Below are 57,671 nucleotides of genomic sequence, written 5' to 3'. Positions count from 1 at the left end.
GGTCCTGCGGCTGCAGCACAGCGGCGCCCGGTGGAGCGCGGCGGTGGTGGCGCTCGTGCTGTTCTGCGTGCTGCTGCTCGCCCAGCAGGCGGTGATCCTGTTGCTGGAGCCGCTGCGGATGCACGCGGCCCGCCTCATCGACGGCCGGTTCCGGCGCGACATCGGCGCGTTGGCGCTGAGCCCGAGCGGCACCGCCCACCTGGACGACGCCGGGACGGCCGGTCGGCTGACCATGGCCAGTACCGAGCTGCAGATCTTCACCGCCGGCTGGGCGGCCGTCGGTCACGTCGCACAGTTCTGCCAGACCCTGGGCGGGGCCGTCTGCCTGGCGCTGGTCGCGCTCTCGGCGCCCTGGTTCGCGCTGGGTTGCCTGGTGGCGCTGATCCTCTGCCGGTGGGCCACCACCCGGATCTACGTGGGCATCAACTGGATGTGGGTGCGCACGGCCGGCCTGACCAAACGCACCCAGTACTGGGCGCAGTTCGGCCGCAGCGTGCAGAACGCGAAGGAGATCCGCGTCTACGGGCTGACCCCCTGGGTGGTGGCGCGGTTCCACACGGCGGCCATGGCGCAGGAGGGGCCGATCCTGGACGCGCGGTGGCGGGCGCTGGGGAGCACCTGGCAGCCGCTGCTGGCCGCGGCCGTCGCGATGTTCCTCGGGCTTGCGGGCATCGTCTCCGGCAGCGGCCGGGAGGCCGGGGTCATCGCGCAGAACGTCACCGCGCTGATCGCGGCACTGGCACTGGGCCGGATCGGCACCGGCGGCTTCGCCGTCGAGCACGGCCGGCCGATCGTGCAGACCGCCGCCGAACTCCGCCGCGAGCTGGGCTCCGTGCCCCAGGTGCCTGCGGCACGCCCCGCCCCCGAGACCCGGCAGCGGGCCGGACAGGCCCTGGCGCCCTCCCCGCTGCTCCGCTTCGAGCACCTGGGCTTCGGCTACCCGAACGCGGCCCGACCGGTCCTCAAGGAGCTCAGCCTGGAGGTACGTTCCGGCGAGGTGCTGGCGATCGTCGGTCTGAACGGCGCCGGCAAGACCACGCTGACCAAGCTGCTGGCCCGCTCGCTGGAACCGGACGCCGGGCGGATCACGGCCGACGGAACGGACATCACCCACTGGCCGGTCGACCGGTGGCGCCGCTCGCTCGCCCTGGTCAGCCAGGCGTTCCTGCGCCTGGACCTGTCGATCCGGGAGAACGTCGAGATCGGCGCGCCGGAGCGGCTCGGCGATGACGCGTTCTTCGCCGCCGTGGCGGGCGAACTCGACCTGGACGACATCGTGGCCGCGCTGCCGGACGGCTGGCGCACCCCGCTGTCCAGGTCCCGCACCGGGGGCACCGACCTGTCCGGCGGCCAGTGGCAGCGGATCGCGCTCGCCCGCGCGGTCTTCGCGCTGCGCGCGGGCCGCGGCGTCCTGATGCTGGACGAACCGACCGCGCACCTGGACGCACAGGCCGAGTTCGAGGTCTTCGAGCGCCTGATCAGCGCGGCCCGCGGCGCGACGGTGATCCTCATCTCGCACCGCCTGTCCACGGTGCGGCTGGCCGACCGGATAGCCGTGCTGAGCGATGGCCGGATCACCGAACTGGGCTCGCACGACGAGCTGTTGGCCGAGGGCGGCGACTACGCCGAGCTGTTCGCCCTGCAGGCCCAGCAGTTCTCCGGCGCACCCCCGCCCGGGGCCGACGCGCCGCTGCCGGGAGCGGCCCGGTGAGCGCGCGCCCGAACGTCCTCGTCCACCTCGCCCGGCTCTGCTGGCAGGTCAGCCGCGCCCGCTGCTGCCTGATCCTGCTCACGGTCCTGATCGGCGCGGCCGCCCAGCCGGTGGTGGGCCTGCTGCTGCGCGAGGTCACCAACGCCGTGCTCGCCGGGGACCGCCGGTCCGCGCTGATGGCGGCGGCCCTGACCGCGCTCGCCTGGGCCCTGGCCAACCAGGTCCAGGACGTGCGCAATCTGCTGCTCAACGACGTACGCGCCTTGGCGGGGCTGCGGATCGACAAGGAGGTGCTGCGCCTCACCTCGGACATCCCCGGCATCGGGCACCTGGAGGACGCGCGCAGCCTGGACCGGATCGGCGTCATCAAGGGCGTCGTGGTGGTGGATGCGCTGGCCGCGGCGGTGGAGACGGCCGGTTCGGTGCTCGGCATCGGCGCCACCCTGGCCGCGCTCGCCACCGTGTCGCCGCTGCTGCTCGCCACCCTGCCGCTGGCGCTGCCCACCCTGTGGTTCAACCGCCTCGGCCAGGCCAGGCTGCGCCGAGCCGCCGACCAGGCCGCCGAACCCCAGCGCATCGCCGACCAGTTGCTCGCCACGTTGCTCGATCCCGCCACGGCGACCGAGGTGCGGGTCACCGGTGCCGGGGAGCTGCTGCTCGACGTCTACCAGGAGCGCTGGGAGCAGTCCAGCCGGATCCGGGTGCGGGCCCGGACCCGGGTCGCCGTGCTGCTGCTGGTCGGGCACCTGATCTTCGTCCTCGGCACGGCGGCCGCGCTCGGCTACCTGGCCTGGCGGATGAGCCGCGGTCAGGCCGGCGTCGGCGACCTGGTGCTGCTGCTCGCGGTGACCAACCAGCAGCAGGGCCTGGTGCAGGCGGCCGTGGCCGGCTTCACCCGGACGGCGGACGGCCTGCACGCCGCCCACGCCGAGCGGTGGCTGCGCGAGCAGGCCGCGACCACCCAGCCCCCGGACGTACGGTCCGCTGACGTACGGTCCCCGGCCACCGAACACCCCGTCGCCCACCCCGTCGCCCACCCCGTCGCCCACCCCGTCCCCGTCCCCGTCCCCGTCCCCGCGCGGCTGGCGAGCGGCATCGCCCTCGATGCGGTGACCTTCCGCTACCCGGGCACCGAGCGCACCGTGCTGCGCGAGGTCAGCGTCGCCTTCCCGCCCGGGTCGGTGGTCGCCCTGGTCGGGGCGCACGGTTCGGGGAAGACCTCCATCGTTAAGCTGCTCACCGCGATGTACCAGCCGCAGTCCGGTGTCATCCGGCTCGACGGGCAGCCGCTGGAGCGGCACGACCACCAGGCCTGGCGGTCCCGGATCGCCTGCGGGTTCCAGGACTTCGTCCGGTTCCAGACCCTGGCCCGCGAGGCCGTGGGCACCGGCGACCTGCCGCGGATCGAGGACCTCGGCCAGGTGCGCCGGGCCGTCGGGCAGGGCGGCGCGCAGGCCGTGGTCGAGCGGCTGGAGCAGGGGCTGGACACCCAGCTCGGCACGCTCTTCGACGGTGTCGAACTCTCCGGCGGCCAGTGGCAGAAGCTCGCCCTCGCCCGCACCTGCATGCGGCAGGACCCGCTGCTGGTGGTGCTGGACGAGCCGACCGCCGCGCTGGACCCGCGCAGCGAGTACGAGGTGTTCCGGCAGCAGATCCGGCTGGCGCGTGAACTCGCCGAGCGCAGCGGCACGGTGACGCTGATCATCTCGCACCGGTTCTCCACGGTACGGGCCGCCGACACCATCCTCGTGCTGGCCGAGGGCGCCGTGGTGGAGCAGGGCAGCCATGACCAACTGATCGCCTCGGGCGGCGAGTACGCCCGGATGTACGGCCTCCAGCAGGCGGCCTACCGCGCGCGACCCGAAGGAGGTCCCGACGATGCCGAACCGGGTACCGGCTGACCGGACCGAGCAGCAGCCCGTGGCCAGGTGGCTGCCCGTCGCCAACGACCGCGGCCAGCGCTCGGTCTGGCGCACCGGCCGGGCGCTGCCGCCGGGCTGGCACCCGTGCGGCCCACCGGGCGACCGCACGGCGGCGCTCGACCTCGCGGCCGCCGGGAGCGGACCGCCCGGGTCCGTGCCACCGGCCGCGCCCGCCGGGATCACCGGACCCACCGAGCCCACAGGGCCCACCGGGCCCACCGGGCCCACCGAGCCCACAGGGCCCACCGAGCCGGCTGCCGCGCCCGCCGGGCCCTGGTCCACGATGGACCGCCGGTTCGCCGCCACCGCCCGGCGCCACCCGGAGCGGACCGCCGTCACCCACGGCGCCGCGCGGCTGAGCTACCAGGGGCTGGCGGCACGAGCGGCCGGGATCAGTGCGGGCCTGGCCCGGCTGGGCATCGGCCGCGGCACCGCCGTCGGGGTCTGCCTGGACCGCAGCGTCGACCTGATCGCCGTCGTCCTCGGCGTGCTGGGCGCCGGCGCCGCCTACGTGCCGCTCGACGGGCGCTACCCCGCGGCCCGGCTGGCGTTCATGGCCGAGGACGCCCGGGTGGCCTGCGTGGTGGCCGACCCGGCGTACAACGAGGCGCTGTCCGAACTCGCGGTGCCGGTCATCAGCGCGGCCGGCCTGACCGGCCCGACCGGCACGGATGCGGCGGCCGGCCCCGTGACCGCGGGCGAGCCGGACGACATCGCCTACGTGCTCTACACCTCCGGATCGACCGGCCGCCCCAAGGCCGTCGAGGTCACGCACCGCAACTTCCTCCACTTCCTGGACGGCATCGCCGGCGTGCTGCCCTCGGGCGCCGCCGAGCGGGTGCTGTTCAGCAGCCGGCTCTCCTTCGACGTCGCGGGCCTGGAGCTCTTCCTGCCGCTGACCGGCGGCGGCCGCTGCGTGATCGCGCCCGACCTGTGGCTGCCCCGGCCGCGCGCGCTCGCCGCCCTGGTCAACGAGGTGCGGCCGTCGCTGGTCCAGGCGACGCCGGTCGGCTGGCGGCTGCTGCTGGACGCGGGCGCCCGGTTCGGCCCGGAGCAGACCCTGCTGTGCGGGGGCGATGTGCTGCCGCCCGCCCTGGCGGCGCGGCTGGCGGCACTGCCCGCGACCGCGTTGAACGTCTACGGGCCCACCGAGTCGACGGTCTGGGCGACCGCCGGGCCGATCGACGCCGCCGGGACCACCATCGGCCGGGCGCTGCCGCACGCCCGGGTGTACCTCCTGGACGGCGAGCTCGAACCGGTCGCGCCCGGTGTCCTCGGCGAGGCCTTCGTCGCCGGCCCCTGCGTCAGCGCGGGCTACCGGGGTGAGCCGCGGCTCACCAGCGAGCGCTTCCTGCCCGATCCGTGGAGCCCCGAGCCCGGCGCCCGGATGTACGCCACCGGGGACATCGTGCGGCTGGTCGCCGGCTCACTGGAGTTCTCGCACCGGAAGGACAGCCAGGTGAAGATCAACGGCATCCGGGTCGAACTGGGCGAGGTGGAGTCGGTGGCGGCCGGGATCCCCGGCGTCGCGGCGGCGGTCGCCCTGGTGATCGACACGGCGTCAGGCAACGCCCTGCACCTGTTCGTCGAGGGCCCGGCGGCGACGACCGGGCTGGCGGAGGCGCTGCGCGCCGAGCTGGAGCTGCGGCTGCCCGCGGTGATGGTCCCGCAGCGGATCTCGGTGCTCGACACCCTGCCCGTCACCCCCAACGGCAAGGTCGACCGCACGGCGCTCCTGGCAGGGATTCCGTCCGAGTAGCGCGGGTACGAGCCGGCCCCACACGGCGTCGGCCCGTGCCCGTCGCCACCCTCACGCTCCGTCGGCCACCGGGCCCGCGTCCTGGCCCGGTCCCGCGTCCTGGCGCCGACGGCGGCGCCAGACGATCGGCAGCGCGCCCGCGACGGCGAGCACCGGCGGCGCGCCACCGGCCGCGGCGGCGGTGAACTTCTGCTGATAGGTGGCCGGGACGGGCAGCGTGGCCCAGTGGCCGACCGGCCAGGCCACCACGAACGCCCGGCCCACCACCTGGTCCACCCCGACCGTACCCCCGTCGAGGTCCTGGTTGTAGCGCGAGTCGCCGGAGTCCTGGCGGTGGTCACCCATCATCCAGAGCCGGCCCTTGGGCACCGTGACGGGACCGAACGGCTTGTCGTCGCAGGGCGTGTTCCCGGGGTAGATGTAGCTGTCGTCCAGCGCCTTGCCGTTGACCAGCACCGGCCCGCCCGCTTTGCACTCGACGGTGTCCCCGCCGATCGCGATGACTCGCTTGACCAGGTCCTTCTCGTCCCCCGAGGGCATCAGTCCGACGAAGCTGAGCGCCTGCTGCACGGCGTTCGGCTTCTTGACCTTCTCGCCCCTCAGCCAGTCGCCCGGATCGTGGAAGACCACCACCTCACCGCGTTCCGGTTCGGCGCCGAACCAGGGCGTCAGCTTGTCCACCAGGATCCGGTCCCCCGGCTGCAGGGTGTTCTGCATCGACTCCGAGGGGATGAGGAACGCCTGCACGAAGAAGATCTTGATCACCAGTGCCAGCACCAGGGCGATACCGACCAGGAGCGGCAGCTCCTGCCAGAACGGGCGCGACGTGCGGCGCTTCGCCCGCGGCACCTCTCCCTCCGACCCGAGGTCAGCGGCCCCACCCGCCGCCCCACCCACCGCCTGCGGCTCCCCTGCTTCCGCCGCCTGCGGCTCCGGCACCCCTGCCTCCGGTGCCGCCGCCCCGGGCACTGTCCGGTCCTCCCCCGCCGAGGATCCCCCGCCGACCGTCGTCTCCCCCACCGCTGCTCCTCCGCTCGCACCTGTGCCCGATTGACCGTGTGCCACCACCTCAACCCGCCACACCCACCAGGAGTTCCCCGCCCCGCACCCCGGGCGGCCCGGACACGGCGGGCGCACCCGGAAACCCCGAATGGCACTCCGCCGTTCGGTGGTTGACTACGATGTGGGGGGCTATGGCAACGGCGCTGCTAGGGAGGTTCTGACCCTGTTCGGACTCCTTGCCCGCCTGCTCTCCCCCAGGCGAGACGACGACCAGTGGGACACCTTCGAGATCAGGGCCGAGGTCCTCGCGGTGGTCCGCACGCTCACCTCGGCGACCCGGGTGCTGGACGTCCTCACGCTGCTCGGCGGGCAGGAGGGGGTCAGGTTCTACGTCACGATCAACCCGGGCTCGGCCTTCGCCGAGGGGCTGGACGGCTACCTCGGCTCCCTCCGGGGCTTCACCCCGCTGTCCTGGCGGGACGCCACCCGCCGGCGCTTCGACCTGGCCGTGGCCTGCACCGTCAACCGGTCCATGCACCAGCTGCGCGCGCCACTGCTCGTACTGCCGCACGGGGTCGGCTACAACCGGCTGGTGCGTCCGACGACCGGGGACAGCCACTCCCCGGCCGGCCTGTCGCGCCGGGAACTGACCTGGCACGGCAAGGTGATCCCGGCGGCGATCGGCGTCTCCCATCCCGAGCAGATCGAGCGGCTGCGGCACTCGTGTCCCGAGGCGGTGCCGTTCGTCCGGCTGGTCGGGGACCACTGCTTCGACCGGATGCTGGTCAGCCTGCCGGTGCGCGACCGCTACCGGCGGCGGCTGGGTGCCGTCGACGGCCGCAAGCTGGTGGTCATCAGCTCCACCTGGAAGAAGTACTCCTTACTGGCTCAGCACCTCGACCTGGTGCGGCGCTTCGTGCGGGAACTGCCACTGGACGAGTACGCCGTGGCCGTCGTCCTGCACCCCAACATCTGGACCCGGCACGCGCCGGAGGAGCTGCTCGGCGAGGCCCGGCAGGCGGGTCTGATGCTGATTCCGCCGCAGGACGGCTGGCAGGCCGCCCTGGTCGCGGCGGACTGGGTGATCGGCGACCACGGGTCGGTCTCGGTGTACGGGGCGGCGCTGGACCGCGTCACCCTGCTGGGCGCCACCGGCAGCGAGGAGTTGGACCCGCGGTCGCCGACCTACGCCTTCGGGCAGAACGCCCCGCGGCTGGACGCGCACGCCCCGCTGGAGCCGCAGCTGCGCCGGGCCGCCGAGCGCCACCGGCAGGGCGACGCGGCGGCGCTCACCGGTCTGGCGATCGGTGAGCACGAGCGCTCCGCCCTGCTCCTCGGTGAGATCATCTTCTCCTACCTGGACGGGATCGAGGCCCCCAAGGGCGAGGCCCGCCCGAGCTGTTACCCGGACCCGGTGCCGCTGGCCACCGGCCGTCCGACGGCCTACGACGTGGTGGGCGAGGTCACCGCCGACGGGGTGCGGATCCGCCGCTACCCGCTGGACTCGCACGACGGCCTGCCCCGCGGCCTGCGCGCGCTCACCGACGAGGAGAACGACCCGCGCCGCCGGCCGGGCGCCGACGTGCTGGCCCGCACCGAACCGCGCGCCGAGCTGGCGCCGCTGGACTGGCTGAGCCAGGTGCTGGACGAACTGCCGGGCCTGGTCGTCGCGGTCGCGGCCGTCGCCGAGGACCGCCATCTGCTGCGCCTGCGCACCGGGTTGCTGCTGCGGGCCGAGACGGTGCCCGCCTGGGAGGCGGCCCCGGACCGGCTCGATCCGGTGGTGCTCGGCGCCGCGGTCACCCTCTGGCTGACGGCCCATCCGGAGGCGGACCTCACCGGCACCGAGCTGGTGATCACGACCGGACGGAGCCACACCGTCCGCTTCACCGCCCACGCGTGAGCCCCCTGGGCTACCCCTGGGCTACCCCTCGGGACGCAACTCCTCGGCCGGCAACACTCCGGCGGCCCGGCGCAGTTCGGTGAGCCTGGCGTCCGCCGCCGCCGCGCGGGCCGGGTCGCCCGCCCGCAGCGCCACCTCGGCGAGCAGCGCCAGCGCCGCGTCCTCCTTGGCCCACTGCTCCTGGGTACGGGCCAGCTCGGCCGCCTCGGTCAGGCAGCCGAGCGCCGCGGCGGTGTCGCCCAGCGCGTCGTGGATCCGGCCGCGCAGCAGCCCCAGCCGCATCGCCATCCCCCGGTTGCTGTCCCGCGCCGCCTGCTCGGCCGCCGCCGTCGCCGCCGCCAGCGCCTCGGGCCCGCGTCCGGCGGCGAGCAGCCCCTGGGCCACGTTGTAGCGCTGCACGATGACACCGTGGGCGTCGCCCTCGTTGGCCGCCAGTGCCTGGTGGAACAGCTCCACCGCGGCTTCGGCCTGCCCGCGGGCCAGGCAGAGCAGCCCCTGGGTCTCCCAGAGCACCCCGCGCAGCCTCGGGTCGGTGACGAGCGTGAGCAGTTCGCCGGCCAGGTCCAGCTGCTCGGCGGCCCGTGGCTGGTCCGCCAGTTCGTAGTAGGCGCGGGCGAGTTGGTTGCGCATCCGGATCTCGGCGTCGGGGCGGCCGTCCCAACGGGCCGACTCGACCGCCAGCTGATGGGCCTCGATCCAGTCCCCGTACGTCTTGCGGCCGTGGTAGTAGGGCCACAGCGACTCGCAGAGCCGCCAGACCTCGCCGTGCCAGCCCTGCTGGACGGCGGTGCGCAGCACGGCCATCAGGTTCGGGCCCTCCCGGTCCAGCCAGGCGAGCGACGGGGCGGTGCCGGCCGTCGTCCGGGCCGGCGGCGGCTCCTGGAGCCGGAAGCGCCCGCCGGTGACCCGGGCGTCGGCCTCGGCCGCCTTCACCCGGTAGTAGCCGACGATCGAGCGCAGTACCTGCTGGTAGGCGGGCTCGGACACCTCGGCCCGGGCCCGGCGCCGGGCGTGCGCCCGGACCAGGGCGTGGCAGGTGTACTGCTCCTCCGGGGCCTCGGCCGGCGGTGCGCCGCGCGGTGGCTCGTCGGCGAGGTCGATCAGGTGGGCCACCAGGAGTTCCTCGGCGGCCTCGGCCACCGGCCCGCCGCCCGACCGCCCGCCGACGGTTTCGAGGAGGTCCAGCGTGACGCGCGGACCGGGGTGGATGCCGAGCAGGTGGTAGAGCTCGCGGGCCGGCCCGGACAGCGCCCGGTAGACCGTCTCGAAGATCTCGTCCACCGCGCCGTCGCCGCCGACGGCGGGCAGGGCCGCGCGCTGCCGGTCCTCGATCGCCGCCACCACGTGCCGCACGCCCATCTGCCGCCGGGTGAGCAGTTGGCCGCCGACGGCGCTGAGCGCCAGCGGCAGCCCGCCGCAGAGCTCGACCAGGCCGGCCACCTCGTGGTCACTGCCGCGGCCCGAGCCGAGCCAGCCGCGGACCAGTTCACTGCCGGCCTCGGTGCTCAACGGCGCCACCACCTCGGTGCGCGCCCCGTCGAGCACCAGGCTGTCCAGCCGGCGGCGGCTGGCGACCACCATCAGGCCGTCGGACGGCAGCAGCGCGCGGACCTCGGCGGCGTGCTCGGCGTTGTCCACGAACATCAGCAGCCGCCGCCCGGCGGTGACGGTGCGAAAGAGCTTGCCGCGCTCGCCCAGGGAGCTGGGGATGTAATCCTTGTGCACCCGCAGGGCCAGCAGCAGGCGCCCCAGGGCCTCGCTGACGTCCACCGCGCCCTCGTGCCGGCCGTCCGCGAGGTCGACGTAGAGGTCGCCGTCGGGAAAGCGGTCCCGCACCTTTCGCGCCCACTGGGCGACCAGCTCGGTCTTGCCCACCCCGCCCAGGCCGGTGAGGACGACGACGGCGGGGCCACTGCCGTCCCGGGAACGCTCCAGCGCCTCGCCGAGGACGGCGAGTTCGGCCGACCGGTTGACGAAGGTCCGGTGCGGCGGGCGGATCTGCCGCGGGATCCAGTCCGGCTCGGCCGCGTGCAGGTGCACCGCACCGATGTAGGAGCTCTGGACGAGCTGGTGCACGGTGCTGTCGACGACCGTGTTGCTGGTCGAACGGCCACCGACGCCCCGGGCGCCGCGTGCCTCGGTGCCTGCCTCGCGTTCCATGGTCCCCCTCGGCCGGTCTCAGCCCATGGTAGTGCCGCCCTGCCCGGATATCCGGTGGACCGGGCTTGTCCGACCATTCCCGGGCGGAACACTCCATCCGGTCGGGCGGGAACGGACCGGAGGGGATCGGGAACGGACGGGGAGGGGATCGGGATCGGGCGGTGGGACGGTCAGGCTGACCCGTTCCCTGCCGTAGGAGGCCGCTGTGACACGTCCCCCCGACCCGCCAGGCGCCGCCCAGCTGCGCGCCACGCTCCAGGAGCTGGCGGCCGTGGAGGAGTGGGCCCGGCGGGTGCGGGACGGCGGCGGCGGGGGTGGCGGGGGCGGCGGCCCGGACGGGGGCCCGGACGGGGGCCCGGACGGGAGCGGCCCGGACGGCGGCAGTGCGCACGAGGGGCTGGAGGGGCTGGAGGGGCTGGTGGGGTCGGTGTTGCGGGTGGAGACGATGACCGGGGGCGGGATGCACCGGGTGGTCGCGGTCAGCCCCGCGCCCCGGTGCGGCGAGGCTCGGCTCGCGGCGGTGCGCTCGGCGGTGCGGGCGCTGCTCGACCTGGCGGGCCATCAGGAGGGGCCCGCCCGCACCGAGGTGGCGCTCACCGAGGACGGTCCACGGATCGTGGCGTGCCGGCTCGGCGAGCCGACCACCGAGCCCGCCGAGCCCGCCGAGCCCGCCGGCGGGGTAGCGGGTGCTCGGGCTCGGCCGGTAACCCAGCGGGAACCGTACGGGAAGTGCCATGGCCACCATGGGTGAAGTCAGCAGCGCAGCACCTCACGCAAAGGACGTGCCATGGGACGCAAGCTCGCCGGACTCTTCGGGATCGTCGCCGCCTCACTGGTCCTGGGCCTGGGCACGGCCGCCGGGGCCGTGCACCCGCACCGGTCGGCCGGGCAGCGGGTGCTGGCCGAGGACAAGGGCCCGACGAGCATCTCCCCCGTCGCCATGCCGTGAGGACCCCGGCGGGGACCAGCCGGCCTCACCCGCGCCGGCGCTCCGCCGGCACCCCCAGCACCGTGAACAGGCGCTCGGCCGCCGCGTGGTGGCCGGCCGCGCCCGACTGGCCCAGGGCCTCGGCCGCCCGGGCCAGGCCGGCCAGCGCGTAGGCCTCCTCGGTGCGGTACTCGATGCCGGCGGCGAGGTGGTGCGCCTGGGCGTGCAGGGCCAGCGCCGCGGCGTGCTCGCCGCGGCGGTGCAGCAGCCGGCCGGCCGTGTTCGCCACCTTGGCCCGGCGCAGCGGCGAGGAGCTCGACTCCACCAGCGCCAGCGCGCGGGCCAGTTGCTCCGTGGCCCGCTCCGGCTGCCCCAGCCGGAGCGCGACGTCCGCCGACAGGGCCAGCGCCAGCGCGACCTGGCCGGGCTCCTTGGTCTCGTCGCACAGATCCCGTGCCTGGCGCAGCTGTTGCTCGGCCTCGGCGAAGGATCCAAGGCCCAGCAGGGCGGCGGCCAGATCGGTCAGCGCCACCAGTTCGTTCTCGTGCCGGTCCAGCTGCCGGCCCAGTTCGACCGCGCGGCGGGCCGCCTCGGCGGACTCCTGGTAGCGCCCCCACTGCTCGTACAGCGCGCTGAGCAGCGTCAGGCTCTCGGCCTCGGCCCGCACCGAACCCAACTCCCGTTCGTGGGCGATCGCCCGGGTCAGGTGGTCGAGCGCCTCGGGGAACCGGCCCAGCAGGCTCTTGTAGAGGCCCAGGGTGCTCTCGCTGTGCGCCTCGGTCTGCCGGTCGCCGAGTCTGGCCGCGACGTCGCGGGCCTGCTGGGCGACCTCGACGCCCTCGGCGAAGTGGCCCAGCTTCCAGCAGGCGACGCCGAGGTTGGCCAGGCTCACCCCCAGCAGCGCCAGATCGCCCAGCCGGCGCGCGGCGGTGACCGCGATCCGGCCCAGCGCCTGGAACTCGTCCAGGTGGCCGCGGGCGTGCAGCTGGAACATCACGTTGCGCGCCAGGCAGACGGTGTGCCGGTCGTAGCCGTCCCGCTCGGCCAGCGCGACGGCCGAGCGCAGCGCGGTGTGCTCGCGGGTGAACCAGGCCTGGGCCCGGGCGGTGTCGGCCAGGCCGGGCAGTTCGGCGCCGGCCTGCGGCATCCCGGCCAGGCTCCGGCGCCGGCCGGGGAACAGCTGCTCGCAGGCCGCCTCGGTGGCCGACAGGTAGTAGTCGAGCAGCCGCTCCACGGCGGCCGCGTCCGCCGCCCCGGTCGGGGTGCCGCGCAGGCTCTGGGCGAAGCTGCGCACCAGGTCGTGGAAGGTGTAGAGGTCGATCTCCGGCTGCTGGAGCAGGTGGACGTCGAGCAGCAGCTCCAGCACCGACTCGGCCGCCCGGGTCCCGGTGCCCAGCAGCGCGGCGGCCGAGTACACGTCGAGTTCCCCGCCGGGGTGCAGGGCGAGCAGCCGGAACGCCGAGCGGCTCTGCTCGTCCAGGGTCTGGTAGGACAGCCGCAGCGTCGCGGCCACGCTGCGTTCGCCGGAGCTGAGTTCGTCCAGCCGCCGGGTCTCGTCGCGCAGTCGGTCGGCCAGGTAACGCAGGGTCCAGCGCGGGCGGTTGCGCAGCCGCGCGGTGGCGATCCGCAGGGCGAGCGGGAGGTGGCCGCAGAGCCGGGCCAGTTCGGCGGCGGCCTCGGGCTCGGCGGCGATCCGGGCCGCGCCGAGGATCTCGGTGACCAGGCTCGCGCTCTCCTCGGGCGCCAGCACGTCGATGGAGATCCACCGGGCACCGTCCAGGTCCACCAGGCGGGCCCGGCTGGTGACCAGCACCAGGCAGCCGGGCGCGGTGGGCAGCAGCGGGCGCACCGCGGCGGCGTCGGCGGCGTTGTCGAGCAGCAGGAGCAGGCGCCGGCCGACCAGGGTGGCCCGCCACAGCGCGGTGCGGCCCGCCACGTCGTCCGGGATCCGGTCGCCGGGCAGGCCGAGCGCCCGCAGCAGGGTGTGCAGCGCGGTGCCGGCGCCGACCGGCGGTTCGCCGGGGGCGTGGCCGCGCAGGTCGATGTGGAGCTGGCCGTCCGGGTAGGCGGCGGCCAGCCGGTGCGCGGCCCGCACGGCCAGCGAGGTCTTGCCGCTGCCGCCCATGCCGTCGATGGCCACGATCCGGGTCCGCGGGCCGCCCTCCTGCTGGGCGCAGGCGAGCAGTTCGGCGAGTTCGCGGTCGCGGCCGGTGAAGTCGGCGAGGTCGTAGGGCAGGGTGCTGGGCGAGTCGGTGCGGGGCGAGGGCGGCGGGGCGGGGGCCGGGGCCGGTGCCGGAGCCGGGTGGGGCGCTGCTGACGGTGGGTCGGCCGGTGGCAGGGGCGACGGGGACGACGGGGGCGTCAGGGGCGGCCGGGACGACGGGGCCGGCAGGGGCAGCGGGGTGGTGGCGTCCGGTTCGGGGTTGTCGCGCAGGATGCTCCGGTGGATCCGGGCCAGGCCCGGGCCGGGGTCGATGCCGAGCTCCTCGACGAGCAGCTCGCGGACCCGGCCGTACTCCTCCAGCGCCTCGGCCTGCCGCCCCGAGCGGTAGAGCGCGAGCATCAGCTGGCCGCGCAGGGTCTCGCGCAGCGGGTGCTGGTGGATGAACTGGCGCAGGTCGACCACCAGCTCGGCGCTCTCGCCCAGCCCCAGCCGCAGGTCGAAGAGCTGCTCGGCGGCGGCCAGTCGGCGCTCCTCCAGCGCGGTGGCCGCGGCCTGGATCACCGGGCCGCCGGCGCCCGAGAGGACCGGGCCGCGCCAGAGCGCGAGCGCGCCGCGCAGCGCCTCGCCCGCCTCGGCGGGCCGCCCCGCGGCCGCGGCCTGCCGGGCGGTGCGGACCAGGGCTTCGAACTCGGTCAGGTCCAGCTGCCCGTGGGTGAGCTGCGCCCGGTAGCCGGGGCCGTCGGTGACCAGGATCTCGCCGCCGTCCAGCATGCTCCGGCGCAGCTCGGCGACGGCCTTGCGCACCTGGTGGGAGGCGGTGGCGGGTGGGTCCTCGGCCCAGACCGCGGCCACCAGCCGGGAGACCGGCAGCACCTTGCCGGGCTCCAGCAGCAGGGTGACGAGCACCCGCTCGCGGATCGTCCCGCCGAGTCGGAGCCTGCGTCCGTCCTCCCAACCCTCCAGCGGGCCCAGGATGTTGAAGCGCAGCCCGCTCCGAGCGCCCGAAGGCATAGTTCCCCCTACCCCTTCTCACCCCGCAAAGATCGCCGCGGTGGAATATCGCCGCGGCCGAACATCGGATCATCGAACTGAACTGGCCCCCGCTGGATGATAAGCCGCGAGCTGATCACGCGGTACCGCCCGGGATGCCGGTACTGCCCGCGGGATTCCGGTACCGCCCAGGGATGCCAAGGAAAGCCAAGGGATGCCAGTGGGAAGCCGCCGCGGGCGGCGGTACCGCGCTGGGAAAAGATCGGGAAGCGCCTCGCGGAAGCTGCTGCCATCGGACGCCCCGCCCGGACCGGCCCGGACCGGCCCCAGGATCTCACCGACCACGGAGGTCATCTGATGGATGTTCAGGCTTCAGTCCAGGTCCCAGCTCCGGCTCCGGCTCCGGCTCCGGCTCCGGCTCCGGCTCCGGCTCCGGCTCCAGCCCCATCGGCCGGACTCGGCGCCCTGCTGCGCAGCGCGCGCCGCGGCGCCGGACTCACCCAGGAGCAGTTGGCCGGCCTCTCGACGGTCAGTGTGCGCGCCATCCGGGATCTTGAGCAGGGCCGGGTCCAGCATCCGCGCAAGGACACCATCCGGCTGCTCGCCGACACCATGCGGCTCAGCGGCACCCGCCGGGCCACCCTCGAACTCGCGGTCGAGAGCGCCTCGGTCGGCAGCGCCCTGGGCGAGCTCCACGGCACGGAGCTGGCCCCGCCGCCTGCCCCGCTGCGGCCGCTGACCGGGCGCGGGGCCGAGCTGCGGGCGCTGACCGCCCTGCTCGGCGCGGAGCACGAGCGGCTGCTCACCGTGGTGGGCCTGCCCGGTGTCGGCAAGTCACGGCTCGCGCAGGAGGCGGCGCTGCGCTTCCACGCCCAGGCCCAGGCGCCGGTGCTCTGGGTGCCGATGGACCGCACCGCCCAGGAGCCGCCCGCGATGCCGCGGCGGCCGCAGTCGGCCCTGGCCGGCTGGGTCAGGTCGCTCCTCGGGCAGGGCGGGAACAGCGGCGGCCTGGACGAACTGGCGGCTGTGGTCCGGGACAAGCCCACCCTGCTGGTGCTGGACGGCTGTGACGCGGCGCCGGGCGGCCGCAGTGCCGAACGCCGCGGTGGCGACCTCCGGGGCAGCGACGGGTGGGGCAGCGCCGGGCGGGGCGAAGACGGGTGGGGCGCAGACGGGTGGGGCGGCGACGGGTGGGGGCCCGGGCTGCTGGGCCTGCTGCGCTCCTGCGAACGGCTGAAGGTGCTGATCACCAGCCGGCGCCCGGCGCCGGCGCTGGACGGCCGGCTGCTGCCACTGGCCCCGCTGCCGCTGCCCGCCGGGCCCCTGCACCCCGGCGGACCGGGGGCGGCCTCCCCCGTCGGGCCGGGCGGGCCGGCCGTGGAGCTGATGCTGTCGTACGTCGGCCACCTGCGCCCGGACCTGCTGCCCACCGAGTCGGTGGTCGCCACCGTGGCCCGGATCTGCCACGCGCTGGACGGGCTGCCGCAGGCCCTGGAGGCAGCCGGCTCCTGGCTGTTGCTGTACTCCCCCGAGCAGTTGCTGGAGATCGTCCGGAGCACGCCGCTGGCGCTCATCGACGGCGCCGCTCCGGCACTGCCCGGCGACGGCCCCGGGCTGAGCGGGCTGCTGGCCGACACGCTGCGCGGCCTGAGCCCCCGGCTGGCGGCACTGTTGCGCGCGGTGGCCCCGCTGACCGGCCCCTGGACGGTGGAGGCGGCCGCCCGGGCGCTCGGCATCCCGCCCACGGCGGCGGCCCGGGACGTGCACGCGCTGCTGCTGCACGGACTGCTGCGCCAGCTGCCGGCCACGGCGGGCGGGCCGGCCCGGTTCAGCGTGCTCAACCTGGTCCGGCAGCTGGGCCTCGCGCAGCCTTCGGCGCCCAGCGCACCCGCGCTCGGCGCACCGTCGTCCAGCGTGTCGTCGCCCGCTGTATCGTCGCCCAGCGCACCGTCGCCCTGCACGGCGTCGGCGCGGGCGGCCGTGGCCGAGCCGGAGCCGGTGCTGGCCGGGGCGTTCGGGTGAGCGGTTGCGGCCGGCCGGCCGCTCAGCGGTCCGCATCGGCGGGCCGCAGCTCCAGCGTGCAGCACTTGACGCTGCCGCCGCCCTTGAGCAGCTCGCTCAGGTCCACGCCGATCGGGTGGAAGCCGCGCTCCGCCAGCTGCCCGGCCACGCCCCGGGCCGCCTGCGGCAGCACCACGTTGAGCCCGTCGCTCATCGCGTTGAGCCCGAACGCCTCGGCGTCCGCCCGCCCCACCAGCAGGGCGTCGGGGAACAGGCGCCGGAGCAGGGCGCGGCTGTGCGGCGCGAACGCCTCGGGGTGGTACATGATCTCGTCGCCGTCCAGCACCGCGAGCGCCGTGTCGAGGTGGTAGAAGCGGGGGTCCACCAGCTCCAGGCCGATCACCGGGCGGCCGAACGCCTCCTCGACCTCGCGGTGCGCCTCGGGCTCGGTCCGGAAACCGTAGCCCGCCAGGATGCGGCCGCCGCAGGCCAGCAGATCGCCCTCGCCCTCGTTGACGCACCGGGGCCGGTGGATCTCGGGGAAGCCGCGCTCCCGGAACCAGTCCAGGTAGGCGTCGCCCTCGGCGGCCCGCTCGGCGTTGCGGAACCGGGCGCCGAGCACCTTGCCGTCCACCACCGTGGCCCCGTTGGCGGCGTACACCATGTCGGGCAGCCCCGGCCGCGCCTCGATCAGCTCGACGCTGTGCCCGAGCGCGAGGTAGAGCCGGTACAGGCGCTCCCACTGGGCGGTGGCCAGCGCGGCGTCCACCGGGACGGTCGGGTCCATCCACGGGTTGATCGCGTAGCTCACCTCGAAGGTGGTCGGACGGCACATCAGCAGCCGACGGGGACGGGCGCGGCGCACCGGCGGCGCGGAGACGGGCGCGGGAACGGGCGCGGGTGTGAGCAGGGGGACTAGCCGGGACATGGGGTTCCTTCCGGGAGGTCACGGTCATCGGGAGCGGCGACGGCGTCGAGCGCGTGCCGACGGCGCAGCGGCGAGCAGCCGAGGAGCAGGGCGGGCAGCAGGGCGGCGGTCATGATGCACCACAGGGCGCCGCGCGGCCCGAGCAGCGAGCCGAGCGTGCCGCCGGCCAGGGCGCCCAGCGGGATCGCGCCGAAGACCAGGAACCGCATGGTCGCCGAGATCCGCCCGAGCAGCCGGCGCGGCGTGTGCCGCTGGCGGAAGCTGCTGACCACCACGTTGTAGACAACCAGGCCCGCCATCGGCACGATGGCGCCGGGCAGGAAGTACGCGGTGGCCGCGCCGGGTCCGGTGAGCGGCAGCAGCAGGCCGAACGGGGCGGTGGCGGCCAGGCTGTACACGAGGGCGCGCGGCTCGCCCAGCCGACGGGCCAGCGGGGCGGCGGCGAAGGCGCCGGCGATCCCGCCGACACCGGTGGCGGCCATCAGCAGACCCACCCCGGCGGGCGACAGGTGGACGGTGCGGACCAGGAACACCACCAGGATCGCCTCATAGGCGGTCATGGCCAGATTGGCCAGCGCGGCGACGACCGTCAGCAGCCGCAGCACACGGTGCCGCCGCACGAAGCCCAGGCCCTCGCCGATCTCCCGCCACACCGAGGCGGCCGGGCCGCCGCGGGGGCCGGCCGCGGGCTCCGGAGCGAGCAGCAGGCAGAGGGTGGAGGCCGCGAACGAACCGGCGTTGACCAGGGGTCCGACGGTGGCGCCGAGCAGTTGGGCGAGCGCGCCGCCCAGGCCCGGTCCGGCGATCTGGGCCGAGGACTCGCTGCCCTGCAGCCGGCTGTTCGCGGCGACCAGGTCCTCGGGCGGCACGATGAGCGGCAGATAGACCAGGTAGGCGGTGCTGAAGAAGACGTTCGCCAGGCCCAGCAGAGCGGCCACCAGCATGATCTGGGTGAGCGTCAGCAGCTGGGCGGCGGCCGCGAGGGGGATGCTCAGCAGGGCGGCGGCCGAGGCCGCGTTGCAGCCGATCATCAGCCGCCTGGGGCTGTACCGGTCGACCCAGACCCCGGCGGGCAGGCCGACCAGCAGCCAGGGCACCCACTGGACGGCGGTGAGCAGCCCGATCTGGAAGGCGGTGGCGTGCAGCGTGACGGTGGCCAGCAGCGGCAGGGCGACACCGGTGATCGCGGTGCCGAACTTGCCGGCGGACTCGCCGATCCAGAGCAGCCGGAAGCTGCGGTTCGCCGCCAGGCCGCCGCGCCGGGCGGGCGCGGGGGCGGGCGCGGGGGCGGGCGGAGCGGGCGCGGGGGCGGGCGGAGCGGGCGCGGCGGGCGCGGCGGGCGCGCTGGTTCCCCGCACCCGCCCCGCCCGGGCGGTCAGCACCGCGCGCCGATCCGGGTGGCCTCGCGCTGCTCGGCGGCCGGCTCCGGGCTCAGGCTGCGCAGCAGCGCGGGGCGGTCGATCTTGCCGTTGGCGTTCAGCGGCAGCGCCGCCAGGTGGACGAAGCGGCGCGGCACCATGTGCGCCGGAATCCGCTGCCGCAGCCAGGCCTTGACCCCGGCGCGGGGCAGCTCCTCGCCGGTGTGGCAGGCCACCAGGTCGGGGCCGCCCGCCCCGGGCACGGCCAGCACCACCGCCTCGGCCACCCCGGGGTGGCGGCGCAGCGCGGTCTCGATCTCGCCCAGCTCGACCCGGTAGCCGCGGATCTTCACCTGGTTGTCGAGCCGCCCGAGGTGGACCAGGGTGCCGTGCTCCCGGCGCACCCGGTCGCCGGTGCGGTAGTAGAGCCCGGCGGCGGGCTCCGCATCGTCCTGGGCCCCGGCCGGGTCGGTGGCGGTGGGCCCGCTCAGGAAGCGGCCGTGGTTGTCGGCCGGGTCGAGGTAGCCGTCGAAGCGCTGGCTGCCGCGCACGCACAGCTCGCCCTCGGCCGCCTCGCACCCGTGCTCGTCCAGCACCAAGTGGTCCAGGTGCTCGTGGACCGGGCCGATGGGCACCGAGTCGTTGGAGGTCTGCGGCCAGCTCTCGCGCTCGGCGGGCAGCCGGTACTCGGTGACGGTGACGGTCAGTTCGGTCGGCCCGTAGATGTTGGCGATCACGCTGCCGGGCGCCACCGCCCGCCAGGCCTCAGCCTGACGGTACGTCAGTTGTTCACCGGCGAAGATGCTGTAGCGCAGCGAGTGGACCAGGCCGGTCGGCAGATTGCCGAGCGCGGCGCTGACCGAGACCAGCGAGGGGACCGAGAACCAGTGGGTGATGCCGCGCTCGACCAGGTAGGTCACCGGGGTGAGCAGGTCGCTGCGCTGCGGGACGACCAGGGTGGCGCCCGCGCCCCAGGTGACGAAGAGGTCGAAGAGCGAGGGGTCGAAGGTCAGGTCGAAGGTCTGCGAGGCCCGGTCCCCGGGCCCGAGTTCGAAGCGGGCGATGTTGTGGGCGATGTAGGGGGCGATGTTGCGGTGCCGGATCGGCACGCCCTTGGGCCGTCCGGTCGACCCGGAGGTGAAGAGCAGATAGGCCAGGTCGTCGCCGGTGGTCCGGTACGGCGGCAGCACGGTCGCGGGCCCGGCCGTCAACTCCTGGTCGGTGAGCGCGAGCAGCGGCGGCCCGGACCGGTCGTCCGCCGGCTCCCAGCGCTGGGCACCGGCCTGATCGGCGATCAGCAGCTGGGTGCCGGCCAGCGCGCACACCGCGCGGTTGCGCACGGCGGGGTGCTCGGGGTTGAGCGGGGTGACGGCGGCCCCCAGACGCTGTGCGGCGAGGTAGCCGGCGTAGGCGACCAGGCTGCGGGAGGCCAGCAGTGCGACCCGCTCGGGCGCGCCGCCGTTCAACGCCAAGATCCGCTCGGCCAGTTGGTCGGTGAGCCGGCTCAACTCCCGGTAGCTGTAGGCGGTGTCGCCGATCTCCAGGGCCGGCGCCTGCGGTCGGCGGGCGACGGTGCGGGCGAACCACTCGTAGAGGGTGGCCGCGGGCGCGGACGGGTCAGACATGGAGCACCTCGGTTCGGGGAGCGACTGGGGAGTGCCCGCCCGGCAAGATCGGCCGGACACTCCCCAGCGCCGCGTCAGGCAACTTTTGCCCGTCAAGGAGCGGCGTTCGGTGCGTGCTATCGGCGTGCCGGCCGGAAGCCCTCGTACTGGACGTACTTGGGCTTTCGGCCGGTGCGGCGAGAGTGCGTGCCGGGCGTCGCGACGGGGCGAAGGTTGCCTGACGCGGCACTAGTTGCCGCAGCCGGGCGGCGGCGGACTCGGCGCGGGTGAACAGGAAGTCGTGGCCGCCCTCGAACACCGCGAAGGCGGTCGGTGCGCTGGTGTACTCGCGCCAGGCGCCCAGCGCGGCGCCGCTCGGTGCGGCCGGGTCCCCGGTCGCGTTCCACACGTGCAGCGGGACGGCGAGCGGGGCCCGCGGCCGGGCGGCCTCCGCGGCCGCGTAGGCGTCGATGGCCTGGTAGTCGCCGCGCCACTGATCGACCAGCCGGCGCAGCAACTCGGGCTCGGCGGCCAGACCTTCGGGCAGCGTGCCGCCGGTCACCTTGCCCAACAGCGTCTCGTCCGCGAAGCCGTCGTCGGCGTGGCACGGCTGCCGGTGCGACGGCAGCTGACCGGCCACCACCAGGGCGCATACCGCCCCGGGGCGCAACAGCGCCAGCTCGCGGACGAGTTCGAGCGCGATGTACCCGCCCAGGCTGTGCCCGACCACCACCAGTTCGCCTGGACACAGCCCTTCGGCCAGTTGCCGGGCCAGCGCCTGGGCGCGGCTCGGGATCGAGGGCGCCTGCCCGCTCTCACCGGCGGCACCCGGCCGGCGCAGGGCCACCGAGACCGGCAGCCCACCGAGTGCCTGGGTCAGCGGCCGGGCGCTGCGGGCCGTGCCACCGATGCCCGGGATCAGCAGCACCGCCGGGCCGGACGCGGGCGGCGGGGGCTGGAAGCGGATCACGGGGCCTCCCCGGCCAGTTCGGCGGCCAGCCGCGTCAGCAGCGCCGCATAGGCGGTGGCGAGCGCCTGGGCGGCGCAGGCCGCCGGGGCGGTCCCGGCGCAGCTGAAGACGGTCACCAGGTGGGCGCCGTCGACGGCGGCGTGCGCCTCGACCGGGTGCGAGAGCAGGTTGTCCGGATGGCGGTCGGCCCCGATCTCCTCACCGGCCTCGCCGAACAGCTCCTCGGCCCGCTCGGTGAACCGGCCCAGGTAGTTCACCAGCACGCCGGCGGGCGGCGCCGATTCGGACTCGGCTGCCGTGTCGTGCAGTTCCTGGTCGGCGGACTTGACCAGGGTGCGCAGCGCGACACCGTCCGCGGTGAGCCGGATGGTCTGCAAGCGGGTGAACCAGCCGGTGGTCCGGCTGATGTCGAGCCGCTCGGCGGGGCCGGTGTCCCGGCCGTGCCGCTCGATGTCGACGGCCACCCGCTCGGCACCGTGGCCCTGGGCGACCACCTGGGCGACGGCCGCCACCACCACCGCGTCCAGGCCCACCCCCAGTTCGGAGCGGGCGCGGCCGAGCAGGGTCCCGGTCGTCTCCGCGTCGGTGCGCACGGTGGCGGTGGTGGCCCGGGAGACCACGGCGTCCGGATTGTGACGAGTCGTCACCTCACCCTCCCGGACCTCGGCGAGCTGCTCGGCCCAGACCCCGTACGGGCTGGTGGCGGCCGGCAGGTCGAGCGGCTCGCCCTGTTCCAGGCGGCGCACGCTCCTGGCCAGGTCGCCGCGCAGGATCCGCCAGGAGGCGCTGTCCACGGCGAGGTGGTGCGCGGTGACGAAGAGCCGCTGCCCGGCGGTGCCCAGGTCGAGGAGCGCGGCCCGCACCAGTGGGCCGGTCACCGGGTCGACGGCGCGCTGCAGCCGGGTGGTGGTCGCCAGGATCGCCGCGGACCGCCGCTCGGGCGGCTCGGCGGACAGGTCGTGCCGTTCCAGGTCGAGGCCCACGTCATCGGCATAGCGCAGCCGGCTGCCGTCCGGGGTGCGGTGCAGGCGCAACCGGAAGGAGTCGTGGTGGTCCAGCACGGCGGTCAGCGCGGTGCCGAGCAGCGCGGGGTCCAGGCCGTCCGCGCGCCACAGGACCGACTGGGTGACGTACTGCGGGTGCGGCTGAGCCAGGCAGAACCGCAGCTGGGCCGCGGTGAGCGGAAACTCCCCGGGGCCGGCCTGCGCAACGCCGGTTGCCGTGGCCCCGGTTGCCGCGGCGCCAGTGGTCGCCTGTCCCCGGTCCGCGATGCGCGCCGCGAGTTCGGTGACCGTCTGGTACTCGATCAGCTCCAGCGGGGTGAACTCCAGCCCCTCCTCGCGGGCCAGCGCCACCGCCTCGATGATGAGCAGCGAGTCGCCGCCCAGGTCGAAGAAGTTGTCCGACGGCCCGACCGGCACGCCGTCCAGCACCTCCGACCAGACGGCTGCCAGCAGCTCCGCCACCGCACCCGTGTCCGCGCCGGTCTCCACGCCCGCGTCCACGCCCGCGTCCACGCCCGCGTCCATGCCCGCGTCCGCACCTGTCTCCGTGCCTGTGTCCATGCCCGTGTGCATCCCCGCGTCCATCTCTTTCCCCTCCGTCGTGCCCGGGCCCACCCGGGTGGCGCCGGTCATCGGGCCACCAGCCGCACCGGCAGCTCGTCCAGACCGAAGTTGATGATCGACTTGTTGTGCCGGGGCCGGCCGATCAGCTCCACCGAGCTCACCTGGTCACGCAAGGCGGTGAAGATCGCGGCCAGTTCGGCCTTCGCCAGCGCGGCGCCGAGGCAGAAGTGCGGCCCCCGGCCCAGGCCGAGATGCCGGTTGGGTGCCCGGTCCAGCAGCAGTTCCTCGGGCCGGTCGAACTGGGCCGGATCGTGGTTCGCCGCCCAGGTCCACACCACCACCTTCTCCCCCGCCCTGATCCGGGCATCGCCCAGCCGCACGTCCCGGGCGGCGGTGCGCAGCACGTGCAGCCCGGAAGAGGTCCAGCGCAGCAACTCGTCCACCGCGTCGGCCGGTTCGATCTCACCGTCCCAGAGCGCCTGGAGCCGGCGGGGGTTGCGCAGCAACGCGAGCATGCCCATCGCGGCGGTGTGCCGGACCGTCTGGACGCCGCCGACCAGGATGTTGTCCAGGTTCAGCACCACATCCTCGATCGGCAGCGGGCTGCCGTCCATCCGGTGCGTGGCCAGCACGCTGACCAAGTCGTCGGCCGGGCGGGCGCGGTGGGCGATGGTGTGCAGGAACAGGTAGCGGATCAGCTCCTGGTGACCGGCGCGGCGCTCCTGTGGCGTGGCGCCGAGGAACGCCCGGTCGGAGAGCGCGACCACCTTCGCGCGGTCGGCCTCCGGGATGTCCAGCAGGTCGCACATCACCGCCAGCGGCACCGGGGCGATCGCGTCGACGAAGTTGACCTCGCCCCGGGCCAGCCCCGCCTCGACGGCCTGCCGGGCGATCTCGGCCAGCCGGGGCGCATAGCCGGCGGTGTTGCGCGCGTTGAAGAACGGCGTCAGCGGGGTGCGGATGGTGCGGTGCACCGGCGGGTCGGTGAACGCCATCATCGTCCCGGACCCGGCCGGCGCCGAACCGTCCGGGGAGGTGCCCAGCAGCGACCCGCCCAGCGAGCTGAAACTCTCGGCGTCGCCGAGCACTTGGGCCGCGTGCTGGTAGGAGAGGACCGCCCAGGTGGGCCCGTCGCCCGCGACCGTCATCCGCCGCACGGGCGCGGCCGCGCGCAGCGCGTCGATCCGGGCCGCCACGCCGGGGCCGGCCCAGAAGGTGGTGTCGGTCAGGTCGAGGTCCCGGTCCGGGTCCGGGTCCCCGCCCGGGTCCAGGTCCAGGTCCCCGTCCAGGTCCGGCAGCCGCTCGGACCGGACGGCGGCGGGCGACACCGGCATCGACGCGTTCAGCGGCTCGGCGATCGCCAAGTCCGCGACCGAGCGCAGCAGTTCGACCGGCCCCGGGTCGGTGGGCACGGCGAGCAGGTGGCCGCCGGGCACCACCGTGGTCGCCACCGGGCGCTCGCTCACCGCTCCCCAGGCCGCCAGGTCCGGGCCGGACACCAGCGGATCGCCGGCACCCACCACGGCGTGCAACCGCACCTCGGGCGGCAGTTGGCCGGGCCGGCACCGGTAGCCGCGGCACAGCGCCAGGTCGGCGCCGGTGACGGCCAGGGTGAGCGCCTTGAGTTCGGCGTGCTGCGCGACCACCCGGTCGGCCTCGGTGGCGGCCAGCAGCGCGGCGGCATCGACCTGCTCCGGCAGCTCGGCGGCCCAGCGCTGCGGGGCGTGGGCGGAGGCGGGCACGAAGAACCGGGGCCGGTGGCCCGGCGGCAGCGCCCTGGCCACCTCGTAGCCGAGCAGCGCGCCGAAGCTCTGACCGTAGATCCCGAAGGCGATCCCGGGGTGGGTGTGCGGCAGCAGCGCGCCGACCACCTGGCGGACCAGCTCGTCGAAGTCGGCGGGCAGCACCTCGCGCAGCCGGGCGCCGCGGCCCGGCAGCCGCAGCCCCCAGACCTCGATCCCGGGCGCCAGTTCGCGGGCCAGCGGCGCGAAGGCGGTGGCGTCGCCGCCCGCGTGCGGCAGGCAGAAGAGCCTGGTGTGGGCCGCCGGGGCCGGGGCCGGCAGCAGGAACCAGTCGTCGACCACCTGGGGCCGGTCCGACGGGCGCAGCACGCTGCTGGTCATCGTGTTCCCTCCCTCTTTGATGCGTCGTCAAAGCCGGGCAGCGGCGTTGCGCCGTCCAGCAGCGGGCCGAGCAGGGTGTCCGGTCGGCGGCTCAGCAGGCTCAACAGCTCGCAGTACTCGTCGCGGATCCGCTCGGCCCGCCGCTCGCCGTAGCGGCGGGCATCGACCGTCAGGCAGCCCTGGATCCGGTCGGGCCCCTCCTCGCGCAGGTCGAGTTCGAGGTCGAAGCGGGCCTCGTCGTCGTGCAGGATCCGGACCTCCGCGACGGCCAGGCCGTGCCAGTCCCCGGCGTCGCCGCCCACGCTGCGGTCGCCGACCAGCTGGCACATCACCTGGACCAGCGGCTGGACACCGGGGCGCCGGGGCACCCCGAGCGCGCTGACGATCCGGTCGAAGGGCAGCAGGTCGTGGTCGAGCGCGGCCGCGACGGTGGCGTGGGCCGCGCGCACCGTCGCGGCGAAGGTCGATTCCGCGTGCAGCCGACTGCGCAGCGGCAGCAGGTTGACGAAGTAGCCGACCACGTCGTCGAGTTCGGGGAAGGGCCGGCCGCAGCTGGGCACGCCCGTCACCAGGTCGGTGCGCCCGGTGGCCCGGGCCAGCCAGAGAGTGAACGCCGCGTGGCAGACGGCGAACGGGCTGCTGGCCTGCCGGGCGGCCAGGGACCGCACCTCGCGCACGGTGGCGGCGGGCAGGTCGAAGTGGAGCGAGCGGCCGAGCCGTTGGCCGGTCCGGTCCGCTGCCGGGTCCGCTGCCGGCTCGGGCGGCGGCTCGGGCGGCGGGGTGGACTCCTGCGGCGCCTGTGCCAGGGTGCGCCGCCAGTGGTCGAGCGCGGCCGCGTAGCGCGGTGAGCCGCTCAGCCCGTCCTGCTGCCAGGCGGCGAAGTCCGCGTACTGGTGGTGGAGTTCGGGCAGCCTCGCGGGCGGCCCGCCGGCTCGTGCCGAGTAGAGCGCGGCCAGGTCGCGCAGGATGATCCGCATCGACCAGCCGTCGACCACGAGGTGATGGAAGGTCAGGACCAGCGCGTGGTCCGTCCCTGCGAACCGGAGCAGCCGGGCCCGGATCAGCGGGCCGGTGGCGAGGTCGAACGGCATGGCCAGCTCCGCTCGCGCCGCCCGCTGGATCTGCGCCTCGCGCTCCTCGGGCGAGCGGCCGGGCAGGTCCTCGACCGCCGGGGCCTGCCCGCTGCCGAGCGGGTGCAGCAGCCCCTGGGGGCGCCCGCGCCGCGCGGTGCGGACGGCCGTCCGCAGCGCCGGCTGCCGGGCCAGTAGGTCCGCCAGCGCCCGCTCCAGGGCCGGGGCGTGCAGCGCACCACGCAGCCGCAGCGCGGTGCACACGTGGTAGGTGGTGGCCTCGGGCCACAGCTGCTGGAGGAACCAGAGCTGCCGCTGGCCCTCGGTGAGCGGGACCTCGCCGTCCTGCCCGGTGCCCCGCGGGAGCGGGCTCGCCGCAGCGGTGTCCGGGCCGAGCAGCGCGGCCAGCAGCTCCCGCATCGCGTCGTCCGGGCCGGCCGGCAGGGGGGTGGTGGTCATGACGCCAGCCTGCTCAGCAGCTGCGGCAGGTCGGGTTCGGCCCCCGCGCGGTCGAGTTCGGCCCGCACCGCGGCCGTGAAATCCGCCAGGTCGGCGGCGGCGAGCAGGCTGCCGAGGGTGACCTCCACTCCCAGCGCCGCCCGGAGCACATGCACCAGTCGCACCGCGAGCAGCGAATGCCCGCCCAGCGTCAGGAAGTTGTCGCTCGCCACCACCGGCCCGACGCCGAGCAGCCGGGACCAGGTCAGTCCGATGAGCCGCTGCAAGGCGTCCTCGTCCTGGCCCTCCTCCTGCCCCTGGTCCTGAACCTGCCCCTGGCCCTGGCCCTGGCCCTGCGCCCGCGCTGCCGCCCGGTCCGCGGTGAGGTCCGGCACGGGCAGCGCCCGGCGGTCGATCTTCCCGTTGGCGGTCATCGGGAGCGCGGGCAGCACGGTGATGCCGGCCGGGACCAGGTACTCGGGCAGCTTCGCCCGCAGCTGCGCCCGGATGCCCTCCGGGTCGGGGGCGCTGCCCTCGGCGGCCGTCACATAGGCGGCCAACCGCTTGTCCCCGGGCTCCGGTTCGTGCACCGTCACCGCGCAGGTGGCGACCGTCGGGAGCGCGGCGAGCACGGTCTCGATCTCGCCCAGCTCGATCCGGTAGCCCCGGATCTTCACCTGGCCGTCCCGCCGCCCAACGAACTCCAGTCTGCCGTCCGGCAGTCGGCGCACCAGGTCGCCGCTGCGGTACATCCGCGCGCCCGGTTCGGCGCTGAACGGGTCGGGCAGGAACCTACCAGCTGTCAGCGCGGCGCGGTTGAGGTAGCCGTGGCCCAACGCCGGACCGGCGACGTAGAGTTCGCCCGTCTCGCCGTCCGCAGTGGGCCGCAGCCGCTCGTCCAGCAGGTGGACGATCCGGTCGCCGACCGGGCGCCCGATCGGCAGCGCCTCCCCCGCCAGGTCGGCGGGCCGCAGCGGCTGCACGGTGGTGAACACGGTGGCCTCGGAGGGGCCGTAGCAGTGCACCAGCTCGGTGTCCGGGTAGCGGCGGGCGATCTGCCGGGTGTACTCGACGCAGGCGCTCTCACCGCCGAAGAGCAGGTGCCGCGGGGCCTTGGCCGGGCCGCCCTGGGTGAGCGCCAGCAGGTTGAAGGCGGCCGTGGTGAGGAAGAGCACGCTGGCACCGTGCTCGGCCGCCGTGTGCGCGGTGGCGATCGGGTCGGTGTTGCCGTGGCCGGGGATCAGCACCCGGCCACCGGAGAGCAGCGCTGGATAGAGGTCCAGGATGTGCCCGTCCCAGGAGAGCGCCGCGTGCAGCACCGCGGTGGCTCCCGGGCCCCAGTAGGCGTACCGCTCCCCGGCGAAGAACCCCGGCACCGCGCGGTGCGGCACCAGCGTGCCCTTCGGCGTGCCGGTCGAGCCCGAGGTGTACGGCACGTACACCACGTCCTCGGCGGAGAGTTCCAGCCGCAGGTCCCGGGTGTCCTGCCCGGGCAGCTCCGGGTCCGCCAGGTCCAGCACCCGCACGCCCAGCCGGGGCGCCGCCGCCGGGTCGGCGCTCACCAGGACCACCGGCGCCGCGTCCCGCACGAAGTGCGCCAGCCGCTCGGCCGGCACCCCCGGCTCCAGCGGCACATACGCCGCACCGGCCTTCAGCACCCCCAGCATCGCCGCCACGCACTCCGGCGACCGCGCCAGATGCAGCCCCACCCGGTCGCCCACGCCCACCCCGTGGCCGCGCAGCCACCAGGCCACCTGGTTCGCCCGCGCGTTCAGCTGCCCGTAGGACCACTCGCCCGCACCCGGCTGAACCAGCGCGACGGCCTCCGGGCAGGTCCGCACCTGCTCCTCGAAGAGCTCGACGACCGTCCCCGTGCTGCCCAGCAGCGTCCTGGGTCCGATCTCCAGTCCGATGGTCATCGCACGGACTCCTCGGCCCGGCGCCGCTCGATGGAGTCCCGCAGGCTCTTGGGGCGGATGTCCGACCACACCTGCTCGACCCGGGCCAGGCAGTCCGCCTCGCTGCCGCTGGTCCCCTCGGCCCGCCAGCCGAGCGGGAGTTCCAGCTCGGCCGGCCAGAGCGAGTACTGCTCCTCCTCGTTGACCACGACGTTGAACTCGCTGAAAGCGTCCATGGTGACTTCTCCTCTTCTGATACTTCGTCAGATACCGGGGAATCTCAAGGGGTTGTGGCGGCGGTCACTGCCCCGCCGTGATCGCGTCCAGGGCCGCCAGGTAGCCGCCCGCGTACTCGGCCGCAGCCCGCTCGGGCAGCCTGGCCCGGTCGTGGTCGACCAGCAGCAGGCCGTCGTCCGAGGTCGGGTCGAGCACCACGGCCGCGCTGAGCGCGAAGTTGGTCGGCTCGTGCCGCATGGTCGGCTCGAAGCGCAGGCTGTCGCTGACGATCTGGGCGGCGCCCTCGGCGAGCCGGCCCAGCGCGTGGAAGCGCAGGAACCCGAAGTTGCTGTCCAGCGCGGTGCCGGTCATCAGCCGGGCCAGGGTCGCGAACGGCATCCGACGGTACGGCAGCATCGCCGTCTCCTGCTCGTGCAGCAGGCGGGCCAGCGCACCCGGTGCGCCGTCCAGCACGGCGCTCACCGGCACGGTGTTGAGGAAGAGGCCGAGCGCCTCGGTGCCGCCGTCCTTGGCCAGCCGGCCGTTGACCGAGAGCCCGCTGGTCACCCGGGGCGCGCCGGTGATCCGGCCCAGCGCCACCAGGTGGGCGGCGAAGGCCGCGCTCTTGGGCGTCCCACCGCTGATCGCCGCGGCCAGCCGCAGCGCCGCGCCGATCCCGGGCAGCAGCCGTTCGGTGCTGCGCACGCCCGACTCCCCCGCCACCGGGGCGAGATCGGCGCGTGGTCGCAGGGTGCCGTCCACGCCGGCCAGCCGGTCGCGCCAGAAATCCAGCGCCGCCGGGTCGGCCGCCGCCGTTCGCTCGGTGGCGACGAACTCGCCGAAGCCGGACTTCGGCGGGGCCAGCGGCGGGCGCTCCGGGTCGGCCAGCAACTCGGCGTGGCGGCGCAGCAGTTCCGACAGCAGCGAGGTGAAGCTCCAGCCGTCCAGGATCGCGTGGTGCTCGGCGACGGTCAGCTGGAAGGTGTCGTCGGCGAGCAGGTGCACGGCGACCGCGAAGAGCGGGGCGCTGCCGAGCGAGAAGCCGGTGCTCCGCAGCCGCTCGAACTCCTGCCGCACCGCCCTCTGCCGCTCGGGCTCCGGCAGTTGCCGCAGGTCGGTGACCTGGAGCGGGGGCGCCGGGGCGCCGTGCACCAGCTGGAGCGGCTCGCTGAAGGACATCAGGTCGATCGAGGTCCGCAGTACCGGGTGGCGCTCCATCGCCTCGGTGACGGCCTGTGCGAAGAGCGCCGGGTCGAAGGCGCCGGTCACCAGGTAGCTGTTGACGTTGTGATAGCTGTCGGTGCCCCCGGAGAGCTCCATGTGGTAGGCCATGGCCAGCTGCATGGTCGCGGTCGGGTAGGCGTCCACCACGCCGTCCGGCATTCCCGCCCGGTCGTCCGCCGCGATCAGGGCGAACGGCTGTTGCTCCAGGGGTTCTTCGGTGCTCGCCAGGTCCGGTGCGGCCACCCTGGCGAGGGCCGCGACCGTCGGCCGGGCGAAGAAGTCCTGCAGCCGCACGCTCCAGCCCGCCGCGCGCAGCGCACTGGCCACCCGCACCGCGCGCAGTGAATCCCCGCCCAGGTGGAAGAAGTTGTCGTGGGCACCGAGCTCGGTCACGTCCAGCACCTGGGACCAGATCTTGGCCACCAGCACCTCCAGTTCGCCGCTCGGCGCCACCCGCTCACCCTCGGCATGGAGCACCAGGGCACCGGAGGGCGCCGGCAGCGCGGCCCGGTCGATCTTGCCGTTGGTGGTCAGCGGCAGCGCGGGCAGCACGGTGAAGCCGGCCGGGACCATGTACTCGGGCAGCGTGGTGCGCAGATGGCGCCGCAGCTCGGCCAGGTCCGGCTCGCCGCCCGCCGTTCCGGTGAGGTAGGCGGCCAGCCGCCGGTCGCCCGTCTCCGGTTCGTGCACGGTGACCGCGCAGGTGCCCACGGACGGGTGGGCGGCGAGCGCGCTCTCGATCTCGCCCAGCTCGATCCGGTAGCCGCGGACCTTCACCTGGCCGTCCCGTCGGCCCAGGTACTCCAGGCCGCCGCCGGGCAGTTGGCGCACCAGGTCGCCGGTGCGGTACATCCGGGCGCCCGGCACCGGGCTGAACGGGTCGACCAGGAAGCGCTGCGCCGTCAGGCCGGGCCGGTTGACGTAGCCGTGCGCCAACGCCGCGCCGCCGATGAAGAGTTCGCCCGGCACCCCGACCGGTACCGGCCGCAGCCGGTCGTCGAGCACCACCTGGGTCAGGTGCCCCAGCACCGCACCGACCCGGCTGCGGTCGAAGTCCGCCGCCGTGTCCGCGCCGATGTCGTGGGCGGTGGCGTGCACCGTGGTCTCCGTCGTCCCGTACAGGTTGCACAGCTCGGCGGGCGGCTGCTGCGGCAGCGCGAACCAACGGCGCACCGCGGGCGGATCCAGCGCCTCACCGGCCAGCAGGACCCGGCGCAGCCGTGGCAGCGGGCGTGGGCGCTCGGCCAGCTCGGTGGTCAACTGCCGGAAGGCCGAGGGGGTCTGGGAGAGCAGGGTGACCTGTTCGCGGGCCAGCAGCGCGGCGAACTCCTCGGGCGAGCGGCAGGTCAGATGGGGGACGACCACCAGCTTGCCGCCGTGCAGCAGCGCGCTCCAGATCTCCCACACGGAGACGTCGAAGGCATAGGAGTGGAAGAGCGTGGCCACCTCGTCTGCGCCGATCGCCAGCCGCCGTGCGGTTGCGGCCATCAGCTCGCCGACGCTCCGGTGGGCGATCTGCACCCCCTTGGGGCGGCCGGTGGAGCCGGAGGTGAAGATGAGGTAGGCGACGTCGTCGGCGGTGGCCCCCGCCTCGGGCCGGTGCGCGGGGCGCCGCGCGATCGCCTCGGCCTCCCGGCGCAGGTGCACGGTGTGCCACGGGCCGTCGGCCGCGCCGTCCTCCTGGTCGGTCACCACCACCCGCACCTGGGCGTCGGCGAAGGCGAAGGCCAGCCGCTCGGCCGGTGCCGTGAGGTCGACCGGGACGTAGGCCGCCCCGGTCTTGAGGACGGCGAGGACCGCCACCACGGCGTCTGCCGTCCGGTCCAGGTAGAGGCCGACCCGGTCGCCGCGCCGCACTCCGGCCTCGTGCAGGTGGTGGGCCAATCGGTTGGCCCGGGTGTCCAGTTCGGCATAGCTGAGCGAGCGGGTGCCGTCGGTGAGCGCGGCCGCGGTGGGCGCCTCGTCGACCCGCTGCTCGAAGCCGCGGTGCAGCGGCAGGTCGGCGCCGGCCGGCTCGGCGGGCCGTGGCAGCAGGGCCGGCAGCCCGGCCTGCGGCACCAGGCCGAGCACGCCGAGCGGGGTGTCCGGCGAACCGATCGCCCGGTCGAGCAGCTCCCGCCAGGCCTCGGCCAGTCGCGCGATGGTGGCCCGGTCGTACAGGTCGGTGCTGAACTCCACCTCGCCGTGCAGCTCGCCGTCGTCGTAGGTGGACCAGATCAGGTCGAACTTGGTGGTCCCGTTGGGCTGCGACCGGCCACGGCCGGTGGCGGTGCCCAGCCGCAGCTCGGCCTGGTCCTGGGTGTGCGCGCCGAACAGCAGCTGCACCAGCGGCGGGTGGTTGCCCGCCCGGTCTGTGGCCACCTCGTTGACGATGGCGTCGAACGGGGTGTCCAGGTGGCCGTAGGCGTCGAAGGAGGTGTCCCGGGCCTGCTCGACCAGCTCGCGGAAGGTCGCCTCCGCCCCGGTGTGCAGGCGCAGCGGCAGTACGTTGACGAAGTAGCCCATCAGGTGGTCGAGTTCGGGGCGGCTGCGGGTGGACACCGGGGTGCCGATCACCAGGTCCTGCTCCCGGGTGTACCGGTGGACCAGGGTGGCGAAGGCGGCCAGCAGCACCGTGAACGGCGTGGCCCCGAGCGAGCGGGCCAGCTCGCCGACCCGGGCCGCGGTGCCGGGTGTCAACGCGTAGTGGTAGGTGTCGCCGTGGGCACCGGCCCGGTCCGGGCGGGGGCGGTCGGCGGGAAGCGTGGTGACCGCCGGGGCGCCGCTCAGCCGCTGCCGCCAGTAGGCCAGATCACGCTCACGCGGGGTGGACTGCTCCCAGAGGCTGTAGTCGGCGTACTGCACGGGCAGTTCGGGCAAGGCCGGGGGGCGGCCGGTCAGCGCGGCGTCGTAGGCCTCGGTGAGCTCCCGCTCGAACAGGCCCATCGACCACTCGTCCCAGACGATGTGGTGGAAGACCGCGACGATGCTGCTCCGTTCCTCCTCGCCTGCGGTGGCGTGCCTGATCAGCCGGACCCGCAGCAGCGGGCCCTCGGCGAGGCCGAACGGCTCCCCGGCGTCCTGCGCCACCGCTGCCGCGGCCGCCGCCGCGCGCCGGTCGGCGGGCAGGGCACTCAGGTCGGTTAGCGCGATCGGCACCGGCAGTGCGGCGTGGACCAGCTGGCAGGGCTCGTCCCGGTCGGCGGCGAAGGTGGTGCGCAGCGCCTCGTGCCGCGCGAGGATGGTGTCCAAGGCCTGCTGGAGGGCCGTCAGTTCGACCGGACCGTCGAGGTCGAGCACCCACGGGATGTTGTAGGCGGCGCTGCCCGGGGTGAGCCGGTCGAGGAACCACAGCCCGCGCTGCAGGCCGCAGACCGGTGCCCGGTCGGCGTGCCGCCGGGTCAGGGCATGGTAGTTGCCCATGATCACTCCAATTCTGTGGGGGCGTCAGGCCAGTTGGGCGGCGAGGGCCGAGACGGTCCTGCAGCTGAAGATCAGCCGGGGCGGGACCTCCCGCTCCAGCGTCTCGGCCAGCAGTACCGCGACCCGCACCGCGCGCAGCGAATCCCCGCCGAGCTGGAAGAAGTTGTCGTCGACCCCGATGTCCCGCACGCCCAGCACCTCGGTCCAGACCTCGGCGACGCGCCGTTCCAGCTCACCGGCGGGCGCCCGGTGACCGGCCGCCGGGTCCCCCGACCGCCCGGTGATGGGCTCGGGGGCGGGCAGCGCCCTGCGGTCGATCTTCCCGTGGGCGGTGAGCGGGAGTTCGGGCAGCACGGTGAAGCCGGCGGGCACCATGTACTCGGGCAGCCTCGCCAGCAGGTGGCCGCGCAACTCGGCGGCCTGCGGCAGCGCACCCGGCTCGGCCGTGAGATACGCCGCCAGCCTCTTGGCGCCCGGCGTCGGCTCGTACACGGTCACCGCGCAGGTGGCGACCTGCGGGTGGGCGGCGAGCGCGTTCTCGATCTCGCCCAGCTCGATCCGGTAGCCGCGGACCTTCACCTGTCCGTCCCGTCGGCCGATGAACTCCAGGACGCCGTCCGGCAGTCGGCGCACCAGGTCACCGGTCCGGTAGAGCCGCGCACCCGGTTCGGCGCCGAACGGGTCGGGCAGGAAGCCGCGCGCCGTCAGAGCGGCCCGGTTCAGGTAGCCGTGGCCCAGCGCCGGTCCGGCGATGTACAGTTCGCCCTCCTCGCCTGCCGCGCTCGGTTGCAGCCGCTCGTCCAGCACATGGACGGTCCGGTCGCCCAGCGCGCGGCCGATCGGCACCGCGGGCCGCTCCAGGTCCGCCGCTCGCACCTGGTGCACGGTGGCGGCCACCGTCGCCTCGGACGGGCCGTAGAGGTGCACCACGTTGACCTCGGGCAGTTCGGTGAGCATCCGGCGGAAATGGTCGGCCGGGATCCGGTCGCCGCCGAGCAGCAGGTCCCGCAGGCTCTTCAGCAGGCCCGGGTCGGCCGTGACGACGGCGCCGAAGGCGGCCGCGCTGAGCAGCAGGACGGTGGCGCCGTGCTCGGCCGCGAACTGCGCGACGCCGATCGGGTCGGTGTCGCCCGACTCCGGGATCAGCACCCGGCCGCCGGAGAGCAGCGCCGGGTACAGGTCGAGGACGTGGCCGTCCCAGCTCAGCGCCGAGTGCAGCACCGCCGTCGACCCCGGCCCCCAGGAGGCGTAGCCCTGCCCCGCGAAGAACCCCGGCACCGCCCGGTGCGGCACCAGCGTGCCCTTCGGGATCCCGGTGGAGCCCGAGGTGTACGGCACGTAGAAGGCGTCCTCGGGTGACAGCTCCGTCTTCGGGTCGCTGGTCCCACCGGCCGTCAGCGCCGGGTCCGCGAGGTCCAGCACCCGCACCCCGAGGCCGGCCGCCGTCACCGGATCGGCGCTCACCACCAGCACCGGCGCCGCGTCGCGCACGAAGTGCGCCAGCCGCTCGAACGGCACCCCGGGCTCCAGCGGCACATAGGCCGCCCCCGCCTTCAGCACCCCGAGCATCGCCGCGACACCCTCCAGCGACCGCGCCAGGTGCAGCCCCACCCGGTCGCCCACGCCCACCCCGTGGCCGCGCAGCCACCAGGCCACCTGGTTGGCCCGCGCGTTCAACTCCCGGTAGGACCACTCCCCTGCGCCCGCCGGTCGGACCAGCGCGACGGCCTGCGGGCAGGCCCGCACCCGCTCCTCGAAGCGGTCGACCACCGTCCCGGTGCCGGCCACCGGCTCGCCGACCGCGGCCGCGGGGTCCGCGGCGTAGCGGGCGAGCGAGTCGATCCACTCCCGGCAGAACGCGGCGACGGTCGCCCGGTCGTACAGCCGCGCGTCGAACTCGATCCAGCCGCGCAGCGCCGTGCCGGGGTCCTCGATCATCCAGACCTGCTCGAACTTGGCCACCTGGTGCGCGTGCAGCCGCCGGGTCCCGCTCAACTCGCCCAGCCGGACCGCCGATCCACTGGCCGGGTGCAGCTCGAAGGCGGTCTGGAAGAGCGGGCTGACGTCGAGCCGCCGGTCGTCCAGCACCGCGTTGACGATGCTGTCCAGCGGCGTGTCCCGGTGCGCGTGGGCGTCGAAGGAGGTGTCGCGGACGTGCCGGACCAGCTCACGGAAGCCGAGCCCCGCCGCGACGCGCAGCCGCAGCGGCAGCATGGTGACGAAGTAGCCGATCAGCGGGTCGAGTTCGGGCCGGCTGCGGGTGGTGACCGGCGTGCCGATCACCAGGTCCTCGCCCCGGGTGTGCCGGTGCACCAGGGCGGCGAAGGCGGCCAGCAGCACGGTGAACGGCGTGGCGTCCTCGGCGCGGGCCAGCTCGCGGATACGCCGGGCGGTCTCGGCCGGGATCTCGAAGCGGAGACTGTCCCCGCGCGGTGCGCCCTGCTCGGGGCGCGGCCGGTCCGCGGGCAGCACGGTGACCGCCGGGGCGCCGCGCAACTGCTCGGCCCAGTAGTCGAGATGCCGCTGCTGTGGCATCTCCTGCTGCCAGCTGCTGTAGTCGGCGTACTGCACGGGGAGTTGGGCCAGGCCCGGCTCGCCGCCGCCCACCGCGGCGGCATACAGCTCGCCCAGCTCGCGTTCGAAGACGCCCAGCGAGGACTCGTCCCAGATGATGTGGTGGAAGACCGCGACCAGGGTGCTGCGCTCGGCGCCGTGCCGGATCAGCCGCACCCGGAAGAGCGGCCCGTCGGCCATGCTGAACGGCGCCCGCGCGTCCTGCTCGACGGCCGCCGTCACGGCGGCCTCGTGCCCCTCGTCCTGGCCGGCGCTCAGGTCGGTGACGGCGATCGGCACCGGCCGCTCGGGGTGGATCACCTGGCGCGGTTCGCCGCGCTCGGCGGCGAAGGTGGTGCGCAGCACCTCGTGCCGCGCGACCAGCCCGTCCAGCGCCAGCTGAAGGACCGTCGGATCGAGCGGGCCGTCCAGCTCGAAGACCCAGGGGATGTGGTAGGCCGTCGAGTCCGGGTTGAACTGCGCGTGCGTCCACAGGCCGCGCTGCAGTCCGGACAGCGGCGCGGTCGCGGCCTTGCGCCGGGTCAGCTCCGGACCCGCGGCCGGCGCACCGGCCGCGGCCATCGCCGCCGCCAACTCCCGTACGGTCTGCGCCTCGAAGACGGTGACATGGGAGACGTCCGCGTACGGGGTCTCCAGCATCCGGCCCGCGACCCGCAGGGCGGTGAGCGAGTCCCCGCCGAGGTTGAAGAAGTTCTCGTCCGGGCCGATGCCCGCCACGCCGAGGATCTCGGACCAGATGCCGGCGATCAGACGCTCCAACTCGCCGGCCGGGGCATCCTGTTGCGTGTCCTGCCGGTCCTCCGTCGGGGCGGGCAGCGCACGGCGGTCGATCTTGCCGTTCGCGGTGAGCGGGAGCGCGGGCAGCACGGTGATCGTGGCCGGCACCATGTACTCGGGCAACGTCGCCCGCAGGTGGCGCTGCAGCTCGTCCGCCCGCGGGAGGCCGGTCCGCTCGGCCGTGACGTACCCGGCCAGGCGCCGGTCCCCCGGCGCCGGCTCGTACACGCTCACCACGCAGCTCGCCACGTCGGGGTGCGCGGCCAGTGCGCTCTCGATCTCCCCCAGCTCGATCCGGTACCCGCGCACCTTCACCTGATCGTCCCGGCGCCCGCCGAACTCCACGGTGCCGTCCGCCAGTCGGCGTACCAGGTCACCGGTCCGGTACATCCGCGCGCCCGGCACCGGGCTGAACGGGTCGGGCACGAAACGCTGCGCGGTGAGGCCGGACCGGTTCAGATAGCCGAGCGCCAGCGCCGCCCCGCCGATGCACAGCTCACCGGCCGCCGCTTCGTGCATCTCCTCGTCCAGCACGTACAGTTCCCGCTCGCCGATGGCCCGGCCGATCGGCACCGAGCCGCCCGCCTGTGCCTCGCGCACCTCGTGCACCAGGCTGGTGATCACCGCCTCGGTCGGCCCGTAGGCGTTGAGCAGCGGGATCCCGGTCTCGCGCAGCCAGCGCGCGGCCGAGGCGGCGGGCATCGTGTCGCTGCCGCAGACCATCAGCCGCAGGCTCGCCAACTCGCCCGCGTAGTGGGCGAGCAGCGCGGTGAACTCCTGCCAGTACCCGGCCGGCAGGTTCGCCACCGTGACGCCCTCGCGCCGGATCAGCGCGGCCAGCTCCGCCGGCGCGGTCACCCGCGCCTCGGTCATCGCCAGGCAGGCCCCGGCGGTCAGCGCGGTGAGCACCTGCTCGACCCAGACGTCCACATACGGCGCGCTGAACTGCAGCACCACGTCGTCCGCCGTGATCCCGAACCGCTCCCGGGCGGCGGCGAGATGCCCGTCCAGCGGCCCCCGGCCGACGGCCACCCCCTTGGGCGTCCCGGTCGTCCCGGAGGTGTAGATGACGTACGCGACCTCGCCCGGGCCCGCGCTCCGCCGCGCCCCGGCCGCCTCCCGCGCAGCGCCGTCCGTCAGCAGCACCGCCCCGCTGTCCGCGAGGATCGCCGCCACCCGTGCCTGCGGCGCCTCGGGGTCCAGTGGCAGAAAGGCGACGCCGGCCTTCAACGCGGCCAGCAGCGCGACGACATACTCCACCCGGTCCGCCGCCCGCACCCCGACCACCCCGCCGGGCCCGGGCACCAGCCCCGCCAGCCGCCCGGCCAGCGCCTCACTGCGCCCCGCCAGCTCGGCGTAGTCAACGCTGCGACCCCCCACCCGGATCGCGGCCCGCGACGGCGCGCGCCGGGCGACGGCGGCAATCAGCTCCAGAGCGCCGGGCGGGGCGGCGACGGGCCCCGGCACCGGCGACGGCGGACCCACGGGAGGCGCTGCACTCAGCGGGCTCACTGGACTCGGCGGACGCGGCGGACTCGGCGGACTCGGCGGGCTCACTGGACTCGGCGGCGAACTCTTCAACTCGGCCATGCCCCAAACCAACCGCCCGGAGCCTGCCGCCAAGGGCAGTGCACGAGGCAGGAGGGCGGCAGTTTGGCTTCCTGACAACTGCCGCTGCGGCATCAGGGCCGGCGACAGCCCGGCAGGCCGGGCCGGACGGAGAGCCCGCTCCGCCCCGCCCGGCCTTCAACGCCCCAGGACACCCGTCCGGGGAGCCCGGCTCAGGACGTGCCGATCAGAACTTCCCGAGGCCGTGCGGTGAGCCGAGGCCGGTGGGGCCGTCCCAGCCGGGGCCGGCCTGGCACACCTTCTCGCCCCAGCCGAACTTCTGGCAGATGGCCGGTGATCCGCCATCGGTGGTGACGTCGTGGAAGACCGAGGCCGGAGCCCGGTAGAGCGCGCTCGGGCCGACCGCGCCGGTCGAGTGGCCACTGCTGCGGACGTACCAGGCGGCGACGAACGGTGAGGACGCGCTGGTGCCGCCGCTGACGAGCCAGTTGTTCGGCTTCCCGGTGGAGGGCGCGTAGGTGTCGTACACCGCGGGCCCGCTCGCCGGGTCGGCGACGGCGGACACGTCGGTGGCCGCCCGGTGGCCACCGCAGTTCGCCGCGACCGAGGCGGGCTGACCGGCCGCCGGGGGCAGCGTCAGGGCGCAGCCACCGTGCAGGTTGTGCCACGCCGTCTCGGTGAACTGCTGTCGGGACGCGTCGACGGGCTTCAACGAGGTGCCCCCGACCGCGACCGCCCAGGGCAGCTCCGCCGGCCAGGTGTAGCTCGTGTCGACGACGGTCCCGGCCTTGGCGGTCGCGTCGGTCCCGGCCTTGGCGGTCGCGTCGGAGCCGGCGGCGGTCGCGTCGGAGCTGCTGATGTCGCCGCTGGAGGCGAACAGCGGCACGCCCGGCTGGCGCACGGCCTTGCTGTAGTCCGCGTCCGCCGTCGAGGCGTCGAGGAACTCGACGTCGCTGAGGCTGACCGCGTTGGCGCCCAGCCGGACCGCGGTCTGGTAGGCGACCGCGTAGTCGGCCGCCTTCTCCGCGGGGAGCAGCTCACCGGTCGCGTCGATGTCGGGCGTCTGCACCACCATGATGTGGCAGTCCGGGCAGGCCGCCGAGGCCATGTCGACGTCCAGCGAGGTCTCGACGGCCGCTTCCTCCTCGGCCACCTTGAACTCCGTGGTCGTCCCGGGCGCAACCGGTGGCCCGCCATGGAAGTCGGTGACGGTGAGACACCCGCTGGCCGTGGTGCACGCGGGCAGCCCGTACTGCTTTCGGTAGGTGGCGAGATCGGACTCCAGGTGCGTGTTCGCACCGGTGCTGATGAGCGCGATCGTGCCCTTCCGCCCGACCGAGGCCCGTGGCAGGGAGTACGCCCTGGCGAGGTCCGTCGCACCGAGCCCGACCGGGGTGTCGGTCGACAGCACGGTGCCCGAACCCGGGCTCGTGGTCACGACATCCGCGTGACAGCCCGATGCGCACATGGTCCGCACCCCGTGGCTGCTGAGCAACGTGCCCTCGTGGACCTGGAGTTGCAGGCTGGCGATGTCCGACGAGGCCTGAGCCGACGTGGCCTGGGCCACCCCGGTCGTCAACGCCATCGTCGCCACGACCGGCAGCGCACAGGCCAGCACGAGACCACGTGAGCGCCTGAGTGTTCCCCGGTGAGAACGCAATTCTCCTCCTCGGCAGGTCGGCAGCACCACCGCTGCCGTTGACGCCGCATCCTGACCGACGGATGTTTGGAGCTTGTTCGGAAGCCATGGTGATCCGGTCAGGCGAGGGCGGTGGTTTCATTAGGCGTTCGGTTGGGTCACCACCGTGCGCGACACCGGCCAGGTCACCCCTCGTCACTCGGCTTGACAGGACGTACGTACCACTCGGAGGAGAAGTCCGCCTGGAGGACCACTTCGTCCCGGTCGAGGTAGTCGGCGTCATGAAGGACGACTCCGCTCACGACGAAGTGGCCGATGCCCGAGTCAACAGAGACGCGCATCTCGCCCGACCTCGGGATCAGTGGCACGTCGATACGGATCGGGGCCTCGGGGGGCAACGCACTGAGGGCATCGAGTAGCTCCCCCACCGTCAACTCCACGGTCTCGTGCCAGTAGCGCTCGATCCTCGTGTCATCGGCCATGCGGCACAGGATACGAGCAGGACAACGTGATCGACTGGTGCCGATCAGCTCGTGTGCAGCAGCGGGGCAAGCATCGATCGGTACGGCACTAACGTCCGGCGAGCGTGTGCCCCAGCAGGGACATCGCCTCGGGCAGCACCCGCCGCCAGAAGCCGTCCGTGTGCTCCCCGTCGGGGAACCGCGCCTCGCGCGCTCGCGCCTGGCGGGCGACCTCGCGGGCGGCCGGGCAGAACGGGTCCTCCTGGCCGCACCAGACGCCGAGGGCACCGAGGGCACCGAGCCGCATCCGGTCGAGGCGCAGCAGCGGCTCGTGGGCCTGCCAGTCCGCCTCGTCGGCGTATCCGCCGATCGGGCGGGCGTCCGCCCAGCTGCGGAAGACGGCCGGGCTGAGCAGCGCCACGGCGTCCAGGTCGTGGCCGCTCTGCGTGCGCCCGATGGCGTACTGCAGGGAGCCGGAGCCGCCCATCGAGATCCCCATCGCGGCGCGCGGCGCGGACAGTCCGCGGGCCTGCAGCCAGCCGGGGAGCTCCTCGCCGAGCATCGCCTGCGGGTCGTCGCCGTCGCCGGGCGAGCGCTGGTGCCAGTAGGTGGCGTCCCCGCCGTCCACCGCGACGACGGCGAACGGCGGCACGCCGCCGTTGACCGCGGCCGCCAGGAACTGCGGCGTCCCCAGCGCCACCATGCCCCGCGCGTCGTTGCCGCGCCCGTGCAGCATCACGCAGACCGGCAGGCTCGTGCTCGCCGCGGTGCCGGGCGGCAGCATGGTGACCAGCGTGACCTCCCGGCTGCGCGCCGCCGAACGCACCTGCTCGATGTGGACCGCCCCGGGCGCCAGGTCCGGCACCGTACCGTCCGTCCCGGTCAACCCCAGCGCCTTCTTCAGCTCCACCCCGCCGGGCAGCCACCCCGCGAGCATCCCGCCCCCGGCGGCGCCCCCGAGCAGCGCACCGCCGCCCACGACGCCGGCCCCGATCCGCAGCACGCGCCGCCGCGACACCGCGCGCTCGACGGGATCCGCCGTCAGTCTCCGCATTGCTCCACGCTTCCCCCTGTACCAGTCGGCCGGCTCCAGCGACCGATCACCGTAGTGGACGAGGGATCCGAGCGCGTGGTTTCGCCCGCGCGGCAGCAGTTCATCGGGCCGGTCGAACCGGAGGAGGCGCTCAGCCCAGGTCGAAGGTGTTCGGCAGGCCGAGCCGGTAGCGGGCCTCGTCGACCAGCTTGAGCGGTTCGAGCTCCGGGGCACGGAAGAGCAGCCAGATCGGGCAGCGTTCGGCGGTGGAGCCGTCGGCGTCCAGGAGGGCGTTGACGGCGCGGCGGGCGGACTCGTTGGCGCCCTCCATGGTGGCGAGGTCGACGTCGGTGCGGACGTAGTCGCCGGCCAGGAAGAAGTTGCCCACCGCCGTCGCGGCGGACGGTCGGCTGTAGAGCGTGCCCACGGGGTGGATCAGCAGTTGCTCCCGGTTGGCCGGCGCGGGGCCGCCCAGGCCCGTGACGGCCGGGTCCATGAACCACGAGTGCAGGTTGGCGTCCTCCAGCCAGCTGCGGCCCGGGCGGTTGAACGCCCGCTTGCACTGGGCCCAGACCTCCCGCACCACCTCCTCGCGCGTGCACTCCTTGGCCGTCTTCCCGTACAGGATCCCGGGCTTGTCCCATTCCGAGACGCAGACCGACAGGCAGTCGGTGACCGTTCCGTCGCCGTAGTCGGCCGCGAAGTCCCGGTCCCAGAACTGCGCCTGGTCGACCGTGGTCAGCGACCACGGGGAGTCGAGGCAGGCGGCGTGACCGTGCACCAGCCGCACGGGCCGGCGCAAGTAGTACTGGACGCCCGTCATCCAGTCCGTCCGGATCGCGTCGCAGCGCGGGAGTTGGGGGTCGGCGGCGCGCAGTTGCGGTCCCCAGGTGCGGCGGGCGTGCTCGACCGGCAGGGCGGAGAGGTAGTAGTCGGCGGTCACCGTCTCGGGTGTGCCGCCGCCCGCCGGCGCGATGCGTACCCCGGTGATCCGGCCGTCGGCGTAGACGACTTCCTGGACCTCGGTCCCGGTGCGGAACTCGACGCCGAGCGAGGCCAGGTGAGCCGTCCAGGGGTGGATCCAGGCCTCGCTGGTCGGGGCGTTGAGCACCCGGTCGGGCTGGCCGTCGACGCCGCGGCCCAGCAGCCCGTTCAGCAGGAAGGCCTCGACGATGGTGCGCGCCACGGTGCGGGTGCTGGCCTGCTCGGCCTTGGTCGCGACCAGGTCGCGGGTCAGCCCGACCCCGAGGAGGCGCTGGTAGTCGTGGGACATCCGGTCGGCCTTGATGAACTCCCACCAGGGCACCCGCTCCCACTGCTGCTCGCGGCGCAGGTCGCAGCTGGTCAGATGGACCAGGACCCGGTCGACGAAGTAGCCGAGCTCGTCGGCGGGCAGGTGCAGCACCTCGTCCAGCACGCCGCTCAGGGTGCGGCGCAGGGCGTCCGGGGCGAGATCGCCCGGGTCGAGCGGACGGGTGAGGGTCTGGAACGGGAGCAGCAGCCCGGGGCGCGGGGCGTCGTAGGCGAGCAGCGTCTGGGTACCGTCGCGCAGGTTGTCGTGCACGCCACCGGGGTTGCCGGGGTACGGGATGCGGCGCAGGGTGTCCGGCAGGTTGCGGTAGAAGCCGGGGAAGAAGCGGAACCCGTGCTCGCCGGGCAGCGGCCGACGGCCACCGGCCGCGCTGCCGGGCACGTCCATGCTCCGGGCCTTGCCGCCGAGCGCGGTGTAGTACTCGTACACGGTCACCCGGTAGCCGCGCTCGGCGAGTTCGTGCGCGGCACTCAGTCCGGAGACCCCGCCGCCGAGCACCGCCACGGTCCGCCCGCCCCGGGTGCTCCCCGTGCGCGGCGCGGTACTCGGCGCCGTACTCGCCGCCGCGGAGGTCGCCGGTGCGATGGCCAGCGCCCCACCCACCGCGGCTGCCGCGGCTGCCCGGGAGAGGAACTGACGCCTGGTCCGGCCGCCTGTCGCGACGGTCTTCGGGTTCTCCGTGGCCGCCATGACACGTACCCCTTTGGTTACTCAGAGCGACTGGTCGGCCTCAGTATGCACGGGCCACGGCCGGGGACCGGACTCCTGTCACCGCTTCGGGGGAGTAGAACTACCGCTCGTCAACCCGCTGGCGGACGGCGACCGACGGGTCACCGGTGCACCGGCCAGAGCCCCGCCGGTGCCCGGTCCCCCGCCGCCGGCGGTTCTCAGGCCTTGACGACCTCGACGGCCGCCCCGCACAACAGGGTCAGGTCCTCGGTGTCGGAGCTGAGGACGGTGACCGGCCCCGGTGCGGTCCGGGCGATCGCGGCGAGGACGGCGTCGATCGCGTACGTGTGACCGTGCAGGCGGTGCGCACGCAGCAGGGCGGCCGCGCGATCGGCGATTTCCCTGGTGACGTCATGGACGTCGATGCGGGAGAGGACCCACGCGATCCGGGCGGGATGGATGCGCTCGCAGTCGGCCTCCAGGCCCGCAACAGCCCACCTGTGACCACGGTCACATCAGGACGAAATGGCCAAGCCCCGCAGCGATCACCCGCCCCCGGGGCGCCGTTTTCCGCTCCTACCGGTACCCCCAGGGAGTAACGGCATCAATCGGGTTACATCTGGAGCAAAGTAGGATGGCTTAACTCTCGTGCTACGCGCGAAGAGTTCCATAAATGTTCCACTTGTCCGTTTTACTCCCCGCTTCACACGCACGGAGCCACCCTCATGGACAACCTGTCCACCGCCGACAATGCCGACGGCGCGATAGAGACCCGCGGTATCGAACCCGTACCGGACCACGAGCGTCATGGCAGAGTCCGCGAGCTCTTCCCGACCTGGGTCGCGGCGAACATCAGCGTCCTGCTTCTCACCATGGGTGCGGCCCTGGTGGTGTTCAACGCGCTGAACTTCTGGCAGGTCCTGATCGTCGCGGCGTGTGCCGCGGCCATCTCCTTCGGGATGGTCGGCGTCGTGTCGGTCTCCGGAAAGTGGGGCGGGGCCCCGGGTGCCACGCTCTCGCGGGCCACCTTCGGGGTTCGCGGCAACCTCTTCCCCGGCGCGATCCTCTGGATCGCCCGGTTCGGCTGGGAGACGATCAACGCGGTCACCGGCGCCTACGCCGTGCTGACCGTGCTCGACCTGCTCTTCGGCATCAAGAGCAACACCGCGCTGATCGTCGTCACGCTCTTCCTCTTCGTCGCCTGTACGTTCCTGGTCTCCGGCATGGGCCGGAAGGCGCTGAACGTCTGCAACACCTGGTCGACGTACCTGTTCGGCATCTTCAGCGTCCTGGTGCTGGGCTACCTGATCGCGCACATCCACTGGAGCGAGGTCTTCTCCAAGCCCGCGGGCACCACCGCGATGGTGATCGCCGGTGTCGGCACGATCGCCGCCGGTGGCATCAGCTGGGTCCCCACCGGCCCGGACTTCGCGCGCTACCTGCCGCGCGCTGCCTCGGGCAAGAAGATCGTCGGCGTGACGGTCTCCGGCGCCGGCCTGGTCATGGTGCCGATGGTGCTGATGGGTGCCGTCATGGCGGTGGCCTCCCCCGGTCTGGCCCAGGCCTCGGACCCGGTCTCCTTCCTCGGCGACCTGCTGCCGACCTGGCTGGCCGTGCCGTACCTGCTGACCGCGATCATCGGCATGCTGCTGATCAACAGCCTCTCGATGTACTCGGCCGGCTTCACCGCCCAGACGATGGGCGTCAAGCTGCCGCGCGCCATGGCCGTCAGCATCAACGCCGTGATCTCCCTGGTCGGCGGCCTGATGCTGATGCTGGTCGCGAAGAGCTTCCTGGGCTCGTTCATCACCTTCCTGATCCTGCTGGCCGTCTCCTTCTCGGCCTGGATCGGCGTCTACGCGGTGGACATGTTCCGCCGCCGGACGCGTGCGGTGCGCTACGACGCCGCCGCGCTGATGGACACCAGCCGGAACAGCCGCTACTGGTACAAGGCCGGCTTCTGCTGGCAGGCGATGGTCTCCTGGGTGGCCGCGCTGCTCCTCGGGCTCGCCTTCACCAAGTGCGACTGGTTCTCCGGCCCGTTCTCCGGCACCCCGATCGGCAAGTACGGGCTCGCCTGGGCGGCGACCATCGTGATCTCCGCCGCGATCATGGCCGTGCTCCCGACGCCGCGCGAGAACACCTCCGGTACCGCCGAGGAGACCGCCGCTGCGAAGGCCGAGCAGGCCGAGGAGACCGGGCAGCCGGTCACCGTCTGACGCCGCGAGGTACCGCCGACGTACTCACGTACCGACGTACTCACGTACCGACGTACCGACGTACTCACGTACCGACGTACCGACGTACCGACGTACTGACGTACTGACGTACTGACGTACTGACGTACCGAGGCGAGAACGCCGCGCTCCCCGAGCACCCGCTCGGGGAGCGCGGCGTTCGGCGTTTCCGGCATCGGGCCCTTCCCGCCCCTGCTCGCGGCTAGAGTCGACCGGATCAAGTAGCCGAAACCGAGGTACCACGCATGTCCCTGCTGCCCGACGTCTCCGAACTGCCCGACCGCGACCACCAGCAGCCCCCGGTCACGCTCGACCGGCGCGACGGCCCGTACGGCGAGGTGGTGCTCCGCCGGCGGGGCGAGGACCTGGAGATCATCGCCAACGGCTGCTTCCTGATGGACACCGCCGACGGCCGCTCCGAGCGGCTGCTGATCCAGGCCGCGCTGGACCAGCTCAGCGGCAACCAACTCACCGGCAACCAGCTCATCGGCGACCAGCTCGCGCCGGTGGCCCGACCCTCCGTCCTGATCGGCGGCCTCGGCGTCGGTTTCTCGCTCGCGTACGCGGCCGCCGAGCCGCGCTGGGGGCGGATCGCGGTGGTGGAGCGGGAGGAGGCGATCATCGACTGGCACCGCGCCGGGCCGCTGGCCGCCTTCTCCGCCGGGGCGCTGGACGACCCGCGGGTGGAGATCCTGCACACCGACCTGCTGGCCTACCTGGACGGCACCGGGAGCAGCACCGGGTGCGGCACCGAGGACACCCGGGCGACCTACGACGCGACCTACGACGCGCTCTGCCTCGACATCGACAACGGCCCGGACTGGACCGTCACCGACTCCAACTCCGGCCTCTACCGGTCGAGCGGGCTGGCCGCCATCCAGCGGCGGCTCAACCCGGGCGGTGTGCTGGCCGTCTGGAGCGCCCAGCCCTCCGCCGCCTTCGAACAGGCGCTGCGCACGGCCGGCTTCACCGAGGTGCACACCCTGGAGGTCACCGTCGCACGCGGCGTGCCGGACGTGGTGCACCTGGCGCGCCGGCTCTGACCTCCCGCTCCGCCGCCGGACCACCGCCGGACCTCCGCCGGACGCTACGACGCTGCTGCTGCGAATGCTGCAGATGCTGCGGATAGTGTGCGGCGCATGGAAACCCATGAATCCCTGCTCGAACTGATCGGCAACACGCCCCTGGTACGGCTGCGCACGCCCGACGACGAGCACGGTGCCGCCGTCTACGCCAAGTTGGAGTACCTGAGCGCCGGCGGCAGCGTCAAGGACCGGATCGGCCTGCGCATGATCGAGGAGGCCGAGCGGTCCGGGGCGCTGCGGCCGGGCGGCACGGTGGTGGAGGCCAGTTCGGGCAACACGGGTGCGGGGCTCACCATGGTCGCGGCGGCCAAGGGCTACCGGGCGGTCGTCGTGCTTCCGGACAAGACCAGCGGCGAGAAGATCGCCACCTTGCGCGCCTACGGCGCCGAGGTGGTGGTCCGGCCCGGTGGGCTGCCGCTCCAGGATCCCGAGCACATCCTGAACGTGGCCGGCCGGATCGCCGAGCAGACGCCGGGCGGCTGGTTCGCCGGGCAGTACGGCAATCCGGCCAACCCGGCCGCGCACTATCTGACCACGGGGCCGGAGATCTGGCGGCAGACCGACGGGCGGGTCACCCACCTGGTCTCCTGCGTGGGCACCGGCGGCACCATCAGCGGCACCGGGCGCTTCCTCAAGGAGGCCAGCGGCGGCACGGTCCGGGTGATCGGCGCGGACCCGGCCTCCTCGGTCTACTCCGGCGGCGACGGGCGGCCGTACTTCGTGGAGGCCGCCGGGCGGTTCCGCCACCCCGAGACGGCCGAGGACGTCTGGCCCGACTCCTACCACCAGGAGGTGGTGGACGAGATCCTGCCGATCCCCGACCGGGACTCGCTGCTGACGATCCGCCGGCTCGCCCGCGAGGAGGGGCTGCTGGTCGGCGGCTCGGCCGGCACTGCGGTCACGGCCGCACTGCGGGTGGCGGCCGGTCTGGGGCCGCAGGACCTGGTGGTGGTGATCCTGCCGGACTCCGGGCGGCAGTACCTCTCCAAGTACTTCAACGACGACTGGATGCTGCGCCAGGGCTTCCTGGACGGCGACCCGGGCGCCCCACGGGTGGGCGACGCGGTGCCGGCCGCACTGCGCGCGCACCCGCTGCCGTATCTGCACCACCACAGCACGGTCGGCCAGGCCTTGGAGGTGCTGCGGGCCCGCCAGGACGCGGGGGCGGAGCCCGTGCTGCCGGCCGGCCCGGCCCCGGTCGCCCCGGGGCGCCAGCCCACCACTCCCGAGCTGGCGGGCACGGCCTCGCTGGAGCAGCTGACGGCGGCCCTGGCGCGGGGCACCGCGGCCTCGGGCGATCCGATCAGCGAGCACCTCGGGGCGCCGCTGCCGCTGTTCGGCACCGGCGAGAACGCGGCGACGGTGCTTGCCGAGCTGACCGAGCGGGGTGCGGGAACAGCCGTGGTGGTGCACGACGGGCACGGGGTCGGGCTGGTCGGACCGGCCGAACTGCGCGCGCTGCTGGGGGCATAGCTGCTCATTGCGTTCCCGGAACATCCGACGGGTCTGGTAATGCGACGAGATGTCCACCGTGTTTTTCGGACACCGTGGAGTCGCAGGCACCTGGGACTGTTGCCCAGCGGTGCGCCGCCGGATGCTTGTCGTCGAGACAGACGCCACCGAATGCAAGGAACGCAAGGAGCGTCATGACGGAGGAACTGACCCTGCTGGCGGAGGCGGGCGCCGCAGCTCTGGTCACCGCGATGGCCACCGACCTGTGGCAGGGCACCAGAGAGGCCGCGCTCGGGCTCTTCCGCCGGTCCGAGCGCGGCCAGCGCTGCGCGTTCGAGGACCGGCTCGACCGCAATGCCGCGCTGGTCCGGGCGGCCGCCAGCCCGGACACGGTGCGGCGGGCGCTGTTCGGCTTCTGGGCCCAGGAGCTGGCGGCGCTGCTGCACCAGACCCCGTCCTGTCGCGAGCCGCTGGCCCAGCTGGCCGGGCGGGTCAGCGCGGCCCTGACGGCCGATCAGCCGGATGCCGCCTTCGAGTAGGCGCCCGCCCGGACGCCCACCCGGACCCCGGCCCGGGCGCCGGACACCGAGGGGCGGCCACCGAGGGCCGGGCAGGCCCAAGGCCATCACGCGCCGACGACGCCACCCGCCCAGGCCGTCAAGCGCTGCTGCCGCCACCCGTGCCACCCGCAGCGGCTCCGGCCGGCAGCGCCCGTACCAGGGCCGCGATCTGCGCGTCGTAGCGGCTCGGCGGGCACGGCACGCCGTCGAGACTGCGCACCCGCGCGCCGAGGCGGACGCTGGAGAGCAGCCAGACGCCCTCGGCCGCGCGCAGCTCCCCGACGGACAGCCGGGCGAACTCGCACTCCCAGCCCGCCTCGGAGGCCGCCGCGAACAGCGCCTGGAGCGTGATGCTGGGCAGGATGCCGAGTTCGGGTGTGGGGCTGAGCAGCCGGCCGCCGGTGAGCAGCAGGACGGCGGCGGTCGGCGCCTCCAGCACCGTGCCGTCCTCGGCGAGGAAGATCGCCTCGTCCGCCTCGTGCTCGCGCGCCCAGCGCTGGGCGGCCATGTTGACCGCGTAGGAGAGCGTCTTGGCGCCGTTCAGCAGCCAGGGCGCGCGCTCGGGCGGGGCGACCACGGTGCCCCGGGTGAGGGTCAGCGCCCGTACGCCGTCGCGGCGCGCGCGCAGCGTGCTGTCCGGGACGGCGTCGATGAGCACGTACGCGCTCTCCCGGTCACCGCCCTCCGGACCCCGGGTCAGCACCAGCCTCGCGTAGGACTCGCCGACGGTGCCGTGGTGGGCGATACCGACGGCCAGCGAGCGCCGCCAGTCGGCGCGGTCGGGTGCGCGCAGCCCGAGCGCGGCGGCCGACCTGGCCAGTCGGTCGAGGTGCGCGTCGAGGTGGACGGGGCGGCCGTCGGCGACCAGCAGCGCCTCGAACACGCCGTCTCCGCGCAGCGCGGCCAAGTCATCGGCGCGCAGCTCGGGTTGGGTGCGGTCGGCGACGGTGCCGTCGAGCCGCACGAGGATGCCGGTCGACGCCTGGGCGGGCGGGGCGACGGACGTTGTGCCGTTGGCGCCGGGCACCGCGGCGCCGTGCTGGTCGTCCGGGTGCGGGCGCTGGTCAAGGGCCGCGGGGCGGGTGCTCTTCTCCATACCGGGCATCCTGCCCGCCGGCCCCGGCCGCCGCCCGCGCGGCGAGCCGTTGCCGGCGCAGGCGTTCACCCCGCCGGCCCCGCCACGCCGCACCCCGGCCGCCCGGCGGGCCTTCGACGTGTCAACCGCCCGCTGTCGGCGGCGCCGAGTACGGTGACAGTCGATCGGACAGGTGCCGTGCAGGTGCCACGCGGGTCCCACGGAGGCGACCATGACCAGCTACGTTCTCGTGCCGGGTGCCGACGGCCGTGCCTGGTACTGGCACCGGCTGGTGCCCGAACTGCGCGCGCGGGGGCACCAGGTGGTCACCCTGGACCTGCCCGCCGACCCCGCCGCCGACCTGGACACCTTCGCCGACGCGATCACCGGGGCGATCCACCGGTCCCGGGGAGAATCCCGGGGCGCGTCCCGGGGAGAGCAGACGTCCGACCGGCTGGTGCTGGTGGCGCAGTCGCTCGCCGGCTTCTCCGCGCCGCTGGTCTGCGAGCGGCTCCCCGTCGACGAGTTGGTGCTGCTGAACGCCATGATCCCGGCGCCGGGTGAGACGGCCGGGCAGTGGTGGGAGCGGACCGGACAGCCACAGGCCCGGGCCGCCTACGCCACCGCCACCGGCCGGGACCCGCAGGCCGACTTCGATCCGCGGGTCGAGTTCTTCCACGACGTGCCGCAGGAGCTGACCGAGTACGCCCTGGCGCAGGAGGTCGGGCAGCCTCCGGCCGCACTGTTCGCCCAGCCCTGGCCGCTGACCGGCTGGCCCGAGGTGCCCACCCGCGTGCTGCAGGGCCGGGAGGACCGCTTCCTGCCCCTGGAGTTCCAGCGGCGGGTGGTGCGCGAACGGCTGGGTCCGGGCCGTGTCCCCGCCGTCGAGGAGATCCCCGGCGGCCACCTGGCCGCGCTCAGCCGGCCGAGCGAGCTGGCGGCCCAGCTGCTCCGGACCGACCGCTGATCCCGACAGCCGACCGGACGGCTGATCAGACGGTTGATCAGACGGCCGATCCAACGGCTGCTCGGACGGCTGCTCGGACGGCAGATCCGATGACTGACGCTCCCTCATGTGCCCCTTGAGGCACATGAGTCACGCGAGTCACGTGAGGTGCGTCACTTCCCCGGCGGATTAACGCTTTCCTTGTCTACGCCTGGGTAGCTTGATGATCGCGCCGAGTGATCGACATCCGGGGGCTGTCCGCCGGCGCGCCATCAGCCGGGGTGCGGGGGGACCGGCGAGCAGACGAGCCCGGACAACAGACGGAGGGGACCATGACGTCCGACGCGGGGTACAGCCGGTTCGAAGCGCTTGGCGCGTACCTGCCACCGACGATCCAGTCCACACCTGAGCTGGTCGCGACCGTGGTCAAGGTTCCGGACGTGCCGCTGGAACGGATCACCGGGGTGCGGGAGCGGCGGGTGTACGACCCCCGCCCGGAGGCCGGCGAGGACTCCTACGGGCTGGCGCTCAAGGCGGCCCGCGACGCGCTCACCAACTCCCGCTACGACGGCGCCGATCTGGACGTGGTGATCTCGGTCTCGATCACCCGCTTCAAGGACGGCGACGACTTCTACTTCGAGCCCTCCTTCGCCGGGCTGCTGGCCAAGGAGCTGGGCGCCCGGCGGGCGATCCACTTCGACCTGTCCAACGCCTGCGCGGGCATGATGTCCGGCGTCTACCTGCTGGACCGGATGATCCGGGCCGGGATGGTGCGCACCGGCCTGGTGGTCAGCGGCGAGCAGTGCACCCGGGTCGCCCAGACCGCCGCCCGCGAGATGGCCGACTCCTACGACCCGCAGTTCGCCTCGCTGTCGGTCGGCGACTCGGCGGTCGCGGTGGTGCTGGACCGCTCGGTGGACGAGGCCGACCGGATCCACTACGTGGACCTGATGACCTCCTCCGAGTTCTCCCACCTGTGCCTGGGCATGCCCAGCGACCGGAGCGAGGGCATCGCCCTCTACACCGACAACAAGCAGATGCACAAGGAGGACCGGCTGCGCCTGTGGCCGACCTTCCACGGTGACCAACTCGCCAAGCAGAACCGCACGTTCGCCGACGAGGCATTCGACTACGTGATCCAGCACCAGGTCGGCACCCGCTTCGTGGAGTTCATGGACGCCACCGGGGCCCGCGAGTTCGGCACCGACATACCCGAATCCCTCACCGGCTGCGAGGTGTTCGGCAACACCGCGACCACCTCGCACTTCCTGGTCCTGCACAAGCACCTGACCGAGGGGACCGCCCGTCAGGGCGCCAAGTTCCTGATGGTCCCGGCCGCTTCCGGGATCGTCATCGGCACCCTGTCCGCGACCATCACCAACCTGGGGGTGTGACCCGTATGACCACTGTCATCAAGGCCGCCACGACCGCCACCGCACCGGCCGACGAGGCCGCCTCCGCGGTGCTCCTGGCCGGGCGCGCCGCCCAGGACTGCCTGACCGAGGCCCAGTTGTCCCCCGACACGGTGGGCGTCCTGATCAACGTCGGCGTCTACCGCGAGAACAACACCTTCGAGCCCGCCATCGCCGCCCTGGTGCAGAAGGAGGCGGGCATGAACCTGGACTACCTGGCCCACCGGGTGCCGGGTGCCGCCGCCTTCTCCTTCGACCTGATGAACGGCGCCTGCGGGGTGCTGAACGCGATCCAGGTCGCCCAGGCGCTGCTCAGCACCGGCAGCACCGAGCGGGTCCTGGTCACCGCCGCCGACGTGCACCCCGGCGGCCGCGCCGCGCTGGACCCCGACTACCCGTACGCCGACCTCGGCGCCGCCCTGCTGCTGGAGCGCTCGGCACAGAGCGAGGGCGGCTTCGGGCGGGTCGAACTGGCCGGCTCGGACCAGCCGTCGGCCGTCGCCGGCTACCTGCCGACCGCCGGCATGGGCAGCACCGGACGCGGCCGGATCACCGTCCGGCGCGACGAGGGCTTCGCCGACCAGCTGCTCGACCTGGCCGCCGGGACCGCGACCGACTACGCGAGCGCCGAGGGGATCGACCTGCGGCACACCCTGGTGGTCAGCTCCCGGCCGACCCCGGACTTCGGCGCCCGGCTGGCCGAGCGGCTGGGCCTGCCCACCGCGCAGGTGCTGGCTCCCGAGGTGCCGCAGGGCACCACCGGCCTGCCGCACACCGCCGCCCCGATCCTGGGCTACCTGCAGGCCGTCGAGCAGGGGCTGCCGGCCGGCGTGGACCAGTTCCTGTTCCTCGCCGCGGGCTCCGGACCGAGCGTGGCCTGCGTCAGCTACCGCCCGCAGGACGCCAGTTGAACACGGCGCAGGAGTCGGTCAGCGCCGACCTCGGCCTTGCCGAGCAACTGGCGCGCAACGCCCGGGACTTCCCCGGGAAGACCGCGATCAGCTACCCGGACGGCCGGGAGTCCGACGGCAGCGTCCGCTACCGCGATCTGACCTACGGCCAGCTGCAGACCGACATCGAACGGCTGTCGGCCGCCTTCACCGCACTCGGGATCGGGCACGGCACCAAGACGGTGCTGATGGCCCAGCCCGGCCCGGACCTGTTCGCGCTGCTCTTCGCACTGCTGCGCAACGGCGCCGTACCGGTCGTGGTGGACCCCGGCATGGGCATCCGGCGGATGCTGCACTGCTACCGGGCGGTGGGCGCCGAGGCGTTCATCGGACCGCCGCTGGCCCACGCCGTGCGCGTCCTGGGCCGTCGCGCCTTCGCCCAGGTCCGCACCAGCGTCACGCTGGGCCAGCGCTGGGGATGGGGCGGCCGCACCCTGGCCGAGCTGCGCGCGGGGGGCCGTCGGATCACCAGCCGCTCGGCAACTCCCGCTGCCGCTCCCGAGGTTCGCGGCGAGGACCTGATGATGATCGGGTTCACCACCGGCAGCACCGGCCCCGCCAAGGGCGTGGAGTACACCCACGAGATGATGGCGGCGATGGCCCGCGCGGTGCAGAACGCGCACGGCCGCCACCGCGAGGAGGTCTCGTTCGTCACGCTGCCGCTCTACGGCATCCTGGACCTGCTCTTCGGATCCACCCTGGTGCTGGCGCCGGTGGCGCCCGCCAAGGTCGGCAAGGCCGATCCGGCCCTGCTGGTGGCGGCGATGACCGAGCACCGCACCTCCACCATGTTCGCCTCGCCCGCACTGCTGCGGCTGCTGGGCGGGTATCTGATCAAGCGTCAGAAGCCGGGCGGCGCAACCGAGCTGCCCGACCTGCGCAGCGTGGTCTCCGGCGGCGCCCCGGTGCCTGCGCAGGTAGTCGCCGAACTGCGCCAGGTGCTCGACGAGAAGAGCGCGATCCACGTGACCTACGGCGCCACCGAGGCGCTGCCGATCACCTCGATCGAGTCCGCCGAGATCCTGGGCGAGACCGCCGCCCGGGCGCCGCTGGGTGCCGGGACCTGCGTGGGCCACCCGGTCCCCGGCACCGAGGTGCGGATCGTGCGGGTCTCGGACGATCCGCTGCCGGGCTGGCACGCCGAACTCGCGGTCCCGGACGGGACGGTGGGCGAGATCGTGGTGGCCGGCGCCTCCGTCAGCGCCGGTTACCACGCCGCGCCGAAGGCCGACGCCTCGCACAAGATCCGCGACGAGGCCACCGGCCTGACCTGGCACCGCACCGGCGACCTCGGCTACCTGGACACCGAGGGACGCCTGTGGTTCAGCGGGCGCAAGGCCCAGCGGGTCCGCACCGCCACCGGCGACCTGCACACCGTGCGCTGCGAGGGCGTGTTCAACGCCCATCCGCTGGTGCGGCGCACCGCGCTGGTCGGCGTCGGCGAACCGGGCGCGCAGCGGCCGGTGGTCTGCGTGGAGACCGAGGACGGGGTCACCGACGACCAGTGGATCGCGCTGGTGCCGGAGTTGCGCTCGCTGGCCGAGGGCGTGCCGCAGACGGCCGCCCTGGACACCTTCCTGCGCCACCCCGGCTTCCCGGTCGACATCCGGCACAACGCCAAGATCGGCCGCGAGCAGCTGGCCCGCTGGGCCGGGCAGCAGCTGGACCCGAACCGCGCCCGGATCTGGGCGCTGCGGGCCATCCCGCTGGCCGGCTGGGCCTATCTGGCAGCCGGGGCGATCCACCCGGTCGACCAGCGGGCGCTGAAGGCGCTGTGGTGGACCGATGCCTTTTTGAGCGTGGTGGTGCACGCCGCCCAGATCCCGCCGGCGCTACCCAAGGGACGGGCGGCCGGATACGGCCCGTGGACCACCGGGGCGCTCACCATGCTCTACGGCGCCACCTGGTGGCGGCAGTTGCCGGCGCCCGGCACCCCGCGCCCGGCCCGGCGCGGCCGCCCTGGCGCACCCGGCGGCGCTGTCCTACCCGGCGGGAGCGCCATACCCGGGAGCGCCATACCCGGGAGCGCGGGGGAGGCGGCGCTGTGAAGGTCCTGGTGACCGGCGCCTCCGGCTTCCTCGGCGGGCACCTGGTCGACGGCGCGCTGCGGGCCGGGCACGAGGTGCGCGCCCTGGTCCGCCCGACCAGCGACCTCTCCTACCTCGCCACCCTGCCCGGCCTGGAACTCGCCTACGGCGACCTGGGCGACGCCGACTCGCTGCGCGAGGCGGTCAAGGGCGTGGACGTGGTGCACCACAGCGCCGCCCGGGTGGTCGAGCACGGCACCCGGGCCCAGTTCACCGAGGAGAACATCGGCGGCACCACCCGGCTGCTCGCGGCGGCCCGGGAGGCCGGCGCGCGGCGGTTCGTCTTCATCAGCAGCCCCAGCGCGCTGATGGGGCGCTCGGACGGGGACCGGCTGGACATCGACGAGTCCGCTCCCTACCCGGACCGCTGGCACAACCTGTACTCGGAGACCAAGGCCATCGCCGAGCGGCGGGTGCTGGCGGCCGACCGGCCCGGCTTCACCACCCTCTCGCTGCGCCCGCGCGGCATCTGGGGTCCGCGCGACCACTCCGGATTCGTACCGCGCATGGTGGCCAAGATGCTCACCGGCAACCTGCCCGACCTGTCCGGCGGCAAGCGGGTGCTGGTCTCCCTGTGCCACTGCGACAACGCGGTCGAAGCCGCGCTGCGGGCGGCCGAGGCCCCGGCCGAACAGGTCGGCGGGCAGGCGTACTTCATCGCCGACCAGGAGCAGACCGACCTGTGGGCGTTCCTGGCCCGACTGGCCGGCCTGTTCGGCGGCCGGCCGCCGACCAAGCGGATCCCGCCACTGGTTCGCGACGCCCTGGTGGAGGCGATCGAACTGCTCTGGCTGATCCCGCCGTTGGCGGCCACCCGGGAGCGGCCGCTGAGCCGCTACACGGTGGCGCTGCTCACCCGCTCCACCACCTACCGCACCGCGGCGGCCGAACGGGACTTCGGCTACCGGCCGGTGACGGACCAGGAACTCGGCCTGACCCGGCTCCTCGAATGGGTCGAATCGATCGGCGGCGCCCAGGAGTTCGCCCGGCTCGGCGGCTCCTGAGGTGGCCTCCGGCCGGGCCCGGCAGGGCCCGGCCACCTCGCACCCTCCGAACAACCCAACGCCCTGTGGCATCACACCCTTGGCATCGAACCCTGTGGCATCACACCCGGTGGCATCGCGCGACATCCCGTGGCTGACGAGAGAACGGCCGGAAAGGCTCTGATGGCTTCCAACGACACGACACCGAGCGGCCGTTCGCAGCGGGAGGCGGTCTTCCGGCGCCCGGTGTCCCCGCCGGAGTGGTTCTACCTCGCCGCCCAGCGGCTGGGCCGGGCCATGGTGCAGCAGCTGGTCGTCGAGGGCGAGCCCGGCAGCGAGCTGACCCCGCAGGCGCTGCGCGCCGCGGTGGCCGCCGCCGCCGTGGCCTGCCCCGGCTCGCGACTGGTGCGCCGGGGTCGTGTCTGGGTCGACTCGGGCCGCGCGCCGCAGGTCCTGGTGGCCGCGCCCGGCAGCGCACCGGATGCCGACCTGCGCACCGGCACCGCCATCCTGGCGGAGCCGCTGGACGCGGAGCAGGGAGTCGGCTGCGAGGTCGTGCTGCTGCCCGGCACGACGGAGCGGCCCGGCGCGGTGCTCTTCCGGGTCAGCCACGCCGTGATGGACGGGCACGGCGCGCAGCTGTGGCTGCAGGAGGTGTTCCGGGCGCTGCGCGGCGAGCAGCCCAGGCCCGCCCGCTCGCCGCTGACCGACCAGCGGCTGCTCGCCGAGGTCGGGGCCACCGGGCGCCGCCCCACCCTGCTACTCGACCAGCCCTCACCGCTCGGGGCTTCGTCCGGCCGGGGCGCCGGTGGCCGAGGCCCCGGCGCGGTGTGGCGGCGGCGGACGCTGCCGGGCCGGCACCGCTCGCTGACCGCCCGCCTGGCCCAGGCCGTCGTCGATGCGACGGGCGCGCCCCGGGCCCGGCTGATGGTGCCGGTCGACCTGCGCCGTCACCTCGCCACCGGGGCCTCGGCCACCGGCAACCTGAGCCTGCCCGTCTTCCTGGACCTGCCGCGCGGCGGCGACTGGCGCGCCGCCCACGCGGAGCTGCTCGGCGCCCTCGCCGAGCACCGGGAGCTGTCCGGCGGCTTCGAGAGCGGCCTGGCCCGGCTGCCGCTGCCGGTGGCCACCGGACTGCTGCGCACCGGCCAGGCGGTGGCGCTGCGCCGGGACCGGCACATGGCCTCGGCGATCGTCTCCCACCTGGGCCGGACCGACCTGTCGCAGTACTCGGGCGGCGGCTTCACCGCGCGCTCGCTCTATGTGCTGCCGGTCCACGCGCCGCTGGTGCCGGTCTCCTGCGTGGCGGTCGAGCTGCCGGACCGCACCGAACTCACCGTGAGCTGCCAGGGCCCCGGCGGCGACCTTGCCGAGCGGGCCGACGAGTTGATGGACCGGCTGGCCGCCGCTCTCGTCGGGCCGACGCCCGCCACCGCCGCTCGCCCGCAGGCCGCAGCCGCCGCCCTCACCTCCCCCGACACCACCGTCGTCGAACTCTTCCGCGAACAGGC

General features: G+C 74.4%; 36 protein-coding genes and 2 pseudogenes (2 of these 38 running past the window's edge). 17 read left to right on the top strand and 21 right to left on the bottom strand.

The genetic code is table 11. The features are described from left to right. The 3 genes in view from ACFZB9_RS10655 to ACFZB9_RS10645 are tightly spaced (each overlapping or abutting the next) and all read left to right on the top strand, a layout consistent with a single transcriptional unit that may run on beyond the window. Positions 1–1,711, top strand: the 3' portion of a protein-coding gene (locus ACFZB9_RS10655; RefSeq protein WP_391445667.1) for an ABC transporter ATP-binding protein. The gene continues 170 nt to the left of window position 1, outside the view; the window shows 1,711 of its 1,881 coding nt (coding positions 171–1,881); its start codon lies beyond the left edge, outside the window; its stop codon occupies positions 1,709–1,711. Next, positions 1,708–3,612 (top strand): ATP-binding cassette domain-containing protein, encoded by a 1,905-nt coding sequence (locus ACFZB9_RS10650; RefSeq protein ID WP_391445665.1) that lies wholly within the window; start codon positions 1,708–1,710, stop codon positions 3,610–3,612. Before ACFZB9_RS10655 ends, ACFZB9_RS10650 begins: the two co-directional genes overlap by 4 nt. Beyond that, on the top strand, positions 3,590–5,392 hold the full coding sequence (locus ACFZB9_RS10645) for an amino acid adenylation domain-containing protein (protein WP_391445663.1): 1,803 nt from the start codon (positions 3,590–3,592) through the stop codon (positions 5,390–5,392). Before ACFZB9_RS10650 ends, ACFZB9_RS10645 begins: the two co-directional genes overlap by 23 nt. A 51-nt stretch (positions 5,393–5,443) precedes the next feature. On the opposite strand, the gene lepB is transcribed toward ACFZB9_RS10645, so the two are convergent. After that, positions 5,444–6,412 (bottom strand): signal peptidase I, encoded by a 969-nt coding sequence (gene lepB / locus ACFZB9_RS10640; RefSeq protein WP_391445661.1) that lies wholly within the window; start codon positions 6,410–6,412, stop codon positions 5,444–5,446. Between the two features lie 130 nt (positions 6,413–6,542). On the opposite strand from lepB, the gene ACFZB9_RS10635 reads away from it, so the two are divergent. Continuing rightward, positions 6,543–8,297, top strand: a complete 1,755-nt coding sequence (locus tag ACFZB9_RS10635; RefSeq protein WP_391445659.1) for a hypothetical protein — start codon at positions 6,543–6,545, stop codon at positions 8,295–8,297. Positions 8,298–8,318: 21 nt separating this feature from the next. On the opposite strand, the gene ACFZB9_RS10630 is transcribed toward ACFZB9_RS10635, so the two are convergent. Beyond that, positions 8,319–10,457 (bottom strand): NB-ARC domain-containing protein, encoded by a 2,139-nt coding sequence (locus tag ACFZB9_RS10630; protein WP_391445657.1) that lies wholly within the window; start codon positions 10,455–10,457, stop codon positions 8,319–8,321. Positions 10,458–10,662: 205 nt separating this feature from the next. Here ACFZB9_RS10630 and ACFZB9_RS10625 point away from each other — a divergent pair, with 205 nt between their 5' ends. Further along, on the top strand, positions 10,663–11,208 hold the full coding sequence (locus tag ACFZB9_RS10625) for a hypothetical protein (RefSeq protein ID WP_391445655.1): 546 nt from the start codon (positions 10,663–10,665) through the stop codon (positions 11,206–11,208). Positions 11,209–11,244: 36 nt separating this feature from the next. After that, complete coding sequence (locus tag ACFZB9_RS10620; RefSeq protein ID WP_391445653.1) at positions 11,245–11,406, top strand: hypothetical protein; 162 nt, start codon at positions 11,245–11,247, stop codon at positions 11,404–11,406. Positions 11,407–11,431: 25 nt separating this feature from the next. Here the strand turns inward: ACFZB9_RS10620 and ACFZB9_RS10615 are convergent, their stop codons facing one another. Beyond that, positions 11,432–14,560: a BTAD domain-containing putative transcriptional regulator gene (locus ACFZB9_RS10615; RefSeq protein ID WP_391445651.1), complete on the bottom strand. Its 3,129-nt coding sequence runs from the start codon at positions 14,558–14,560 to the stop codon at positions 11,432–11,434. 96 nt (positions 14,561–14,656) lie between these two features. On the opposite strand from ACFZB9_RS10615, the gene ACFZB9_RS10610 reads away from it, so the two are divergent. Continuing rightward, positions 14,657–16,561, top strand: coding sequence for a helix-turn-helix domain-containing protein (locus ACFZB9_RS10610; protein ID WP_391445649.1), 1,905 nt, complete (start codon positions 14,657–14,659; stop codon positions 16,559–16,561). Positions 16,562–16,583: 22 nt separating this feature from the next. On the opposite strand, the gene ddaH is transcribed toward ACFZB9_RS10610, so the two are convergent. From ddaH to ACFZB9_RS10530, 16 genes and pseudogenes are all read right to left on the bottom strand, one after another. Continuing rightward, positions 16,584–17,405, bottom strand: a complete 822-nt coding sequence (gene ddaH, locus ACFZB9_RS10605) for a dimethylargininase (protein ID WP_391445924.1) — start codon at positions 17,403–17,405, stop codon at positions 16,584–16,586. Positions 17,406–17,455: 50 nt separating this feature from the next. Then, on the bottom strand, positions 17,456–18,850 hold the full coding sequence (locus ACFZB9_RS10600; protein ID WP_391445647.1) for an MFS transporter: 1,395 nt from the start codon (positions 18,848–18,850) through the stop codon (positions 17,456–17,458). Further along, on the bottom strand, positions 18,844–20,451 hold the full coding sequence (locus ACFZB9_RS10595; RefSeq protein WP_391445645.1) for an amino acid adenylation domain-containing protein: 1,608 nt from the start codon (positions 20,449–20,451) through the stop codon (positions 18,844–18,846). Before ACFZB9_RS10595 ends, ACFZB9_RS10600 begins: the two co-directional genes overlap by 7 nt. Next, positions 20,444–21,400 carry a thioesterase II family protein gene (locus ACFZB9_RS10590; protein WP_391445643.1) on the bottom strand — a complete coding sequence of 319 codons (957 nt, stop codon included), beginning with the start codon at positions 21,398–21,400 and terminating at the stop codon, positions 20,444–20,446. Before ACFZB9_RS10590 ends, ACFZB9_RS10595 begins: the two co-directional genes overlap by 8 nt. Continuing rightward, positions 21,397–22,965: a condensation domain-containing protein gene (locus tag ACFZB9_RS10585; RefSeq protein WP_391445641.1), complete on the bottom strand. Its 1,569-nt coding sequence runs from the start codon at positions 22,963–22,965 to the stop codon at positions 21,397–21,399. Before ACFZB9_RS10585 ends, ACFZB9_RS10590 begins: the two co-directional genes overlap by 4 nt. Positions 22,966–23,033: 68 nt before the next feature. Further along, entirely contained in the window at positions 23,034–25,091 is a 2,058-nt protein-coding gene (locus ACFZB9_RS10580) for a cytochrome P450 (RefSeq protein WP_391445639.1), read from the bottom strand. Further along, positions 25,088–26,620 carry a condensation domain-containing protein gene (locus ACFZB9_RS10575; protein WP_391445637.1) on the bottom strand — a complete coding sequence of 511 codons (1,533 nt, stop codon included), beginning with the start codon at positions 26,618–26,620 and terminating at the stop codon, positions 25,088–25,090. The genes ACFZB9_RS10580 and ACFZB9_RS10575 overlap by 4 nt, the downstream gene beginning before the upstream one ends. Then, complete coding sequence (locus ACFZB9_RS10570; protein WP_391445635.1) at positions 26,617–28,518, bottom strand: non-ribosomal peptide synthetase; 1,902 nt, start codon at positions 28,516–28,518, stop codon at positions 26,617–26,619. Before ACFZB9_RS10570 ends, ACFZB9_RS10575 begins: the two co-directional genes overlap by 4 nt. Continuing rightward, the gene (locus tag ACFZB9_RS10565; RefSeq protein WP_391445634.1) at positions 28,515–28,733 is read right to left on the bottom strand and encodes an MbtH family protein; all 219 of its coding nucleotides are present in this window, start codon (positions 28,731–28,733) and stop codon (positions 28,515–28,517) included. The genes ACFZB9_RS10570 and ACFZB9_RS10565 overlap by 4 nt, the downstream gene beginning before the upstream one ends. Positions 28,734–28,797: 64 nt before the next feature. Next, complete coding sequence (locus tag ACFZB9_RS10560; protein ID WP_391445632.1) at positions 28,798–33,339, bottom strand: amino acid adenylation domain-containing protein; 4,542 nt, start codon at positions 33,337–33,339, stop codon at positions 28,798–28,800. A gap of 24 nt (positions 33,340–33,363) precedes the next feature. Next, a complete protein-coding gene (locus tag ACFZB9_RS10555) occupies positions 33,364–38,157 on the bottom strand; it encodes an amino acid adenylation domain-containing protein (RefSeq protein WP_391445630.1) in 4,794 nt (1,597 codons plus the stop codon). 328 nt (positions 38,158–38,485) lie between these two features. Then, the gene (locus ACFZB9_RS10550) at positions 38,486–39,844 is read right to left on the bottom strand and encodes a hypothetical protein (protein ID WP_391445628.1); all 1,359 of its coding nucleotides are present in this window, start codon (positions 39,842–39,844) and stop codon (positions 38,486–38,488) included. Positions 39,845–40,083: 239 nt separating this feature from the next. After that, positions 40,084–40,380 (bottom strand): hypothetical protein, encoded by a 297-nt coding sequence (locus tag ACFZB9_RS10545; protein WP_391445626.1) that lies wholly within the window; start codon positions 40,378–40,380, stop codon positions 40,084–40,086. A gap of 88 nt (positions 40,381–40,468) precedes the next feature. Beyond that, positions 40,469–41,413, bottom strand: coding sequence for an alpha/beta hydrolase (locus tag ACFZB9_RS10540; protein WP_391445624.1), 945 nt, complete (start codon positions 41,411–41,413; stop codon positions 40,469–40,471). Between the two features lie 130 nt (positions 41,414–41,543). Beyond that, complete coding sequence (locus tag ACFZB9_RS10535; RefSeq protein ID WP_391445622.1) at positions 41,544–43,394, bottom strand: FAD-dependent oxidoreductase; 1,851 nt, start codon at positions 43,392–43,394, stop codon at positions 41,544–41,546. A 197-nt stretch (positions 43,395–43,591) separates the two neighbouring features. Continuing rightward, positions 43,592–43,867 (bottom strand): annotated as a pseudogene (locus ACFZB9_RS10530) (DNA-binding protein); the annotation flags it as partial. Positions 43,868–44,098: 231 nt separating this feature from the next. On the opposite strand from ACFZB9_RS10530, the gene ACFZB9_RS10525 reads away from it, so the two are divergent. From ACFZB9_RS10525 to ACFZB9_RS10510, 4 genes are all read left to right on the top strand, one after another. After that, positions 44,099–45,592 (top strand): purine-cytosine permease family protein, encoded by a 1,494-nt coding sequence (locus tag ACFZB9_RS10525; RefSeq protein WP_391445621.1) that lies wholly within the window; start codon positions 44,099–44,101, stop codon positions 45,590–45,592. 263 nt (positions 45,593–45,855) lie between these two features. Continuing rightward, the gene (locus tag ACFZB9_RS10520; protein WP_391445619.1) at positions 45,856–46,653 is read left to right on the top strand and encodes a spermidine synthase; all 798 of its coding nucleotides are present in this window, start codon (positions 45,856–45,858) and stop codon (positions 46,651–46,653) included. A gap of 96 nt (positions 46,654–46,749) precedes the next feature. Further along, positions 46,750–48,168 carry a pyridoxal-phosphate dependent enzyme gene (locus ACFZB9_RS10515; protein WP_391445617.1) on the top strand — a complete coding sequence of 473 codons (1,419 nt, stop codon included), beginning with the start codon at positions 46,750–46,752 and terminating at the stop codon, positions 48,166–48,168. A gap of 173 nt (positions 48,169–48,341) precedes the next feature. Continuing rightward, positions 48,342–48,686, top strand: a complete 345-nt coding sequence (locus ACFZB9_RS10510) for a hypothetical protein (protein WP_391445615.1) — start codon at positions 48,342–48,344, stop codon at positions 48,684–48,686. A 118-nt stretch (positions 48,687–48,804) separates the two neighbouring features. Here ACFZB9_RS10510 and ACFZB9_RS10505 read toward each other — a convergent pair whose 3' ends face one another. Continuing rightward, complete coding sequence (locus ACFZB9_RS10505) at positions 48,805–49,803, bottom strand: aminodeoxychorismate lyase (RefSeq protein ID WP_391445613.1); 999 nt, start codon at positions 49,801–49,803, stop codon at positions 48,805–48,807. 211 nt (positions 49,804–50,014) lie between these two features. Here ACFZB9_RS10505 and ACFZB9_RS10500 point away from each other — a divergent pair, with 211 nt between their 5' ends. Beyond that, positions 50,015–50,749, top strand: a complete 735-nt coding sequence (locus tag ACFZB9_RS10500; RefSeq protein ID WP_391445611.1) for an alpha/beta fold hydrolase — start codon at positions 50,015–50,017, stop codon at positions 50,747–50,749. An 18-nt stretch (positions 50,750–50,767) separates the two neighbouring features. Here ACFZB9_RS10500 and ACFZB9_RS10495 read toward each other — a convergent pair. Then, positions 50,768–50,857: pseudogene (locus ACFZB9_RS10495) on the bottom strand (PT domain-containing protein); the annotation flags it as partial. A gap of 203 nt (positions 50,858–51,060) precedes the next feature. Between ACFZB9_RS10495 and ACFZB9_RS10490 the strand changes: the two are divergent. The 5 genes from ACFZB9_RS10490 to ACFZB9_RS10470 all read left to right on the top strand — a co-directional run. Beyond that, entirely contained in the window at positions 51,061–52,122 is a 1,062-nt protein-coding gene (locus ACFZB9_RS10490; protein ID WP_391445609.1) for a 3-oxoacyl-ACP synthase III family protein, read from the top strand. Positions 52,123–52,127: 5 nt separating this feature from the next. After that, positions 52,128–53,051, top strand: coding sequence for a hypothetical protein (locus ACFZB9_RS10485; protein ID WP_391445608.1), 924 nt, complete (start codon positions 52,128–52,130; stop codon positions 53,049–53,051). After that, on the top strand, positions 53,048–55,138 hold the full coding sequence (locus tag ACFZB9_RS10480) for a fatty acid CoA ligase family protein (protein WP_391445606.1): 2,091 nt from the start codon (positions 53,048–53,050) through the stop codon (positions 55,136–55,138). Before ACFZB9_RS10485 ends, ACFZB9_RS10480 begins: the two co-directional genes overlap by 4 nt. After that, positions 55,135–56,181, top strand: coding sequence for an NAD-dependent epimerase/dehydratase family protein (locus tag ACFZB9_RS10475; protein ID WP_391445604.1), 1,047 nt, complete (start codon positions 55,135–55,137; stop codon positions 56,179–56,181). Before ACFZB9_RS10480 ends, ACFZB9_RS10475 begins: the two co-directional genes overlap by 4 nt. Positions 56,182–56,343: 162 nt before the next feature. Then, positions 56,344–57,671, top strand: the 5' portion of a protein-coding gene (locus ACFZB9_RS10470; protein WP_391445602.1) for an amino acid adenylation domain-containing protein. 1,837 nt of this gene lie beyond the right edge of the window; only the first 1,328 of its 3,165 coding nucleotides appear in the window; the start codon lies at positions 56,344–56,346; its stop codon lies off the right edge, out of view.

This window comes from Kitasatospora sp. NPDC008050, assembly GCF_042957465.1.
GTDB lineage: Bacteria > Actinomycetota > Actinomycetes > Streptomycetales > Streptomycetaceae > Kitasatospora.
The sequence above is the reverse complement of the archived record's forward strand: the minus strand, read 5'-3'. Positions and strand labels throughout refer to the sequence as shown.

Excerpts from the sequence above, each read along its gene's own strand:
- ACFZB9_RS10645 (WP_391445663.1), top strand. The coding sequence starts at position 3,590 with ATGCCGAACCGGGTACCGGCTGACCGGACCGAGCAGCAGCCCGTGGCC.
- ACFZB9_RS10635 (WP_391445659.1), top strand. The coding sequence starts at position 6,543 with ATGGCACTCCGCCGTTCGGTGGTTGACTACGATGTGGGGGGCTATGGC.
- ACFZB9_RS10630 (WP_391445657.1), bottom strand. The coding sequence starts at position 10,457 with ATGGAACGCGAGGCAGGCACCGAGGCACGCGGCGCCCGGGGCGTCGGT.
- ACFZB9_RS10620 (WP_391445653.1), top strand. The coding sequence starts at position 11,245 with ATGGGACGCAAGCTCGCCGGACTCTTCGGGATCGTCGCCGCCTCACTG.
- ACFZB9_RS10615 (WP_391445651.1), bottom strand. The coding sequence starts at position 14,560 with ATGCCTTCGGGCGCTCGGAGCGGGCTGCGCTTCAACATCCTGGGCCCG.
- ACFZB9_RS10610 (WP_391445649.1), top strand. The coding sequence starts at position 14,657 with ATGATAAGCCGCGAGCTGATCACGCGGTACCGCCCGGGATGCCGGTAC.
- ACFZB9_RS10595 (WP_391445645.1), bottom strand. The coding sequence starts at position 20,451 with ATGTCTGACCCGTCCGCGCCCGCGGCCACCCTCTACGAGTGGTTCGCC.
- ACFZB9_RS10585 (WP_391445641.1), bottom strand. The coding sequence starts at position 22,965 with ATGGACACAGGCACGGAGACAGGTGCGGACGCGGGCATGGACGCGGGC.
- ACFZB9_RS10580 (WP_391445639.1), bottom strand. The coding sequence starts at position 25,091 with ATGACCAGCAGCGTGCTGCGCCCGTCGGACCGGCCCCAGGTGGTCGAC.
- ACFZB9_RS10575 (WP_391445637.1), bottom strand. The coding sequence starts at position 26,620 with ATGACCACCACCCCCCTGCCGGCCGGCCCGGACGACGCGATGCGGGAG.
- ACFZB9_RS10570 (WP_391445635.1), bottom strand. The coding sequence starts at position 28,518 with ATGACCATCGGACTGGAGATCGGACCCAGGACGCTGCTGGGCAGCACG.
- ACFZB9_RS10565 (WP_391445634.1), bottom strand. The coding sequence starts at position 28,733 with ATGGACGCTTTCAGCGAGTTCAACGTCGTGGTCAACGAGGAGGAGCAG.
- ACFZB9_RS10560 (WP_391445632.1), bottom strand. The coding sequence starts at position 33,339 with ATGGGCAACTACCATGCCCTGACCCGGCGGCACGCCGACCGGGCACCG.
- ACFZB9_RS10550 (WP_391445628.1), bottom strand. The coding sequence starts at position 39,844 with ATGGCGTTGACGACCGGGGTGGCCCAGGCCACGTCGGCTCAGGCCTCG.
- ACFZB9_RS10545 (WP_391445626.1), bottom strand. The coding sequence starts at position 40,380 with ATGGCCGATGACACGAGGATCGAGCGCTACTGGCACGAGACCGTGGAG.
- ACFZB9_RS10540 (WP_391445624.1), bottom strand. The coding sequence starts at position 41,413 with ATGCGGAGACTGACGGCGGATCCCGTCGAGCGCGCGGTGTCGCGGCGG.
- ACFZB9_RS10535 (WP_391445622.1), bottom strand. The coding sequence starts at position 43,394 with ATGGCGGCCACGGAGAACCCGAAGACCGTCGCGACAGGCGGCCGGACC.
- ACFZB9_RS10525 (WP_391445621.1), top strand. The coding sequence starts at position 44,099 with ATGGACAACCTGTCCACCGCCGACAATGCCGACGGCGCGATAGAGACC.
- ACFZB9_RS10520 (WP_391445619.1), top strand. The coding sequence starts at position 45,856 with ATGTCCCTGCTGCCCGACGTCTCCGAACTGCCCGACCGCGACCACCAG.
- ACFZB9_RS10515 (WP_391445617.1), top strand. The coding sequence starts at position 46,750 with ATGGAAACCCATGAATCCCTGCTCGAACTGATCGGCAACACGCCCCTG.
- ACFZB9_RS10510 (WP_391445615.1), top strand. The coding sequence starts at position 48,342 with ATGACGGAGGAACTGACCCTGCTGGCGGAGGCGGGCGCCGCAGCTCTG.
- ACFZB9_RS10505 (WP_391445613.1), bottom strand. The coding sequence starts at position 49,803 with ATGGAGAAGAGCACCCGCCCCGCGGCCCTTGACCAGCGCCCGCACCCG.
- ACFZB9_RS10500 (WP_391445611.1), top strand. The coding sequence starts at position 50,015 with ATGACCAGCTACGTTCTCGTGCCGGGTGCCGACGGCCGTGCCTGGTAC.
- ACFZB9_RS10490 (WP_391445609.1), top strand. The coding sequence starts at position 51,061 with ATGACGTCCGACGCGGGGTACAGCCGGTTCGAAGCGCTTGGCGCGTAC.
- ACFZB9_RS10485 (WP_391445608.1), top strand. The coding sequence starts at position 52,128 with ATGACCACTGTCATCAAGGCCGCCACGACCGCCACCGCACCGGCCGAC.